Source organism: Streptomyces sp. BBFR51 (assembly GCF_044591655.1).
Taxonomy (GTDB): Bacteria; Actinomycetota; Actinomycetes; order Streptomycetales; family Streptomycetaceae; genus Streptomyces.
The window spans coordinates 1-55819 of the sequence record NZ_CP172448.1; the positions used below are offsets into that span (position 1 = coordinate 1).

General features: G+C 69.7%; 54 protein-coding genes and 6 pseudogenes (1 of these 60 cut by a window edge). 32 read left to right on the forward strand and 28 right to left on the reverse strand.

The genetic code is table 11. The annotated features are described in order from the left end of the window. Together ACGH7X_RS00005 and istB are read left to right on the forward strand one after the other, a co-directional pair. Positions 1–1698: pseudogene (locus ACGH7X_RS00005) on the forward strand (Helicase associated domain protein); the annotation flags it as partial. A 99-nt stretch (positions 1699–1797) separates the two neighbouring features. Then, positions 1798–2589 (forward strand): IS21-like element helper ATPase IstB, encoded by a 792-nt coding sequence (gene istB, locus ACGH7X_RS00010; RefSeq protein ID WP_399896661.1) that lies wholly within the window; start codon positions 1798–1800, stop codon positions 2587–2589. Here istB and ACGH7X_RS00015 read toward each other — a convergent pair. Both ACGH7X_RS00015 and ACGH7X_RS00020 read right to left on the reverse strand, forming a co-directional pair. Continuing rightward, positions 2586–3083, reverse strand: coding sequence for a hypothetical protein (locus ACGH7X_RS00015; protein WP_399897750.1), 498 nt, complete (start codon positions 3081–3083; stop codon positions 2586–2588). The genes istB and ACGH7X_RS00015 overlap by 4 nt on opposite strands. A 94-nt stretch (positions 3084–3177) precedes the next feature. Next, positions 3178–3390 (reverse strand): annotated as a pseudogene (locus tag ACGH7X_RS00020) (class I SAM-dependent methyltransferase); the annotation flags it as partial. A gap of 953 nt (positions 3391–4343) precedes the next feature. Here ACGH7X_RS00020 and ACGH7X_RS00025 point away from each other — a divergent pair. Beyond that, complete coding sequence (locus tag ACGH7X_RS00025) at positions 4344–6707, forward strand: dynamin family protein (protein WP_399879944.1); 2364 nt, start codon at positions 4344–4346, stop codon at positions 6705–6707. Positions 6708–7109: 402 nt separating this feature from the next. Here the strand turns inward: ACGH7X_RS00025 and ACGH7X_RS00030 are convergent, their stop codons facing one another. Next, a complete protein-coding gene (locus ACGH7X_RS00030) occupies positions 7110–7433 on the reverse strand; it encodes a hypothetical protein (RefSeq protein WP_399879947.1) in 324 nt (107 codons plus the stop codon). A 44-nt stretch (positions 7434–7477) separates the two neighbouring features. Continuing rightward, positions 7478–8707, reverse strand: coding sequence for an FAD-dependent oxidoreductase (locus tag ACGH7X_RS00035; protein ID WP_399879949.1), 1230 nt, complete (start codon positions 8705–8707; stop codon positions 7478–7480). Positions 8708–8761: 54 nt separating this feature from the next. Here ACGH7X_RS00035 and ACGH7X_RS00040 point away from each other — a divergent pair, with 54 nt between their 5' ends. From ACGH7X_RS00040 to ACGH7X_RS00100, 13 genes are all read left to right on the forward strand, one after another. Then, complete coding sequence (locus ACGH7X_RS00040; RefSeq protein ID WP_399879952.1) at positions 8762–9328, forward strand: TetR/AcrR family transcriptional regulator; 567 nt, start codon at positions 8762–8764, stop codon at positions 9326–9328. Between the two features lie 446 nt (positions 9329–9774). Next, positions 9775–9927, forward strand: coding sequence for a hypothetical protein (locus ACGH7X_RS00045; RefSeq protein WP_399879955.1), 153 nt, complete (start codon positions 9775–9777; stop codon positions 9925–9927). Then, positions 9924–10151, forward strand: a complete 228-nt coding sequence (locus ACGH7X_RS00050; RefSeq protein WP_399879958.1) for a hypothetical protein — start codon at positions 9924–9926, stop codon at positions 10149–10151. The genes ACGH7X_RS00045 and ACGH7X_RS00050 overlap by 4 nt, the downstream gene beginning before the upstream one ends. A 6-nt stretch (positions 10152–10157) precedes the next feature. After that, entirely contained in the window at positions 10158–10520 is a 363-nt protein-coding gene (locus ACGH7X_RS00055) for a hypothetical protein (RefSeq protein ID WP_399879960.1), read from the forward strand. Continuing rightward, entirely contained in the window at positions 10513–10719 is a 207-nt protein-coding gene (locus ACGH7X_RS00060) for a hypothetical protein (protein WP_399879963.1), read from the forward strand. Before ACGH7X_RS00055 ends, ACGH7X_RS00060 begins: the two co-directional genes overlap by 8 nt. Then, the gene (locus tag ACGH7X_RS00065; RefSeq protein WP_399879965.1) at positions 10703–10951 is read left to right on the forward strand and encodes a hypothetical protein; all 249 of its coding nucleotides are present in this window, start codon (positions 10703–10705) and stop codon (positions 10949–10951) included. The genes ACGH7X_RS00060 and ACGH7X_RS00065 overlap by 17 nt, the downstream gene beginning before the upstream one ends. After that, a complete protein-coding gene (locus ACGH7X_RS00070) occupies positions 10941–11660 on the forward strand; it encodes a phage minor head protein (RefSeq protein ID WP_399879968.1) in 720 nt (239 codons plus the stop codon). Before ACGH7X_RS00065 ends, ACGH7X_RS00070 begins: the two co-directional genes overlap by 11 nt. A 217-nt stretch (positions 11661–11877) precedes the next feature. Further along, positions 11878–12453, forward strand: coding sequence for a hypothetical protein (locus ACGH7X_RS00075; RefSeq protein WP_399879971.1), 576 nt, complete (start codon positions 11878–11880; stop codon positions 12451–12453). Then, positions 12417–12680, forward strand: coding sequence for a hypothetical protein (locus tag ACGH7X_RS00080; RefSeq protein ID WP_399879974.1), 264 nt, complete (start codon positions 12417–12419; stop codon positions 12678–12680). The genes ACGH7X_RS00075 and ACGH7X_RS00080 overlap by 37 nt, the downstream gene beginning before the upstream one ends. A 96-nt stretch (positions 12681–12776) precedes the next feature. Next, entirely contained in the window at positions 12777–14972 is a 2196-nt protein-coding gene (locus tag ACGH7X_RS00085; protein ID WP_399879977.1) for an ADP-ribosyltransferase, read from the forward strand. 105 nt (positions 14973–15077) lie between these two features. Continuing rightward, positions 15078–15260, forward strand: coding sequence for a hypothetical protein (locus ACGH7X_RS00090; RefSeq protein ID WP_399879979.1), 183 nt, complete (start codon positions 15078–15080; stop codon positions 15258–15260). A 190-nt stretch (positions 15261–15450) separates the two neighbouring features. Continuing rightward, on the forward strand, positions 15451–16524 hold the full coding sequence (locus tag ACGH7X_RS00095; protein WP_399879982.1) for a hypothetical protein: 1074 nt from the start codon (positions 15451–15453) through the stop codon (positions 16522–16524). A 6-nt stretch (positions 16525–16530) separates the two neighbouring features. Then, positions 16531–17004 carry a hypothetical protein gene (locus ACGH7X_RS00100; protein ID WP_399879985.1) on the forward strand — a complete coding sequence of 158 codons (474 nt, stop codon included), beginning with the start codon at positions 16531–16533 and terminating at the stop codon, positions 17002–17004. A gap of 112 nt (positions 17005–17116) precedes the next feature. Here ACGH7X_RS00100 and ACGH7X_RS00105 read toward each other — a convergent pair whose 3' ends face one another. Continuing rightward, on the reverse strand, positions 17117–17248 hold the full coding sequence (locus ACGH7X_RS00105; RefSeq protein WP_399879987.1) for a hypothetical protein: 132 nt from the start codon (positions 17246–17248) through the stop codon (positions 17117–17119). Between the two features lie 271 nt (positions 17249–17519). Between ACGH7X_RS00105 and ACGH7X_RS00110 the strand changes: the two genes are divergently transcribed. Beyond that, complete coding sequence (locus tag ACGH7X_RS00110) at positions 17520–18266, forward strand: helix-turn-helix domain-containing protein (protein ID WP_399879988.1); 747 nt, start codon at positions 17520–17522, stop codon at positions 18264–18266. Between the two features lie 81 nt (positions 18267–18347). On the opposite strand, the gene ACGH7X_RS00115 is transcribed toward ACGH7X_RS00110, so the two are convergent. Beyond that, on the reverse strand, positions 18348–18776 hold the full coding sequence (locus ACGH7X_RS00115; RefSeq protein WP_399879989.1) for a hypothetical protein: 429 nt from the start codon (positions 18774–18776) through the stop codon (positions 18348–18350). 17 nt (positions 18777–18793) lie between these two features. Here ACGH7X_RS00115 and ACGH7X_RS00120 point away from each other — a divergent pair, with 17 nt between their 5' ends. The 5 genes from ACGH7X_RS00120 to ACGH7X_RS00140 all read left to right on the forward strand — a co-directional run bounded on the left by ACGH7X_RS00120 (position 18794) and on the right by ACGH7X_RS00140 (position 21705). After that, positions 18794–19186, forward strand: coding sequence for a hypothetical protein (locus tag ACGH7X_RS00120; protein WP_399879992.1), 393 nt, complete (start codon positions 18794–18796; stop codon positions 19184–19186). Positions 19187–19867: 681 nt separating this feature from the next. Beyond that, the gene (locus ACGH7X_RS00125; protein ID WP_399879994.1) at positions 19868–20053 is read left to right on the forward strand and encodes a hypothetical protein; all 186 of its coding nucleotides are present in this window, start codon (positions 19868–19870) and stop codon (positions 20051–20053) included. A gap of 231 nt (positions 20054–20284) precedes the next feature. Beyond that, entirely contained in the window at positions 20285–20887 is a 603-nt protein-coding gene (locus tag ACGH7X_RS00130; protein WP_399879997.1) for a hypothetical protein, read from the forward strand. A gap of 30 nt (positions 20888–20917) precedes the next feature. Further along, entirely contained in the window at positions 20918–21319 is a 402-nt protein-coding gene (locus tag ACGH7X_RS00135; protein WP_399880000.1) for a hypothetical protein, read from the forward strand. A gap of 41 nt (positions 21320–21360) precedes the next feature. Further along, on the forward strand, positions 21361–21705 hold the full coding sequence (locus ACGH7X_RS00140) for a hypothetical protein (RefSeq protein ID WP_399880003.1): 345 nt from the start codon (positions 21361–21363) through the stop codon (positions 21703–21705). Positions 21706–21765: 60 nt separating this feature from the next. Here ACGH7X_RS00140 and ACGH7X_RS00145 read toward each other — a convergent pair whose 3' ends face one another. Then, positions 21766–22071 carry a hypothetical protein gene (locus ACGH7X_RS00145; RefSeq protein WP_399880005.1) on the reverse strand — a complete coding sequence of 102 codons (306 nt, stop codon included), beginning with the start codon at positions 22069–22071 and terminating at the stop codon, positions 21766–21768. A gap of 652 nt (positions 22072–22723) precedes the next feature. Here ACGH7X_RS00145 and ACGH7X_RS00150 point away from each other — a divergent pair. Beyond that, a complete protein-coding gene (locus ACGH7X_RS00150) occupies positions 22724–23308 on the forward strand; it encodes a hypothetical protein (RefSeq protein WP_399880008.1) in 585 nt (194 codons plus the stop codon). A gap of 209 nt (positions 23309–23517) precedes the next feature. On the opposite strand, the gene ACGH7X_RS00155 is transcribed toward ACGH7X_RS00150, so the two are convergent. The 8 genes from ACGH7X_RS00155 to ACGH7X_RS00190 form a co-directional block, all read right to left on the reverse strand. Further along, positions 23518–23730, reverse strand: a complete 213-nt coding sequence (locus ACGH7X_RS00155) for a hypothetical protein (protein ID WP_399880010.1) — start codon at positions 23728–23730, stop codon at positions 23518–23520. Positions 23731–23953: 223 nt separating this feature from the next. After that, the gene (locus ACGH7X_RS00160; protein WP_399880013.1) at positions 23954–27490 is read right to left on the reverse strand and encodes a HelD family protein; all 3537 of its coding nucleotides are present in this window, start codon (positions 27488–27490) and stop codon (positions 23954–23956) included. A gap of 109 nt (positions 27491–27599) precedes the next feature. Next, positions 27600–27869, reverse strand: coding sequence for a hypothetical protein (locus ACGH7X_RS00165; RefSeq protein ID WP_399880015.1), 270 nt, complete (start codon positions 27867–27869; stop codon positions 27600–27602). A gap of 92 nt (positions 27870–27961) precedes the next feature. Then, positions 27962–28381 carry a resolvase gene (locus ACGH7X_RS00170; RefSeq protein WP_399880018.1) on the reverse strand — a complete coding sequence of 140 codons (420 nt, stop codon included), beginning with the start codon at positions 28379–28381 and terminating at the stop codon, positions 27962–27964. A 173-nt stretch (positions 28382–28554) separates the two neighbouring features. Further along, a complete protein-coding gene (locus ACGH7X_RS00175) occupies positions 28555–29130 on the reverse strand; it encodes a YdeI family protein (RefSeq protein ID WP_399880021.1) in 576 nt (191 codons plus the stop codon). Between the two features lie 11 nt (positions 29131–29141). After that, complete coding sequence (locus ACGH7X_RS00180; RefSeq protein ID WP_399880024.1) at positions 29142–30176, reverse strand: aldo/keto reductase; 1035 nt, start codon at positions 30174–30176, stop codon at positions 29142–29144. A gap of 25 nt (positions 30177–30201) precedes the next feature. Continuing rightward, on the reverse strand, positions 30202–30618 hold the full coding sequence (locus tag ACGH7X_RS00185; protein ID WP_399880027.1) for a DUF1761 domain-containing protein: 417 nt from the start codon (positions 30616–30618) through the stop codon (positions 30202–30204). Between the two features lie 85 nt (positions 30619–30703). Continuing rightward, the gene (locus ACGH7X_RS00190) at positions 30704–31162 is read right to left on the reverse strand and encodes a VOC family protein (protein WP_399880029.1); all 459 of its coding nucleotides are present in this window, start codon (positions 31160–31162) and stop codon (positions 30704–30706) included. 101 nt (positions 31163–31263) lie between these two features. On the opposite strand from ACGH7X_RS00190, the gene ACGH7X_RS00195 reads away from it, so the two are divergent. Next, positions 31264–32250, forward strand: a complete 987-nt coding sequence (locus ACGH7X_RS00195; protein ID WP_399880032.1) for a helix-turn-helix transcriptional regulator — start codon at positions 31264–31266, stop codon at positions 32248–32250. A 173-nt stretch (positions 32251–32423) separates the two neighbouring features. On the opposite strand, the gene ACGH7X_RS00200 is transcribed toward ACGH7X_RS00195, so the two are convergent. After that, positions 32424–32681, reverse strand: coding sequence for a hypothetical protein (locus ACGH7X_RS00200; protein ID WP_399880034.1), 258 nt, complete (start codon positions 32679–32681; stop codon positions 32424–32426). Between the two features lie 278 nt (positions 32682–32959). On the opposite strand from ACGH7X_RS00200, the gene ACGH7X_RS00205 reads away from it, so the two are divergent. Beyond that, the gene (locus ACGH7X_RS00205; RefSeq protein ID WP_399896664.1) at positions 32960–35089 is read left to right on the forward strand and encodes a type I restriction endonuclease subunit R; all 2130 of its coding nucleotides are present in this window, start codon (positions 32960–32962) and stop codon (positions 35087–35089) included. Positions 35090–35369: 280 nt separating this feature from the next. Beyond that, a pseudogene (locus ACGH7X_RS00210) lies at positions 35370–36827 on the forward strand (ISL3 family transposase). Between the two features lie 224 nt (positions 36828–37051). Here the strand turns inward: ACGH7X_RS00210 and ACGH7X_RS00215 are convergent. After that, positions 37052–37246, reverse strand: a pseudogene (locus ACGH7X_RS00215) (CpaF family protein); the annotation flags it as partial. On the opposite strand from ACGH7X_RS00215, the gene ACGH7X_RS00220 reads away from it, so the two are divergent. From ACGH7X_RS00220 to ACGH7X_RS00235, 4 genes and pseudogenes are all read left to right on the forward strand, one after another. Then, the gene (locus ACGH7X_RS00220) at positions 37190–37324 is read left to right on the forward strand and encodes a hypothetical protein (RefSeq protein ID WP_399897753.1); all 135 of its coding nucleotides are present in this window, start codon (positions 37190–37192) and stop codon (positions 37322–37324) included. The pseudogene ACGH7X_RS00215 and the gene ACGH7X_RS00220 sit on opposite strands and share 57 nt — an antisense overlap. Before the next feature lie 72 nt (positions 37325–37396). Next, positions 37397–38059, forward strand: a complete 663-nt coding sequence (locus tag ACGH7X_RS00225; RefSeq protein ID WP_399880036.1) for an HAD family hydrolase — start codon at positions 37397–37399, stop codon at positions 38057–38059. 121 nt (positions 38060–38180) lie between these two features. Next, positions 38181–38414, forward strand: a pseudogene (locus ACGH7X_RS00230) (SAM-dependent methyltransferase); the annotation flags it as partial. Positions 38415–38569: 155 nt separating this feature from the next. After that, positions 38570–39691, forward strand: coding sequence for a hypothetical protein (locus ACGH7X_RS00235; protein WP_399880039.1), 1122 nt, complete (start codon positions 38570–38572; stop codon positions 39689–39691). A gap of 228 nt (positions 39692–39919) precedes the next feature. Here the strand turns inward: ACGH7X_RS00235 and ACGH7X_RS00240 are convergent, their stop codons facing one another. Next, on the reverse strand, positions 39920–40810 hold the full coding sequence (locus tag ACGH7X_RS00240) for an NmrA/HSCARG family protein (RefSeq protein ID WP_399880041.1): 891 nt from the start codon (positions 40808–40810) through the stop codon (positions 39920–39922). 83 nt (positions 40811–40893) lie between these two features. After that, positions 40894–41334 (reverse strand): MarR family winged helix-turn-helix transcriptional regulator, encoded by a 441-nt coding sequence (locus ACGH7X_RS00245; RefSeq protein ID WP_399880043.1) that lies wholly within the window; start codon positions 41332–41334, stop codon positions 40894–40896. A gap of 158 nt (positions 41335–41492) precedes the next feature. Here ACGH7X_RS00245 and ACGH7X_RS00250 point away from each other — a divergent pair. Beyond that, a pseudogene (locus ACGH7X_RS00250) lies at positions 41493–41704 on the forward strand (IS5/IS1182 family transposase); the annotation flags it as partial. 623 nt (positions 41705–42327) lie between these two features. Here ACGH7X_RS00250 and ACGH7X_RS00255 read toward each other — a convergent pair. Further along, entirely contained in the window at positions 42328–42915 is a 588-nt protein-coding gene (locus ACGH7X_RS00255) for a TetR/AcrR family transcriptional regulator (RefSeq protein ID WP_399880045.1), read from the reverse strand. Positions 42916–42994: 79 nt separating this feature from the next. Between ACGH7X_RS00255 and ACGH7X_RS00260 the strand changes: the two genes are divergently transcribed. Then, positions 42995–43963 (forward strand): NADP-dependent oxidoreductase, encoded by a 969-nt coding sequence (locus tag ACGH7X_RS00260; RefSeq protein WP_399880047.1) that lies wholly within the window; start codon positions 42995–42997, stop codon positions 43961–43963. A gap of 1460 nt (positions 43964–45423) precedes the next feature. Here the strand turns inward: ACGH7X_RS00260 and ACGH7X_RS00265 are convergent. The 8 genes from ACGH7X_RS00265 to ACGH7X_RS00300 form a co-directional block, all read right to left on the reverse strand. After that, positions 45424–46860 (reverse strand): salicylate synthase, encoded by a 1437-nt coding sequence (locus ACGH7X_RS00265; protein ID WP_399880050.1) that lies wholly within the window; start codon positions 46858–46860, stop codon positions 45424–45426. 64 nt (positions 46861–46924) lie between these two features. After that, entirely contained in the window at positions 46925–48682 is a 1758-nt protein-coding gene (locus ACGH7X_RS00270; protein WP_399880052.1) for an ABC transporter ATP-binding protein, read from the reverse strand. Continuing rightward, the gene (locus ACGH7X_RS00275; RefSeq protein WP_399880054.1) at positions 48679–50571 is read right to left on the reverse strand and encodes an ABC transporter ATP-binding protein; all 1893 of its coding nucleotides are present in this window, start codon (positions 50569–50571) and stop codon (positions 48679–48681) included. The genes ACGH7X_RS00270 and ACGH7X_RS00275 overlap by 4 nt, the downstream gene beginning before the upstream one ends. Continuing rightward, complete coding sequence (locus ACGH7X_RS00280; protein ID WP_399880057.1) at positions 50568–51296, reverse strand: class I SAM-dependent methyltransferase; 729 nt, start codon at positions 51294–51296, stop codon at positions 50568–50570. Before ACGH7X_RS00280 ends, ACGH7X_RS00275 begins: the two co-directional genes overlap by 4 nt. Before the next feature lie 49 nt (positions 51297–51345). Further along, positions 51346–52227: a thioesterase II family protein gene (locus ACGH7X_RS00285; RefSeq protein WP_399880060.1), complete on the reverse strand. Its 882-nt coding sequence runs from the start codon at positions 52225–52227 to the stop codon at positions 51346–51348. Continuing rightward, positions 52224–53477 carry a cytochrome P450 gene (locus tag ACGH7X_RS00290; protein ID WP_399880062.1) on the reverse strand — a complete coding sequence of 418 codons (1254 nt, stop codon included), beginning with the start codon at positions 53475–53477 and terminating at the stop codon, positions 52224–52226. The genes ACGH7X_RS00285 and ACGH7X_RS00290 overlap by 4 nt, the downstream gene beginning before the upstream one ends. Positions 53478–53485: 8 nt before the next feature. Next, positions 53486–55567: a Gfo/Idh/MocA family oxidoreductase gene (locus ACGH7X_RS00295; RefSeq protein ID WP_399880065.1), complete on the reverse strand. Its 2082-nt coding sequence runs from the start codon at positions 55565–55567 to the stop codon at positions 53486–53488. Next, a protein-coding gene (locus ACGH7X_RS00300) for a saccharopine dehydrogenase NADP-binding domain-containing protein (RefSeq protein WP_399880067.1) crosses the window boundary here: on the reverse strand, positions 55564–55819 show its 3' portion. Its footprint extends 896 nt past the window's final position; the window shows 256 of its 1152 coding nt (coding positions 897–1152); the start codon falls outside the window, past its right edge; its stop codon occupies positions 55564–55566. Before ACGH7X_RS00300 ends, ACGH7X_RS00295 begins: the two co-directional genes overlap by 4 nt.

The window sequence follows — 55819 nt, forward strand, 5'->3', positions numbered from 1 at the left end:
GAGCGGCTCTACGGCCAGCGCATGGACGGTTTTTCGCTCGCGATCGTGGATGAGGCCCACGGCACCGCCGGTGATCTTGGCCGTCCGTGGGCCGCGATCCACGACAACGCCCGCATCCCGGCGGACTTCCGGCTGTACCTGACCGCCACACCGCGCATCCTCGCCGCGGCTCGCCCGCAGAAAGGTGCGGACGGCCAGGAGGCGGAGATCGCGACCATGGCCGACGACCCGGACGGCACGTACGGCGCCTGGCTCGCGGAGCTGGGTCTGAGCGAGGCGATCGAGCGGGAGATCCTTGCCGGGTTCGAGATCGACGTGCTGGAGATCCGCGATCCCTCGCCGGTCCTCGGGGAGTCGGAGGAGGCGCAGCGGGGCCGGCGCCTGGCGCTCCTGCAGACCGCGCTCCTGGAGCACGCGGCGGCGTACAACCTGCGTACGGTCATGACGTTCCACCAGAAGGTCGAAGAGGCCCGAGCGTTCGCGGACATGCTGCCCGATTCGGCTGCCGCGCTGTACCTGAACGACGCCTCCGACGCCGATCTGGCCGCCGCCGACAAGCTGCCGAAGTCGTCGATCGACGCGGAGTTCTACGAGCTGGAGGCCGGCCGCCACGTCCCGCCGGACCGGGTGTGGTCGGCGTGGCTGTGCGGAGACCACCTCGTTGCCGAACGGCGGGAGGTGCTGCGCCAGTTCGCCAAGCATCAACGCCGCCGGGCGCCGGGTGCACCGCGCCTTCCTCGCCTCGGTTCGTGTGCTCGGTGAGGGCGTGGACATCACCGGCGAGCGGGGAGTCGACTCGATCTGCTTCGCCGACACCCGCGGCTCCCAGGTCGAGATCGTCCAGAACATCGGCCGGGCCCTCCGGCTCAACCGCGACGGCTCCACCAAGGTCGCCAGGATCATCGTGCCGGTCTTCCTGGAGCCCGGCGAGGACCCGCAGGACATGGTCGCCAGTGCCAGCTTCCGTCCCCTTGTAGCGGTCCTCCAGGGGCTCCGCTCGCATGATGATCGACTTGTTGAGCAGCTCGCTTCCCGTGCGCTCACGAGCGGCAAGCGCACAGTCCACGTCAAGCGTGACGAGGACGGACAGATCGTCGGGCCGGCGGCGCAGGCGACGGCGAGGACCAGGAGGAGGACGACAACCAGGCCGCCGCCGAAGCCGCCCTGCTCCACTTCTCCAGCCCGCGCGACGCCGCGACCATCGCGGCGTTCCTCCGGACCCGGGTCTACCGGCCGGAGTCCCTGGTGTGGCTGGAGGGCTACCAGGGACTGCTCCGGTGGCGGAAGGAGAACGAGATCACCGGCCTCTACGCCGTTCCCTACGACGTCGAGGTCGAAGTCGGGGCGACGAAGGCGTTCCCGCTTGGCCGGTGGGTGCATCAGCAGCGCAAGGCGCTGCGGGCCGGGGAGCTGGAGGAGCGGCGCAAGACGCTGCTGGACGCACCCGAGGCCGGGATGGTCTGGGAGCCGGGCGAGGAAGCCTGGGAGAACAAGCTCGCCGCGCTCCGGTCCTACCGGCGGGCCACGGGACACCTCGCGCCACGCCAGGACGCCGTGTGGGGAGAGGGCGAGGCGATGGTGCCCGTCGGCCAGCACATGGCGAACCTGCGCCGGAAGGACGGCCTGGGCAAGGACCCGCAGCGGGCCGCCGCACGCGCGCAGCAGCTGACGGAGATCGACCCGGACTGGGACTGGCCTGCCGGCCGACACACGGCCGCTGCCTTCGGTGGCCCCCTACGACCAGCTGCTACGACACCGCCGCCCAGGCGGTGCCCCTGCCACCGAGGGAGAAGCGACGTGAGTGCCCAACGCCATCACGGCCTGACCGAACAAGCCGCCGACACCGCCATCGACCAGGCATGCCGGATGCTGCGGCTGCCCACCATCCGGGGCCAGTTCCCCGACCTCGCCGAGGCCGCGAAGCGCGATCAGATGTCCTACAAGGGCTTCCTCGCCGAACTGCTGCTGGCCGAGTGTGACGACCGGGCCCGCCGCCGCTCGGAACGGCGGATCAAGGCCGCCGCGTTTCCGCGCGAGAAGTCACTGCGGGCGTTCGACTTCGACGCGAATCCCAACGTCGACGCCGCCGCGATCAACACCCTCGCGACCTGCGAGTGGGTCAGGAAGGGACAGCCGCTCTGTCTGATCGGCGACTCGGGCACCGGGAAATCGCATCTGCTGATCGCGCTGGGCACGGAGGCCGCGATGAAGGGCTACCGCGTCCGCTACACCCTCGCCACCAAACTGGTGAACGAACTCGTCGAGGCGGCCGACGAGCGGCTGCTGACCAAGACGATCGCCCGCTACGGACGTGTCGATCTCCTCTGTATTGACGAATTAGGCTACATGGAGCTTGATCGCAGGGGCGCCGAGCTGCTGTTCCAGGTCCTGACCGAGCGCGAGGAGAAGAACAGCGTCGCCATCGCCTCCAACGAGAGCTTCGGCGGCTGGACGAAGACGTTCAGTGATCCGAGGCTCTGCACGGCCATCGTCGACCGGCTCACCTTCGACGCGGCCATCATCGAGACCGGCACAGACTCCTACCGCCTCGCACAGACCCGGGCACGGGCCGGTGCGACAACTGGCTAAGCATCGACGACCCCGACACGTCCCACCAGCGTGGACACCCTCACGTGCTCGGTGAACCGCTCGTCCGCGGGGAGCGCTTGCCGGATACGTTCGGCGAAGACAGCGCGTTCGTCCGGCCCGGGCAACTGGTCGGCGGGAATTGCTGAGCAGACGCCGCCGAACAGCTGATCGAAGGTCAGTTCACCGCTGTATTCGACTACGATCTCCCGCACATCGACGAAGCCCGCGGACTCCAGCGCCTGCGCATACCTCAGCCGGTCGCGGCTGCTGGTGCCGCAGGACGCTTCCAGCGTGATTCCCAACCACTCTTCCAGACAGCCACACAGAGCTCGAGACCATGCACTGTCCTGCAGCCACAGCGGCGTTCCGTTCGAAATCACCGCGATACCTCCGCCTACGCGGAGCAGCGGCGACACAGCACGGAAGAGTTCTTCGTGCTGCATCCAGTGAAGAGCCTGTCCGATCACCGTCAGTGCCAGCGACCGCTCTCCCATCAGGGCTCCAAGCGCCGGAACGTCGAGTGTCGGAGCCAAGGATCCAGGTCGCGTTCCTGATTCCCTGGTCGCCGGCTGCAACGCTGGCCAGCCGCAGCATGTCCGGCTCGGGGTCCACTCCCACCACGGAACGAACCCGGGAAGCGAAAGGAAGGGCAAGCTGGCCAGTGCCACACCCCAAGTCGAGTACGACGTCGGCTTCCGACAACTCGAAGACTTCCTGCAATGCGTCGAAAACCTCGGAGGGGTACCCGCGCCGGAACTCTGCGTAGTACTCGGCCACTGCGCCACTGAATCCCACAGTCATGTCTCCACCCTGCCGGGCATCCGCCACGCCGGGAACCTCTCGCACCCGATGATCGCTATCCGCTGAACCTGAGACAGAACCCGGACAACCTGAGGGCAGCGCATGCCTCCCCCAAGGTCACGTGCTGCCCAGCCATGTCTACGACGCCTCGGCGCTTCGCGCCGGGAGAATGCTCTCCGCGGTCTCCGGATGCCTTGCCAGAGCGTCCGAGTGACATCGAAACTCACCGATATTCCAAGCCTCGCGGGCCCTCGGAGGACATCCGAACTCATCGACAAACGACACTCGTTGAGAGCTATGCAGCCAGTCATACGTCTCCTCATCACCCCACGAGGCCTAGATGGCGTCCGGCATCATTACGTTGCCCTGGGTGTCGTCGGCGGCCGGCAGTACGCCGTCGGTGCTCGGCACGGTGGCGGGGCAACGTACGGTCGAGCGGTGGGTGCGTAGCTTGAGCTCGGTGCGCAGGGTGGGCCATGTTGCTCGGGTCCGGGTGTTCCTGTCTCGGTTTTTGGCGCTGCCGGAACGGATTGGGCGGCTTCATTGCCGCTTTCTGCGGTGCTTGGTCATGGGCCGGTGGTGGACGTGGTTTCGGGGTGGCCGGCCGGCCGTATGTGTCCCTGATCGCAGGGCAGGGGGTCTGCGGGTCGCGTCGCTGTACCCGGGGGGTCTGGCGTCCTGTGTCAAGGGGGGCTGCTGCTGTCGGGCGCAGGCGAAGCCGGGCCGGCCCGATGGCGCTCATGATCCGGGTGACGCGTTTGTGGTTGACCGTCTCGCCCTCCGTCGCGGAGTTCGGCGGTGGTCCTCGGGGCGCCGTAGGTGCGGTCCGGGGCCCGGTGGACGGTGTGTGTCCGGGCGGCGGGCCGTGCGGCGGCCGCCCGGCGGGCTGTCCCCAGCGACGCTGTCCGGCGCCGTAGCAGTATGTCGATGGGGTCAGGGGCAGGACATGGCACATGCTCGGCCAGGTGTCCGGCCGGCTCCCTGAGTGGGCGGTTCACAGTTCCTTTCCCGCGCGGCGGCTTCCCTGCTCGAGCTTCTCCGGTCACGGGATCCTGCCGTCCGGCAGGACCGCACGCTGGGACACGACGATCCGTCGTCCGGTCACGAAGGGCAATGGTGCGCGGAATCACCAGCACGCGGCCAGGGTGGCGCACCTCTTGCGCAATCACGTACCTGTCTGCGCCCGCGCTGTGCCGGGGGAATCTTGTGAACGCTCACGCTGCCTCGCCGGCCTGGGTTATACCTGTGCCGTGACTGTGCCGAGGGACGTAGACGAAGTACGCGACGAGTTGCGCGCTGTTCTCGATCGGTGCGAGGTGTGGCTTCGCGCCGCGTCGGCCGCTCCCGAGACTCCGGTGCAGTGGCCGCAGGAGGTCCTCGGCGACGCGGGCACGATGACTCGGCTGAGGACACGTGCGGCCTCGGCCCTCATCAACGTGGCGCTGCTGGGTGCTTTCTCGTCGGGCAAGAGCTTCCTTCTCAGTGGCCTGCAGGGCGGGCTTGAGCTGGTCGAGGTAGCGACCGCCGACGGTCACACGGCGGACAAGTTCGTGGGCCTGCTGCCTTCGTCTCCCGTTCCCACCACTGCGTGTCCCGCCAGTGTGGTCCCGGTGGAGGACCAGTCCAGCGTCGACGCCGGGGGCACCGGTTATCTGCGGGTGCGTTTCACGGATTCCGGTGAGGACGGGTGGGAGGAGGTGGGAAATTCCCCGGCGCCCTCTGTCGTTGCGGCGTATGCGATGCAGGAAGCGGACGTGACCGACCGGCTCAGGCCTCACCGCGGACGTGAGGTGGCCGAACTCGAGATCATGCTCGCCGGCGCCAAGCTTCCGGCGAAGCTCTACGACCTGCCCGGCTACGGTTCCCCGAATCCGGTCCATGACATGATCGTCCGGACGGCGATGGCCGACGCGGACTGCTTCATGTATGTGTCGCATGCCAGCCGCACCCTCTCGGAACGTGACCTTGATCTGATCCGGTTCCTGTACGACCACTACCTGTTGTCGGGCAAGCGGGTGGTGTGGGTGGTCACCGCCATCGACGCGGCAGCCAATCTCGACCTCCGGAACGTCCCGGAGTGGAAGGCGACGATCGCCCGCAACAACACATACCTGCGGGACAATTTCACGCTGGCGAACGGCCAGCCGGATCTCGGCTTCATCGGTGAAGGCTTCCTGCCCGTCTCCCCGGCCCTGGAAGCACGTGCGGACAAACTCAGCGGACAGGGAGCGGAGGCCGCAGCACAGCGGCAGCGTGCCGGAAGCCGCATGGAGACATTGCGCCAGGCGATCGAGGACCTGATCAGTACCGGGACCGGCGCCCGGCACATCGCTGCGGTGGCGGCGGAGGCCCGGACCCTGATGGCCCCGCGGCACCAGGCGCTTGCCGTGCGGCTGCGCGACGAACGCCTTGAGATCGACGAGCTCAAGGAGTTGCTGAAGAGTGAGCGGCAACGACTGGAGCTCCTCGATTCCGCATTGCCGCGCATGCGCGAGGATCTTGAGCGCAAACTCCACAACCGCATCGCGCGGACCGTTCGCCCCTTCACCCGGCTGCCCGCCCATCTCCACGCCGAGCTGGACGATGTCATCAGGGCCACGGACCTCAACAGGCCCACCAAGGCGAACCAGGTTCAGGTGTCGAAGGCCCAGACGCTGCGTACCTGGATCGAGGAACCTGCCGGTCCGGCGACGCTGTGGACCGAGGAGTTCGAGAACTTCAGGAAGGACCTGGTCCAGGCGGTGGACCAGGTCTTCGGCGACAAGGATCTCGCGGGACGGCTTCCGGACTTCACTCTTGACGTGAACAGCCTCTCGCTTCCCCAGCAGAGCCCGCGTTCGACCACCCGCCACGACGTGGTGCAGCGGGCAGCGGCGCTGGTCGGCATCGTCACACCCGTCGCAGCCAGCGGGGGCTGGCTGTACGGTCTGGCCGCGGCCGGCACACTCTTCCCGCCTGCCGGCCTGGTCGCCGGGGTCGCCGCTCTGGTCTTCCTCGGTGTTCAGCGCCGCAAGGGCCGGATCAGTTCCCTGCATGTCCTCCAGGACGAGTGGATCGGCGCGTTGGACACCGAAGCCGCCGCGATCAAGGAGCAGTTCATGCTGGCAACGGGTGTTCAGGGCACCGATGTCGTCGATCATCTGATGGACAATCTGGCGCAGTACCGGGAGCAGCTCGAACAGTCCCGCGACCGCATCAGCGAGCGCATCACGAACCCAGAAAACCAGGTCCGGCAGGAACTCATCGACCAGCTCGAACCGCTGTGCGCCGAAGCCGGCATCCTCGTCGAGTCCCTCCGGGCTTCGGAGTTCCTCTGACCCGGCTGCGGCATGCGCGTCGCGACGGAGCCCGGCCCGGGCCGAGTCCCGAGCAGGCGTCGCGAGCGCGCCCCAGGCTGCGCCCGTGATCTGTCATCTGTGGCATGGCCGGGCCACGGGAACAAGCGCCGACGCGTATGAGCGCGCATCGCCCCGGGGGGCCCGGGGCGAAGAACGGCACATCCCCCGCGGCCGCCCGGGCCGTGCCCTGGGACCACGAAGAGCGGTCAGGCCACTTTGAGGTACTCGACCGCCGCCGGCAGTCACACCGAGCACATCCTGCGCACCGCTGCCCGGAGCGGGTCGGTCCCTGCAGAAGAGCCGCACCCGACCCCGTTGGCCTTTGGTCAGCGGCACCGCCCGCCCAGGCGGGCCACGCTGCGTTTCCTCCAGTGCACCGACTCAGGTCACGGGAGGCTGTCCAGGAGAGCCAGGCGGAGTCACTGCGGTGCCCGTGCCGACCAGGAGCCCGATGGTCCCCAGATCCAGCTGGGTGCCCTTCAGGAAGTACAGCACGGCCGGCGGGAGATACACGCCCGTGCCCAGCGATTCGACAGCCACCGCGGCCAGCAGAGACCGGCGCGTTCGCCTGCGGTAACGGCCGAGATCGAGGTCAACGGAGCTGGTGGGTGCACCGGAGCCGGCGTCGTCCTGGAGGACGAGTTGGGCGAGGAGCGGGTGCACCGGGCGCGCCGTGCTCTCGCGCCTGGCTGTTTCAGCGGCCACTCTGCGTAGTGGCCGCTGAAACAGTCAGAAGGGGCCGGACCTCGTCAGGGCTGGACCTCGTCGAAGAGGGCGAGGGCCTGTGAGGGGTCCGGGCTCACGAGGCGTTCCAGACCGGCTGTTGTGATGCTCGCCCACTTGCCGGCGCGTGCCCACATCTTTTCCTCGAAGGCGCGGACGGTCCTGTCCAGGTCCCCGGGCCCGGAACCGGGTCCGGGGGCGGCCGCGATGGACTCGGCGAGTTCGGCGCCGTCGAGCATCGCGAGGTTCGCGCCCGCTCCCAGCGGGGGCATGAGATGGGCGGCGTCGCCCAGGAGAGTCACCCCGGGAACGTGGGTCCAGGTGTGGGCCACGGGCAGGACGTACAGGGGGCGGGGGACGAAGGCCGTGCCGTGGCGCAGGAGGTCCAGGACGGGGGCCGCCCAGCCGTCGAACTGGGCCAGCAGACTTGAGCGCACGGCCTCGGTCTCGGCCTGCTTCCCGGCGCCGGTGGGGCTCAGGTCCCGGTCCGCGTGCTGGTCCCGGTCCGCGTGGCCGTCCGGGCCCGTGTGCCAGTCCAGGCCGGTGTGCCAGTCCGGGCCCGTGTGCCAGTCCTCCGGCCCGCGGAACCGGGCGTAGACCTTGACGTGGCCGCCGCTGCTGCGCTGGGCGACCAGTGCCCGGTTCACGCCGTAGACGGCCACGGAGCCGTCGCCGACCAGTCGGGCGAGGCCGGGGTGGCGGGTGTCGATGTCGTCCAGAGAGGTCTCGACCGTGGTGACGCCGGTGTACTGCGGTGTCGCGGTCGAGACCGCGGCACGGACCCGGGACCAGCCGCCGTCCGCGCCGATCACGAGGTCGTAGGATTCCTGCCGGCCGTCCGCGCAGTGGACCAGGACGCCGCCGGGGCTGTCGGGCACCACCTTCGTCACGGCCCGCCCCCACTGAACGTCCAAAGGGCCGAGCAACAGGTCACGGAGCTGCCCGCGGTCGATCTCGGGATTGGCCTGCTCGTCCGGGCGGGGACGCCAGTCACGCAGGACGGTCCCGTCCGTGTCCAGGATGCGCATGGCCTGCCCCTCGGGACGGGACAGGGCCCGGAACCTTGCGAGCAGCCCCGCCTTCTTGAGCGCCAGCTGGCCCAGCCCTTCGTGCAGGTCCAGCGTGCCGCCCGGGGGACGGGCGTCGCGGGAGGCATCGCGTTCGAGGACGGTGACGGGGTGGCCGTGACGGTGCATGACGCGGGCGAAGGCAAGCCCGGCGGGACCGCTCCCGACCACTGCAATACGGGGTCTCATGTTGATACACCGTATTGCTCGTCTACGATGCATCGCAACGGTACGGTGTCACCTATGACTGTGTGGGACCGGCCGGAGCCGCCGACTCACCCCGTGCCGCTCGACCGGGAGCGGATTGTCGCCGCCGCGATCGCGCTGGCCGACGAGGGCGGGCTGGAAGCGGTGTCGTTGCGCAAGGTGGCCGCCCGGCTGAACGCCGGCCCGATGCGGCTGTACAGGTACATCTCCACCAAGGAGGAGCTGTTCGACCTCATGATGGACGAGGTCCAGGCCGAGATTCTCCCCGAGGAGCAGCCCGGTGACTGGCGAGAGGCGCTGCGCATCCTCGCCCATCGCACCAGGCAGGCCGCTCTCCGTCACGAATGGCTGGCCGACCTGCTCGGCGGCCGCCCGGCCCTGGGCCCGAACAGCCTCGCCGTGACCGAGACCACGCTGGGGGGCCTGGATGCTCACCTCAGAGGCCATCCGGATGGGCATCGAGCCCAAGCTCCAGACCGTCGCTCACGCCCTCACGCAGCAGTGGCTGCGGCCCCTCCTCCAGGCCGAAGGCGTCGAAGACTGGCACCGGTGGCTCGTCTGGTACGACACGTCCAGCCTGCGCGTACGGACCAACCGCAGTGAGACCGCCCTCCAGGCGTACGACCGAGGGGTCATCTCCGCCGGAGCCCTGCGCCGAGAAACCGGCTTCGACGAGTCCGATGCCCCCACCGCCGAAGAAGAAGCCGGCCGCAACAAGCCGCCCGCCGACGAGGGTACCGAGCAAGACGACCAGAAGCAGCCGGACGCGCCCCGCCCCGACCTCCCCGTCGACGAGACGCAGGACGAACCCGACAGCCTGCCCGCCTCCGCCCGGTCGGCCCCCCACCGACGGACTACTCGCCGCCGCCGACGGCCTAATCTGGGCCGCGCTCTCCTCCGTCGGAGACAAGCTGCTGCGGACACCGACCTGCCCACGCTCGGAGCGCGCCCGAGCACGAGAAATCCAGGCCGCAGCCCTCCACACCGCGCTGAAGGTCGAGGCGAGCCAAGTCGAGCAGTACCGGCTCCTCGACGGGGCATGGGTCCGTGTGCCCGAGATCGCCGACCGGTACGGCCTCGAAGCGACCTGCCTCACCGCAGCTCTCGACGCATACGCCCGGGAACTCATCGCCGCCGGCGTCGAGCACTCCTACGACGTGGTGCCCGCCGTCGTCACCTCCTGCGTGGGGCTGGCGGCATGACCCCCCGGCGAGAGGGCAGCCCCGTGGCCGACACACCGCCCCTGACCGTGCACGTCATCCCCGGCCCTGCCCGCGAGGACTGGTGCCCCACCTGCAAGGCGTGGACCCGGCTCACCGGGAACATCCTCTTGCTCACCCCCGGCGGGGTATCCGTCGTCGGCACCTGGACCGCCTGCGAGATCTGCGGCGACGAGGACGACGACCAGGAAGCCACCCGTGGCTGACCTCATGTGGACGGCCCCTCTCGGCCATTCGATCCCCTCACATCGGGTGCACGGTTACTGCTCGCACTGCCAGGGCCGACCGTCGCCGAGGAGCTGGCCGCCTGGCAGGTCCACGAGCAGGCACGCTACGAGACCGCCCAGCTGGGTTCGGCGCCAGCCCGGACCGTCGAGGAGGCCGGCCAGGGCGATGTCTCCATGCCGCTGGTCGGCAACGTCAGCACCCGCACGTACACCTGCCCGACGTGCGGCAGCGACGACGCGGTCCTCGATGCGACCTTCCTTGTGACGACCAAGGCCGCCGTGCACCGGGTCGGCCGGTTCGCATTCTGCTTCGCCTGCGAGAAGTTCCAGGAGGCCACCAGTGCCTGACTGCCGTCACGACCTCGTCCTCTGCCCCGGCTGCGGGGGCCTCCAGGTCCTTGAGGTCCGCCCCCTCGACGTCACCAGCTTCACCCTGGACGGCCCCGACGGGCCGCTCGTGACGGGCGGGCCCGCCACGTTGCACATCGCCCGCATCGACCCCTGCCCCAACATCCCCCAGGAGACCAGCAGTGTGCGACGCGACTGACGAGCTGACGATCGAGAAGCCGCCCAAGGTGCACGTTGCCCCACCCGGCCACTCCCGGGCCGGGCACCGCGTGCACGGCTGGTGCTCCCGCTGCCCCGGGCGAGAGCTTTGGGAGGAACTCCTCGCCTGGCGCACACGCGACAACGAGCTGCACGACGACGCCGACGCCAAGGCACCGGACCGAGTGGCCCATCCCAGCCGCGAAGGGCAGGAGACCGCCCATGGACGATGAGGAACTGCTGGCCCTCCTGGAGCAGGCCGAGGAAGACGTCGCCGCGGAAGTCAGCGCGGTACTGCGCGAAGTCGCGGACGAGTTCGCCGCCGGGCTGGACGACGCCACCGAAATCGTCGCCGCCAGGTTCTCGGTGTCCCGGATCGCCCGCATGTTCACGGACCGGATGCCGCGCATCGTGCGGCGTCTCCTGCGGATCTCGGAGCAGGCCGCCGAGCACACCGCCGAGGCCGCAGACGCGGAGCTGCCTCCGGAGTGGAAAGACCTCCCCGGACGGGACAAGGACGGCCGGGACCTGCCCCCGGCGATGAGCGAGTACGTCACCGTCACCGAGCACCTGCTGCGCGCGGTCGGTGACCGGCTCGCCGAGGCCGCCCGTGAGGAACTCGCCGCAGGCGTCGACGCTGGCGAGGACATGGAGCAGCTCCGCGCCCGGCTGCGTGCGCGTTTCGACCGCGAGGGCGCCCAGCTCGGCGAGGTACGCGAGGAACGCATCGCCCGTACCGAAGCCGGCTGGGCCTGGAACACGGCCACCCTCGGCGCTGCACGCGACGCCACCGGGCAGCCGGCTCCGATCGTGAAGCAGTGGATCACCCGCCGCGACGACCGCGTGCGCGAGGACCATGCCGACGTCAACGGCACCATCCGGCTGCTCGACGAGCAGTTCACCGCGGGCGGCTTCAAGATGGACGCCCCCCCACGACCCTGACGCCCCGGCCGGGCAGGTCGTGAACTGCCGGTGCGTGTTGGCGGTGCACCCCGAAACCGTCACCGTCACCTCCGCTTCTCGGGTGGTGCCGTCGGCCTCGGAAGACAGCATCACCGAAGAGCGGATGACCTGCCCCCCCGAGCACGTCCCGATCGACAAACGGGCCACGGCTTTCGCCGGCGCACAGGCGACCGCAGCAGCGAACGGAGGACACCTCATGGGCGGAATGATCGCCCTCATGCCCACCCCCGACGACGCGGCCCGCCTGGCACTCGACGGAGGGGAAGCAGCCGAGGAGCTGCACCTGACCCTGTACTTCCTCGGCGACGACGGCGACTCCTGGACCGACGAGCGGCGCACAGAGCTGGCCGAGGGCGTGCGCGCGGCCGTGGCCGAACTCGAGGGCCCCTTCACTGCCACCGCGTTCGGCGTGAACCACTGGAACCCGCACACCGACAGCCCGTCGTGGGTGTGGGCCGTCGGTGACAGCCGCGACCGGCCCGACGGCATGCCGACCCTGGAACAGGTCCGCCGCCTCGTCACCAGCGTCCTGGACAACACCCAGGACCGGCCCGAACTGCCCGTGCAGCACTCCCCGCGTGGGTACCGCACGTGTGCGCCCAGTACAGCGCAGCCCAGGACCGGCTGCCCGAACTGGTCGACCGTCTCGGCGACATCACCTTCGACCGCATCCGCCTCGCCTTCGGAAGCGACCACATCGACGTTCCCCTCGGCCCCCAGGAGGAGGAAGAACCCATGCCTGACGAAGATCTCCAGGCCGCCGCGTCGCTGACGGTCCGCACCTGGTCGACCCCCGACGACACAGCAATCGCCTTCGAGAACGAAGAGACCGGTGACGGCCGGATCTTCAAGAAGGGCGCCCTGAAGTGGGACCGCAGCCCGATGCCACTTCAGTACGCCGACGAGATGCTCATGGGCCACCAGGGTGCCGAACTCGCTGGCGCCATCACCACGGTGAAACGGGACGGCAAACGCATCACCGCCCAGGGTCCGCTGTAAGCGACCAGACCAGCCGGCGCCGACGCCATCCAGCTCCTCGACGAAGGCGCCCCGCTCGGTATCAGCGTCGACCTCGACGACGTCGACCTGGAGCTCGTGGACAAGACCCTCAGCCCGGAAGACGCCGAGTGGCTGTTCGCCTCGGCCAAGCTGCCGCACGCCTCCGTGATGCACATGGAAGACGGCTCCGTGATGCTCTCCGCCTCGACCCGAGCCGAATGGACCGCCTCGGACGGCGTGTTCTCCCGCTCCCGCTACGACCTCCAGCGGTTCACCAGCCCCGGGGGCATCGTCACCGCCGGCGCCATCCGCAAGGCCTTCGCCGGTACCGGCGTCCTCACCGCCGCCGCCGGCGACGCCGACAGCGGCCTCGTCCTCCACGAGCAGAAGTCCGGCGAGATCCTGGTACGCATCACCCGCGCCCGACTGCGCGGCGCCACGCTGGTGTCGATGCCGGCATTCAAGAACGCCCGGATCGTCCTCGACCCGCTGGACGAGACCGCGGCCGCCGCACCGGCAACCGTCCTCACCGCGGCCGGCGAGACCAGGGACCGCCTGGTCGTCTACGTGTGCACGTCCCCCGTCGCAGTCGGCGCCCGCGACGTGTCCCGCGCCCTCGGCATCGCCATGAGCACCGCACGCGGGCACCTCAGCGGCGCAGCGAAGGACGGCCGGATCGTCCGCCTCTCGCCGGGCCTGTACTGCGGCCCCTCGACCATGCCCGAAGGCCACGCCGCGGACACCACCGCCAGTGCCCACATCGCCGAGGACAAGTTCCACGGCACGAAGGGGAGGCCCAGCTACCGCAAGTACCACCCGAGCGGCCGGAACGCCCGGGACGTACGCCTGACCCAGCACTCGCGCGGCGGCTGGCTCGGCAGCAACCGGTTCACCGAGGCACAGCACGAAGACACCATGCTCGACTACCAGGGCCGCGCCTACCGGGACATGAACAGCCTGCTCCGGTCTGGAGCCGAGCCGCAGCGGGCCACGCTGGACGAGACCCGCCACCAGATCACCGCCCTGGAAGACCTGATCTCAATTCAGGAGCCGTTCGCGGCGGAGACGACCCTGTACCGAGGCACCCGCCAGCTACGTCTCGGCCTCGAGGCGGGCGACGTGTTCCACGACAAGGGCTTCTCCGGCACGTCCGAGGACGAGGACGTGGCCAGCTCGATGACGGGCGTCGGCGGCTCCCTGTTCCGCATCACAGCACCGGAAGGCACGCAGGCCCTGAGCGTCGTCAGCGTCGGCGCCGACAACGCCGAGGGGGAGTTCATCCTGCCCCCGGGCACTCAGTTCCGTGTCACGGCCGCGAACGAGCCGAAGGACGAGTTGCAGCAGGCCGTCTACGACGTGGAGATCATCAACGGCAGGATGGCCGCAGCGGCACACACGGGCCGCGCAGAGACGGTCACGGCGGCCTCCGGTCAGTTCGAGGACCGCATGACCGAGTGGGACCGCGAGACCCTCGTCATCGATCGCCCCGCGTCAGCAGCACCCGTTGCGCACGGGGACCTGGACAGCGAGGTCGTGGCGTCGTTCTGGCGGGAGATGCAGGACCTGCCGCCCATGCCGGTGGAGTGGTTCCGCGAGCCGACCGTGGAGGAACTGCCGCCCGGCAGTGAGGGCGTGCACGTCGAAGGCGGCCGGATCTTCGGCTGGGTCGCGCAGGCCGGTGTGCCGCACGCCGGCTACCCCGGCAAGAATCTGACGATCGAGAAGCTCGCCCGGCTGGGGCTGGACCTGACGCACTTCCTGCGCTCCCGGTTCGCCCTGGACGACGGCAGCACCGTGAAGTGTGGCGTGATCACCATGAACGTGGGCCATCACCGCGACGGCGCCGAGTGCGAGACGGACGCCTGCCTCTGGGACGACACCCGCACGGTCGCGGGCATCGTCACGATCGGCATGTCCGAGGACGGGTTGTGGTTCGCGGGCGCGGCCAACCCGAAGATGGGGGACTGGGACCGCGGCGTCTTCAAGGGCTGTCAGCCGAGCTACCACCTGCGGCAGGGCTCGAGGGGCAAGTGGGAGCTGCGCGCGGTCCTGTCGGTGCCCACACCCGGGCACAGCTCTCCGCTCCTCGTCGCCGCGGTGGTGGAGCGCACGAACCTGGCCCTCACTGCATCGGCGGCCGTCGCGGACGCGGCGTCCGGACGCCATCAAGACGCCGTCCGGACGGCGTCCGACAGTTCGACGGACGGCCCTGCTGACCAGCCCGGACTGCGGAGGCCCTCGCCGCAGCACTCGCCAACGGCCCCCTCGTCGACTTCCTCACCGACGCGGTGACCCGCCGCCAGGACGAACGCCGCGCCGAGGTCGAAGCCATGACCGCCCTCGTCGCCGAACAGCCGGCCGCCGTCACCGTGGCCGTAGAGAACGGAGTGATCTGACATGGGCTGCAACTGCCAGAAGGGCAACAAGACCAAGTGGGAAGTCGTCGTCACCAACGGCGACAAGGAGAAGGTGATGTACAGCTCCACCAGCAAGCCGACCGCCGAGGCCGTCGGCAAGCGGTACCCGAGAAGCGTGCTGCGCGAGGTCCCGCCTAAGCGACCACTTCAGAAAGACGCCTGACGGAATTACCGCCTTCGGGGTATATCTCATGCATCGGTTATGACGCTGCACGGGACGATGTCCGTGGCGGATGGCCGGCGGGGGGCGGGTAGGTGTGCGAAGCATACGGAACCACTTGGCTGTCGCGAGGGCGCCACACCGGTTGGCAGACGACAGCCACATCTGGGCGGTGATCACCCTTCTAGTACTCGTGACCACGAGCGCCTGCGATACGGGGAACACGGGCAATGACAGCGGGAAGGGCCTCGACCTCGGCAGCGTGACCGCTGGGTGGGGCCCGGACCGACCGACTTTCACCGAGGCAGACCGTCCTGAGCGCGCAACGTTGAACTCGGTGACCGACAACCCTCGGCACGGAGACGAGCGGAACTTCTTGTCCGTCACCGAAGTCGCCACCGGTCAGCGGTATGTGGGCGGAGACGTCACGTTGCAGCCAGGCCAGACCTACGAGGCGACGGTCTTCTTCCGTAACGACGCCGACCCCGGCACCCAGACAGGGGTGAGTACCGGTACCCGAGTGCGCGCGACGCTGCCTGCGAGGGTGAAGGGACGTGAACGCATCTCCGCCTTCCTTCAGTCCGACAGCGCTGAGCCCGCGCGGTTGTGGCAGTCGCTGGCGCTGGCTACCCCGGCGGACACGTCGGTGTCTGTGCGTATCGTTCCTGACTCCGCACGTATCTATACCGAGGCGGCACCCAAGGGCGTAAGCCTGCCGACTGATGAACTGTTCTCCGAGGCAGGAACACTTATCGGCTGCTCGGCGCAGGACGGTGTTCTCACTGGGGCGCGTCAGTGCGAGGGACGGGTGCGGTTCCGCTTCGTTGCCGACCGGCCCAACTTTGTGATCAGCCAGGCAGTTTCGCAGGCAGGGGAGACGGTCACGAGTGGTCTTCGGTTCGAGGTGGGAACGCGCGTCACCTTCAAGATGCACTACCGCAACACCGGTACCACGCAACAGAACAACGTGGTGCTGCGTAGTGAGCTGCCCGCCTCGTTCCGGTACGTGTCCGCCAGCACCAGCTTCTCCACGTCACGCACTGACAGCAAGTGGAAGAAGACCGAAGATGGAGTCACAGAAGACGGCCTCAATCTGGGCTCCTTTGACCCGGGCGGGGGCGCCTATTTGAAGTTCACGGCTGTCCTTCCCGACGAGGAAGACGTGGACTGCGGGCTCACCAACACGACAAGCACGGCCTTGGCCAGAACACCGAACGGCACGAAGTCGGCCGAGTCGGTCATTCTCGTTGAGAAGAAGTGCGGGTGACCTGTCGTGGCTGACGAGGAAACCAGCAGCGCAGCGGGCTCCAGGTGGAAGTCGATGCTGGAGAACCTGAACTTCGTTGTCGCCGTGATCGGCCTCGTGGTTGGCCTGGTGGCGTTCTGGGTCCCGATCAGGATGGACCGGCAGGCTCAGGAGCGTGAGAGGTCGAGGACCTGCGTCGATGCAGTCATCGACCTCCGAGCAGCACTCAAAACCATCGAAAACGGATACGCGACCGACCCGGACCATAAATCGGAGCGCACTGCGGACTGGGCCGCAGGCAAAGCCGAGATCGAGCGCGTGCAGGCATCATGCCTCGACGCCCCACTCGCGTCGGCCAATAGCGTTGAGCAGTCAAAGACGCTGTGGCAGCAATATGACACCGAGCAGAACGCCGCCCAGCATGGCCCGCCACCGCTCGAAGCCGTCCGGGCCCTGGACGCGTGGACGCTCGATGCGATCGCTGATCTGACGCAGCGGTGACCTTGAGGCTGTCGAAATGATCAGTAAGACGGCCGGGGGCACGGGCAAGTGGAACCGGTCCCTCGCGCGCGACAGCGCCCCGACTGAAGTCGGGGCGCTGTCGCGCTCACGGTCAACCGAGCATCACTCCGTCCTCCCTGCTGCCGCGCAGCACCATCGTCGACGCGGCGGCGGCGCCGACCGCCTGAGCGACGGCGCTCACATGGTCCGGCGGGAGAAGCGCCGCGATCCCGACGACGGCCACGCCGACGAGGATGATCTTGAGGCGAGGCTTGCGGTGAAGGGGGTGGCGGGGGCCATCATGGCCAGAGGGCGTCACCACTGTTGCCGTCCTATCTGCCGCGAGAGCGGCGGTCCGGCCGCCGGGCGTCTTCACGATGCTTGCGAGGCTAGAGACGCCTGGTGGCTGCTGAGTTGGTGCTCGAAGTCTCGCAACGCGCTTGTAGTCCCGGTAGAGGGCAGAGAGAATACGCGCACAATCCGCGCTCTACGCGAGACAAACAGGTGTAGACCACATGCCACGCCGTGCAACGCCACTCAACCCCAACGACGGACCCAAGGCCCGCTTCGCCCTCGCGCTCCGCGCACTACGCGACCAGGCCGGCTTCAACGCCAAGTCGGTCGAGGCCATCGCGGCGGAGAATCACATGCCGAAGTCCACGTTGTACGCGGCAATGAGGGGCGAACGAATTCCTACGCTCCCCGTGCTTGAAGCGCTGGTGCGCGCATGGAACGGCAACGAGGCGGAATGGACGAAACGCCGCACCGAGACCGAGGACGAAGTCGAGCGGCTCCGTCTGGCAAAGCTCAAGGCGCCCACCGTCGGCCTGCCCCCTACGCGTCTAGACCGGCACGCTGACACTGCCATGTTGATGTTCACCGGGCAGCAGTGGCTTCAAGCAGAGGAGCGCGCTCCGGCAATGGCGGCGCCTTCCAAATCGCTGCAAGCGGCTGCGGGCAGGCGCCTCGTGCGCCTTCGCGCCGAGGAGACCGTCGACACTTCACCGAGGGGGGTACTGCTGCAGCAGTTGCAGGAGCAAGAGGGTATGGCGGCGGTCTGGGATGTCCTTCGTGAGAGGGCAGGAGCACCCACCATCCGTCAGATCGCGGAGGCGGCAGGAACCGCGCAGAGGACAGTGGCTTCTGTCCTCAACGGGGAACTGCCCAGTCGGCGCAGCGTTGATTCGGTGTACCGCGAACTCGTGGGTCGTCGTGAAGATCTCGTTCATCGCCCAGTTCGCCCAAGGCCCGCAGACGGTTAGGTCGCTCGGGGCCCATGTTGGGGCCTCCGTCACAGCGGCAGGCTAATATCGGGGCAAATCGACCGCTGGTTTTGGGCCGGGTCACTCCAAGATCGACCTTTTGGAGCCGGCCCTATGGAAGAGTTCTCGCTCCCCGAGGACATCACCGCCCTCAACGACGAAGAGCTGGACGCTCTGCTCGACGGGGCGATCGGCGCGTTCGACACGATGTCGCGCAGCAGCACCGTCACCACCGACGACCTGATCCGGCTCCGTGAGCTGGCGACCGCGGTCGAGAGCATCCGCACTGAGAAGGCCGAGCGGATCGAGGCCGCGGAGAAGCCCGCCGCCGAGATCGAGCAGCTCGCCGCGTCCGTGCGCGGCGACGAGGCCGAGGAGGCCCCGGCCGTAGAGCCGATCGAGCCCGCCGCAGTCGAGCCGCCGGCCGAGGCCGAGCCCGTGAAGGAGCCCGTCACCGCCGCGGCGGCGCCCAAGGGGCGCGCCCTGGACCTGTCCCGGGTCCGCGCACATCAGCCGCGCGTGCTGCCTTGCGCCTCACCTCCGAGCCGGTTCCGTTCTTCGGGCAGCAGTCTGCTGCGGAAGACCCGAAGCGTGAAACCGACTGGAAATTCCTGCTGCGGACGCGGGTCACGGCGGCCGATCGCAGCGCGGTCGTGGCCGAGCCGTTCGAAGGTGGTCTGCCGTTCGTCGTGTCAGGGGTCGGTCCGTGGGATCCGGAACCTGATGGCGGGTTCAAGCCGGACGTGCTGGCAGCTCGTCTGTTGGCCTTCCTCTCGGACTGGCGTGGTCCAGAGGGCCCGCTCACTGATGATCAGCGTGAGTGGTTCCGCTGGCTCGGTCCGGAACGCAACGCCATGCTGCCTGGCGAGGAGACGGCTGCAGTGAAGTGGATGAATGGGCAGCGAGTCTCCGACTCGTAGAGGTCCAGGGTTCGGAGCCCGTCAGCCTTGCTGGCGGCCTCCGCGGACGGCATCACCTCAACCCGATTGGAATGGATCTCCGAGGAACAGCTCCGATTCCTCAACCGCCACTTCGCGAATGACGTGGACACAGATTTCCATGTCGCCCGCAACACCCTCATAGCCTGTTTCTGAACTTCGAACCCGCAGGTCACGGCGCTTTGGATCGGGACTGCGCGCAGAGAAGCCGTTCGCTCAACCGTCACGGAGCCGGTTGAGCGAACGGCTTCTCTGCAACCTGGCCCCGTGGGGCGTCCAGGAGGACCCTGGACATGCGGCGAGGAAGAGTGTCCGGACGTCGTGCGCCACTACTTACGGATCTGTGTGCTCAGTTGTCCGTTCGCACGTAATCCGGCTCCGTGGCAGGGGCAGGGAGGGAGGCCAGACGGCGGTGGATGCCGAGCCTTTTCTTCAGCGCGACGTTCTCGTGGTAAAGGTTCGCGGTCACCGTGACCAGCGCGTCGAACTTGCCCTGAACCCCGGTGACCTTGGCCTTGGCCTCCCGCAGCTGCCTGCGGAGATCAGCGATCGTCTCGTCCCTCTACACTTCCCCGGGGGAGCGAAGCACTGGCCGGGCGACCTTGGCGTCCCACCTGGAATCCGCCGCCGACCCTCTCAGTGCACCAGCTCGAAGGCTTTCCCGTGATCGGCCACGCACACGGCCCCAAGGACACCGCCCCCTGGTCGACGCGGCCCGGGAACCGAACCCCATACAGCGTCCACGCCGTCGACACCGCCCAGAGCAAGTTGCTCGTGTCGGTCAGCAGCGTCGTCATCGCCGGCGGAGACACCGAGTACCCGCACCCGCAACGAGGCGTCACCGGCTGAGCTCCCCTCGCGCGTTTCGACCTCATCCTCCTCACCCACCTGCGCACCAGCGGCTCGTACGCCGGACACCAGTGCCACCACCACATCCGTGCCTACCCCGAGGCACGGGCCTGCTGGCACTGCAAAGCCCGTCCGCCCGAGGCCCAGTGCACCTACTTCACCGCTTCCCAGCCTCACCTGACCGGCCCCGTCAGGGATGCCCGCTAACCCGCCCACCAGGAAAGAGGAACCATGTCGCACTCCAACCCCCTGTACGCCGACCCGGTCGAGTTCGCCGCGACCCGGCACCGCATTGTCATCAACCTGTCCGGCGGGCAGGACGGACTTGTGGCCGGCCTGATCGCGATGGACGCTGCCCGCCAGGCCGGTGTCGCCGACCGCATCTGGACCGCACACGCAAGTCTGGGCCCGATGGAGTGGCCCTCCGTCACCGTGGACGGAGTTCGCTGGCCGAGTGCCAGCGAACTCGCCGCACAGCACAGCCAGGCCCTCGGCGTGCCGCCCGAGCGGCATGTCGAGATCCGGCGCAACCGTGAAGTCGACGGTGAGCGGGTGCCGTTCGATCTGCTGACCTTCATCGCGGAGCGGGGCGACTGGCCCTGGCTCGGTAGGGCCCGCACCTGCACCGGCCCGTGGAAGACGAAGATGGTGTACCAGGCGTTCACCCCGCAGGTCCGCGCGCTCAGGAGGGAAACGGACGGCCCGCTGATGTTCGCCAACGTGCTCGGGATGCGAGCCGAGGAGAGCCCGGACCGCCGCAACCGGGAGGCGTGGCGCCGTACGACAGACAACTCGGCCCGGTCGTCGACGAGTGGCTGCCCGCCCACCAGGTGACCACCGAGGAGGTCTGGGAACGCACGATCAGTGCGGGGCTGCCCTACCACTGGTGCTACGACTCGTACCCCGGCGCCCAAGGACCGGCGTGGTTCCAGTCGCTGTTCGTGCTCGGCCTGCACCCTGGCCAACCACCGCGATCTGCTGCTGACCGCCGGTCGCCGCCCGCGGCTCGCCGAGCTGTGCGCGCTGGTCGAACGCGTCCGCCAGGTGCCGTTCAACCCGAACATCACCATGGCCGAGCTCATCGCTCTGTCCCGCCGGCGCGACGCCCCGGACGCTGGCGTCGAGGTCGAGGAGACCGAGGACTTCGAGCGGATGGAGCGCGACGTCCACGCCGCCTTGCGTAAGCCGCCCACATGGGACTCCAAGGACCGTACCGGGCCGGGCGAGCTCCTGCACAGCGCCGCCGGGTGCGATGGCTGCAGCTGACCACCACACCGGCGATCACCCCCATCCGGGAGGGATACTCAATGACGATGACGACGACCCAGCGCATCCTCGACCTCGCCGCGGCGGCACCGGCCAGCCACGGCGAGGACCTGGTACTGCTCCTGGGCGAGGCGAACGAGCTGTACCAGCAGGGCCTGCAGGCTCTGCACCGGGAGGTGGCAGAGCGCCTCGGCGGACTGGCCACCGCGGACCTGATGTCCGCCGCGGAGAAGGCCGGCATGCCCTGTGATGCCTCACCGGATCGCGACGAGGCGATCCTGCTGCTCGCCCTGGTCGAGTGGGAGATGACTCCGGCCGCCATGGCGTTCATGGAAATGGCTCAGGCCGCCGCGCGCCGCGGGGTCTGCTTGATCCCCGAGGACTAGTACTCCAGCTGTAGATCGTGATCGTGAAGAAGATCAGGCCCTCGTCATGCGCTTGTTGTCTCAGGCGGACTGATCAGTGGAGGGGCTGCCGTAGAAGCGGCCCTGGTCGCACAGGGCGTCGATCTCGGCGTTGTCTGTCTCGCTCAGCTGCGCATCCAGCGCGACACTGATGACGTGCCGGGCGCGGGCCAATCGCCGAGCGACATCCCAGTCGTCGATGAACTTGCCGACGGTGTGTTCGTCGGCGCTTCCGGATGCCCGTCGGGATCCGAGCCGGTCGAGGGAGACCACGAACTCGTTCAGGTCCTGCAGGACTGCGACGACCTCGTTGAGGGGCATGCGGATCTCTTGGGGGGACGTGTTCATCGGCCGATTCAACTCCAGGGCCGGCGCTCAGGCCAAGACCCGGCACCTTGCGGCCGGGGCGAGCACGAGTACGGCCACCAATGATCATCGTTGTTTGTGAAGACATACGAAGAGCCGGTGGCCGCAGGTCACAGCATAGATCCCGGCCATTGGCGGGAGGCCTTCGAGGTGGCCATGGGCCGGATCGCGGGCCGGTTCGCCCGGGTCGAACCCCGTTTGCGGGCCGCGCGGTTGATGTTGGGGCTGATGTCGGACAGGCATCACCAAAGCCCTGGAAGGCAGCGACCCCGGCTACCTATGGATCCCGACGAAGCTCGGCCGCGAACGCGCCGGCGTCCAGCCGCCGAAGCCCGGCCTGACCCGGGCGGCCGTACGCACCCTGCACGCCGCACACCGCAGCCTCGTCCTGCAGGTCGTCGGCGTGCCCCTGCGACCGTATGCGCTCCTCCCCCGCACCTGACCCTGACAAGAGGTGAGGGCTCGGGCAGGGACGGGGCGCAGGTGGTTGCAGACGGTCTTGCGGCCGATGCCGAAGTCCTTGGCCAGCGCGGTCCTGGGTTCGCCAACTGCGGCCACGCCGAACGCTAGTTCGTCCGGCACATGATCCAGAACACCACGCCTCCCCCGGTGCCGCCACCTGTTTACTTGGCGCATGACCGACAAGATGAGTCACAGCAATGTCCACCGCACCACGGCTCCCACTCCCGGAGCCGAGATGGTCGAGCCGTACGGAGGCGGGACGGGATTTCGGTTCAAGATCCGCAACGTGAAGATCGATGGCCGGGCCGACGTGGTGCACGTCCGCGGAGGAGGTTCGCACGAGGTCACTTTCGACCTGCTGCACGACTGCTCGGAGTGCGGCAACGCCATCAACCAGGTGATCGTCGGCCTGGCGGGCCAGGAGCGGGCCCAGGCATCGGTATGGAACGGCAAGCAGCGCAGCGGGGGCGGCGTGAAGGTGGTCAATCCCGGCACGCACGTCGAGGCGCTGGCGGAGGACAACCCGGGTCCGGCGGAGTGGGTGAACGTGTCGTGCGACGTCGTTGTCCCCGACGGACCCGGCGTCTACTCGGTTCGAGCACGTTACGCCCAGACGTATCAAGGACGGCTGATGACTGCCGAAGGACGTGCGGTCCCGCAGCCGGAATACCAGGACGTGCTGGGGTGGTGGAAGGTCGACCGTCCGGAAGGGCCCGGCCCGGAATCGACCATAGGCACCATCGTCGTCGAGGCCTGAACTTGCTGGTCAGCCTCTTCGGCCAACTGCACGGCCCCTACCGGGCCCAACCGCCGACGTCGATCGCGGCCCATCAGCCCGGCCCGCCTCGCCCCCAAGGGCAGCACGGACGGGCTGAGCCCGGGCATCGACGCCCTGCCGTACCTGGACCGCGCCTTCCTCTCGCAAGCCCTCGTACCGGACAGGGACTCGCCCGCCGCCCGGCGCCGTCACACATCGGAGGCGTACACCTTCGGCGTCCGGCACTTGCCGCCCATCCGCCGCCGGTGCGAAGCTGCGACGTTCCCGACATGCTGCCGTCCGGAGCCGACATAACTGTCGCCACACGTGTCGCAGCGCCAGCGGTAGACCTCCGAGCGGGGCAGGGCGTCACGCTCGCGGTTGGACGTGATCGCCTTGGACAGCAGCTTCAACAGGTTCATCGTCGTCGTTCTCCTCGTCTGGGTGGCCCCGACCGTTGCCGGGGCCATCACATCTATGGCTCGTGACGTTCCATCACTCACGGGAGTGTTTCCGAGTGGGACGCAAGGTCGCCATTGGCTGGCTCTCGCCAATGGCACCCAGCCAGTGGCGGGATCAGCCGGCTACGGTCGGCACGCCTCGTCCCGGCGGAACACCGCTCAGGGGGCGCGCCGACCGGCGAGTTCAGGCTTGCCCGGGATCCAGGCCGAGAGCGGTTGCGGTGTCCTGGCCACCCCAGCCCTGCGGGGTGCGCCACAGGACGTGGACGCCGAAGACGTCGTGAACGGCGGCGGCCGACCAGTCCTCGGCGGGCGGCTGGGACAGCACCAGGTAGAGGCGGTCGGCGGCCGGCTGCAGGGTGTGGTTGATCTCGTGAAGGCGGGCGGCTCCCGAGCGGAGGTCGACGTACGTGGAGAGACCCGCGCCCAAGACCTCGTAGAGGAAGTGGCCGTGCTCGGTGGTGCAGCTGGCGTCGACGACCGGTGAGTCGGCCTTCGGCTGCCGGTCAGCTCGGAACAGCACCGCCAACAGCTCGAAACGCACCGCCTCGTGGGTCTTGCAAACGCGGTCGGCCGCAGCCGCGCTCTCCACGAACCGGAGCAGGTCCGTGCCGGGACCGACCATCGGTTCGGGCGTCGGTGCGGCGATGCCGGTGGCGGTGCTGGGCATGGGGCGGTTCTCCTCCGGTTCGGGCTGCTCGAGCTGCTGTGGCGGTGTGGGATCGGGGGCCGGCGCGGCGGTGGGCTCGGTGTCCTGGTCTTCCTTCACCGGACGGCCGGCTGTTGTGGATGCGAGGCGTTCCTCCAGCGTCCGGCGTGCATCGGCCAGGGCGTCGGCCCAGCCGCTGCGCTGCAGCTCCGCCCGGAACCGGTCCAGGTCGGGGGCGTCGGAGGCGAGCGTGCGGTTGGTGTTCGCGGCGAGGTCGCGCAACAGGGCGAGGCGGTCCCGGTTCGGAGAGCCGAGGACGCGCCAGACGTCCAGCCAGTCGTGCTGGTCCAGGCGCAGGCAGCGGTTGGCCATGCCCTTGAGTTCGGACAGCCGGGCCCTGGCGTCGTCCGGGACATTGTCGTCGACCAGTTCCTGGACCACGGTGAGCGCGTCCACGTACCGCTCGGCCATGGTGGGCGAGATGGGCCTGCGTCCGCGTTCGTCGACAGTGACGAAGGTGACGTTGGAGGTGTGGCGCAGCACCCAGGCGTTCAGCTCCGTCCCGGTCGCGGGAGGGGTGGAGCCGTGGCGCACGGCCAGGAGCAGCGGACGGTCGGTGGCGGGTGAGACCGCCTCGACCTTGTAGTTGCCGCCGGTCATCTGGCCGACGACGCGGACCTTGATGTCGGTGCCGATCTCGGGGGCGGTGCCCGCCGACGGGGCCGCCGGTCCGGCGGTGCCGCCGGCGCCCGCGTCGGTGTCGGTATCGGGAGCGGTGCCGGTGGGCGGTTGTTCCGCGGGGTCCGCGGTGCCGGTGTTCGTGAGGGCCTCGGGTAGTGGTGCGGTGTGCAGGACGGTCAGGCTCTGGGTGCTGCGGGTCAGCGCGATGTAGAGCTGGCGCAGGCCGGCCGGGCCACGGGCGGCGATGGTGGCCGGCTCCACCACGAGGACGTGGTCGTACTCCATGCCCTTGGTCTGGGCGGCGGCCAGTACGGACACCGCCTCGCGTTCCTGCGGCGTGATGCCGTCCGCCTCGTCGAGGTGGCGGGCGATCTCGTCGAGCCAGCCGGAGTCGTCGGGGACGATGACGGCCACCGAGCGCAGGGTCTGCCCGTCGCTACTGCCGAGGAGGCGGACGGCCTGGGCGACGGTGTCGTCCAGGAGCCGCCACGGCTCGGTCGCGATGGTGCGTACCGCGTCTTCGCCGGCCTCGCGCACCGCCTGCGGGTACGACAGTGAGGGGGCGATCGTACGGGCCAGCGGCGCGACGAACTCCATGATCTCGGCGGGCACGCGGTAACTGGTGGTCAGTTCGGCGACGCGCCAGTCGCCGTGATCGGACAGCAGGGTGCCCAGTTCCTCCCAGTCGGTGTGCGCCCGCGGACCGGTGGCCTGGGCGAGGTCACCGAGGATGGTCATGGAACCGCCCCGCGCGACGCGTCGGCGCAGGGTGCGGGCCTGCATGGGGGTCAGGTCCTGCGCCTCGTCGACGACGATGTGGCCGTAACGGCGCGGAGTCTCGCCGGTGATGAGGAACCGGAGTTCCTCGAGCAGGACGAGGTCTTCCGGGGTCCACGGGTCGCCGTCGGCGGTGGCGGCGCGGGGACGGTGGAGGGCGGCCTGCTCCTCGTCGTCGAGTACGTCTGCGCCGCAGGCGCGCAGGAGGTCGGGCGAGTCGTAGAGGCTGCGCAGGGCCTCCAAGGCGCCGGGTGAGGGCCAGACCCGGTCGAGGAGGCGTTCGACCTTGCGGTTGCGTTCCAGGCTGCGGCGGATCGTGCCGTCCGCGCCGCGGCGCGGGGCGAGGGCGACGAGCTCGGCCAGGAGACGGTCGACGAGCAGGTTGCGGAAGCGGTCGCGGCGCTCGCGGTGGGCGCCCTCGCCGCCGCGCGCCTCGTCGAGGAGGGCGAGGACCCCTGAGCGCGGTACGCGCAGGGTGGTGCTGCCGGCGGTGACGGTGAACGCCGGCTCGTCACCCTCGAAGGAGGGCTCGGTGAGGAGGGCGTCCAGGGCTTCGGGGCGGCACTCGCGCTCGACGCGCCGGTGCAGAACGGTCGCCATGCGCTCGTCGGACTTCACCAGCCGCGCCCGCGGGGTGTCGGTGCCGAGGGCCTCGCCCTCCCACAGGCGGGGCAGCTGGACGGCGTTTACGTCGCGAGTGCCGAGGGTGGGCAGCACCTGTCCGACGTAGTCGAGGAACCGCTGGTGGGGGCCGATGACGAGGATGTCCGAGGCCGTGAAGTGCTCGTTGTTGACCAGCCAGGTCACGCGGTGCAGGCCGATCACGGACTTGCCGGTGCCCGGCCCGCCCTGCACGACGAGGATGTCGGTCGGCGAACCCGTGACCAGGGTCATCTGGTCATGGCGGATCGTCTCCACGATGTCCCGCATCCGGCCGCTGCGCGAGCGCTGCAACTCGCGGAGGAGGAAGCCGTCCGGCTGTAGGGGCCTGCGGCGCTGGATATGGGCGACGTCACCGGGAGTGGAGGCCGGCGGGCGCTTCCCCCGCTTCGCGGTGCCCGGCCGCACGGCCGTCGAAGCGTCGTCCGCGGCGGGCCTCGGCGTGGGGATGAGGCCGGAGTCGGAGGCGGTCTCGGAAACTGCCTCGGAAACGGCGCCGGGCAGCGCTCCGGGCACGGCGATCTCGTCGAAGTAGTCCTCGACGATGTGCTCCGCGCAGCGCAGCCGACGCCGCAGCACGATGTCGCCCGGCGCCTCCGGCCGTGCTTCGAGCCACTTGGTGGCCATGCCGCTGGTCCAGAGCACGACGACGGTGTCGCGGGTCCGGACGTCGGAGACCGGTCGCCGGCCGACGTACCAGGGCCGGGGCTCGCCGCCGGGCTCCTCCGGCGCGTCGACGCGGGCGAAGACCAGCGACTCGCCTCCGAGGTTGCCGTATTCCGCTGCCCGCTGTTCCGTGTCCTTCTTGTTGGCGATGCCGTCCTTGCCGGTGGCCGAGGCTGTGGCGGCCCCTGTTCCGTTCATCTCGGCCAGCCGCGCCTCGTAGCAGGCGTACGCCTTGTCCACCGCTTTCTGCTCGAGGGCGATGACGTCGTTGCGTGTGGTCGTGCTCATGTGCTTCCCTCCCTGGCGGCGCCCTGCGAGACGCCGCTACGGGCATACGCCCGTCCCCAGCGACATGACTATCAGAAACCGGACGGTGACAAGCAGTCCGGGACTCTCTTCAGAGGGCCAGCTCCCCCACCAACTCCCCGACCTCCACCCGCCAGACGCAGACCTGGTCGTAGGCGGGACCGATCTCGTACTGGTGGTAATGACACCCCAGGCACAGGTGCGACCAGACCGCTCGGGCACGTCGGGCGGTCCGTTCCCCGGCGTAGTGGTGCAGGCAGAGCAGCTTGGCTCGCATGGTCGCGCCGACGAGCCCCGGCACCGCAGCGTCGAGCGCGCGGTCGACGCCGATCTCCAGGGCGACCCGCAGATTGTTCTCCACGGCGCGGCCACGGCGCAGGCTCCTGATTACGGGGCATGACCCAGATACACCAGAAACCCGCCACGAGATGATCTTGGAGGCTGGGGAGTTTGCTACAGGGTGGCGGTCGCGAGGGCGTTGACGCGGGTCGCGTATTCGCAGCGGGCCTTGCGCTGCGCCAGGACCGCCGGGGTTCCAGGGGTGCCGTCGAGGGGGTGGCAGAGGTCGAGGAGTCGGCGGTGGATCGCGGGCGTGGCGGTGACGCGCAGGGTGTAGCCCTGGCCGCGCCGCACGGTCACGCCCTGATCGAGCGTGGCGCGCTCGGCGTCGTCGAGGTCGGACGCGCGAAGGAAGTCGGCGACCTTGCCCGGCAGGTCGAGAACGACCGGCGACTCCGCGGCCAAGGCATCCGGATCCGCGGCCGTGTACTCGGGCAAGAGGTCGGCGACGGCGGTGCGGATTGCGCCGCGGCTGACGTGGTGGTCGCGGGCCAGACCGGCGATGGACCGGCCGCCCACATACGCGGCGCGCACGGCGGCCGCCTTCGCGGCCGTGACGGCCAGACGGCGTCCGCCCTGCTGGGACCAGCTCTGTCACAGCCCCCCTGCACATCTGGTCCCAGCAGTGTCTGCGGGCTGCGCACCGACCACCCCGTCATAGTGCTGTTCGGTGTTCAAGCCGTCCTTGCGCACTCCTCCTTCGGCGCTCATTTCTCCGAGTTTGCGAGCCGAGTGACGTGGCGGACGATGCGCGTTGCGCGAACGGTGTCGTTGCTGGCGGTGGTCACGTCAAGAAGGATCGGATATCGGGCGGAGCTCCCCAGGGCGAGGAACGCTGTTTCAGCGCCGGGAGTTGCACGAAGCGCGGTAAGAAGGTCGCCTGGAACGTCGATTGTGGCGGAGCCGGCGTAGGCCCGTTCCCAGCGTCCGTCCGTGCGGGCACGCTCGATCTCCGCGCGGCCGCGTTCGCGCATGCGGCCCGACTCGATGAGACCGGTCACGAGTGCGACGTTGCGTTTCGACCACAGCGATCGGGGACGGCGCGGGGTGAAGTGTTGACGGTAGGTGGCAGAGTCGATGGCGTTCTTACGTCCGTCGATCCATCCGCTGCACAGGGCTTCCTCGAGGGCCTGTGCGTATGTGAGCGATGTCGGAGTGTGGGTTCCCTTCTTGGCGAGGATCACCCACACGCCGTTGCTGGTCCCCTCGTTCTCGTCTAGCCACGCGCGCCAGGCAGCGGCATCGGTGACAGTGAGCTGAACGGTTGACGAGGAAGCGTTCATCGTGGTCCTTTTCAGGTGGCAGTGCGGTCGCCGATGGGGCGTCGTCGTAGTGTTGTGTGCGCGAGCGCCGGCGGGGTGTAGCTGACATCGGTCACGCCGGTGTCGGTTCCGGGCGGTGCGATCTCATCGATCCGGTCGAGGATGTCGTCGCTCAGGCTGATGTTCGTTCCTGCGAGGAGGTCGTCGAGCTGCTCAAGGGTGCGCGGTCCGATGATTGCCGATGTCACGGTTGGGTGTGCCATGACGAACGCCATTGCGAGGTGGGTGATCGAGATTCCCGCTTCGTCGGCGATCGGTGCGATTTTTTCCACGGCGGCGAACTTGGCTTGATCGCTCATGTGGCGTGGCCCCCACTTCGCGCGGCCCGCAGAGACGGGCGTGTTCTGTCCGGCACGGTACTTGCCGGTCAGAAGTCCCCACGACAGAGGGCTCCAGGTGAGCACGCCCATGCCGTAGCGTTCAGCGAGGGGTAGGACGTCACGTTCGATGCCGCGGGCAAGGATCGAATAGCTTGGCTGTTCTGTGCGGAGCCGCGCGAGCCCACGGCGCTCGCTGATCCACTGCGCTTCGACGATGTCCGATGCAAGGAAGCTGGATGAGCCGATCGCTCGCACCTTCCCGCTGCCGATCAGATCGCTCAGTGCCGAGAGGGTCTCTTCGAGGTCCGTCGCCGGGTCGAAGTGGTGAATCTGGTACAGGTCGATGTGGTCGACGTTGAGCCGGCGCAGCGACTCCTCGACGGCCGTGAGGATCCAGCGTCGTGAGGCGCCGCGTCGGTTCGGGTCGTCGCCCATCGGCCCGCTGAATTTCGTGGCGAGCACCACGTCGTCGCGTCGCCCCTTCAGCGCGGCGCCGAGGATCGACTCCGTCTCGCCGCCGCCGTACACGTCGGCGGTGTCGATGAAGTTGATGCCCGCGTCGAGGGCGCGGTGCAGTATGCGTCGGCAGTCGTCCGGGTCGGGGGTGCCGGCTGGACCGAACATCATGGTGCCGAGGCAGTAGGGACTGACTTTGAGACCGGTACGGCCAAGGGTGCGCAGTTTCATTGTGGGACTCCTTCGTGCGTGCCGGTCACTGCCAGAGGGTGAGGGTGGTGCTTGCCGTCACGGTGCAGACGATGAAGTAGGGTGCGTTGATCAGCGTGTACAGCAGCGGGCGGGGGAAGTTCGGGTTGATCGCGATGGTCAGCGTCTGCGCGATGAGATAGCCGATCGAGATGACGAGTCCGAAGCCGATGCCGGCGCCGACGGATTCAATTTCGAGGGCCCGCAGGAGGACCGCGCTGGTGATGACGACGAGCAGGCTTGAGACCAGCGGTCCGACGATGAAGATCGGGCCGGGCTTCGGGAGCTCGCGGTTCTCGTTGCCGAGCGCGACCTTGTAGGGCTTGGCGACGATGACGCTGAAGTAGAGACCGCCGAGGACGGCAAAGACGATAGTGGCGACGATCACGGCGAACCAGTTGATCTCGGACAGGGCAGCGAGCATGAGTTTTCCTCAGCGGTGACGAAAGCGAGAGAGAAGGAACAGGAAGCCACGGCGCGGATCGGCTCCGCGCCGCGGCTTGGCGGGGTCAGGAAGCGGAGGTGACGCTGACGCTCCACGTGACGCCGAAGCGGTCGGTGAGCATGCCAAAGCCTGCGCTCCACGCCGAGGCGGCCAGCGGTTCGACGATGACGGCGTCGACGGCGAGGGCGTCCCAGTACTTCTGAAGCTCGTCCAGGCTGTCGGAACCGATGGAGACGAACAGTGCCTGGTCGGTGATGGTGGTGTTGTTTTCGCGGCGGGTCGTACCGCCGCCGGCGATGGTTCCCTCGGTCGCGCCGGGGATGTCGTACCCCATGACCCGGAAGCCGTTTTCCGCGGCGACGAGGCCGAACACGACCTTGTCGGAACCGGGCACCCCGGCCGGCATCCCGAAGTCCGCGTAGGTGTTGATCGCGACCTGCCCGCCGAAGACAGAGTGGTAGAACTCCAGCGCTGCACGCGCGTCGCCACGGAAGTTGAGGTGGGTGGTCGTCTGGATGGTCATCGCTGCTCCTTGTTGGGAAGCCGGCCCGCTCGGGTCGGTACGGAAACTCTCACAGGTGTATAGGTCAGTTTTTGTCCTAGAACCCGGTTACGGTCGAACCCATGACAACGACATCGCGGCTGCTCAAACTGCTGTCGCTGCTGCAGACCCGGCGGGACTGGCCCGGATCGCTCCTTGCGTCGCGGCTGGAGACCAGCGACCGCACTGTGCGACGGGACATCGAGAGACTTCGAGAGATGGGGTACAGCATCCAGGCCACGATGGGCCCGGACGGCGGGTACCGGCTCGACGCCGGTAGCGAGCTGCCACCACTGCTCTTCGACGACGACCAGACCGTCGCGGTCGCCATCGCCCTGCAAGCAGCACCCGCTGTCGGCGTCGGGATCGAGGAAGCAGCCATTCGCGCCCTCGCGACGATCCGGCAGGTCATGCCTCCACGGCTCCGACACCGCCTCGACGGGCTCGAGATCACCACCATCGGTCGCGCCGGCGACGCTGCCCCCATGGACGTCCCGACAGACGTTCTCATCACGCTCGCGAACACGATCCGTGCTCGTGAAGTGCTCCGCTTCGACTACGCCCCTCGCGACGCCGCGGACGATGACCAACAACTGCGTCCGGCTCGCCGCGTGGAGCCACACCACCTCGTTACCTCGCACGGTCGGTGGTATCTCGTCGCCTGGGACCTCGACCGCAACGACTGGCGACTCTTCAGCGCCGACCGCATCACACCGCGCGTGCCCGCCGGGCCGCGCTTCACTCCGCGAGTGGTACCGGGCGGCGACGTGCAGGAATTCACCGCAGCACGCTTCAAAGGATCCGACGTCAACGAATGGCCGTGCCGCGGAACTGTGATCCTGCATCTGCCTGCGCAAGACGTCCTTCCGTTCGCCGGCGACGGCACAGTCGTGGCACTCGCCGAAAACCGATGCAGCCTCAAGGCCGGTTCATGGTCGTGGGGAGCACTCGCGGCCTCGTTCGGGCGGTTCGAAGTCCCGATGGAAGTCGTCGAGCCTCCCGAACTGACCGCAGCCTTCGCCACACTCGCCGAGCGCTACGCGACCGCCGACAACGGCGCCGTGACGTAGACATCGCGGAATCGACCGAGCCAGGCAGCGCCCGCCCGCCTTACTGCCCGTGGTCGCCGCCGGTCGCCTGTGCAGGTCCGCCTGTCGCTGCCCATGACCCCAAAGGCTGGTCCGGCACGTTCTCGGCCTTGGGACTGGTGGAACAGCCAGTAACGCTAAGCCCGTGATCTTGGTCAGGCCGGGGCTCCGAGGGTGCTGACGCGGTTTTCGTACTCGCGGCGGGCCTTGCGCTGGGCAGGGACGGCCGGGGCGCCGTGGCCGCCGTCGAGCGGCTGGCAGCGAGCGAGGAGCCCGTGGTGCACGGCAGGGACGGCGCTGACGCGCAGGGTGTAGCCCTGGCCGCGCCGTACGGTCACCCCCTGGTCGAGCGCGGCCCGCTCGACGTCGTCCAGTGCGGAGGTACGGAGGAAGTCGCCGACCTTCCCCGGCATGTCGAGGGTGACCGGCAGCTCCGGCGCCGGGGAGTCCTCCTCGATGGCGGTGTGGTCGGGCAGGAGGTCGGCAACGGCCGTGCGGATCGCGCCGCGGCTGACGCCGTGGTCGCGGGCAAGGGCGGCAATCGAACGGCCCTCCAGGTAGGAGGCGCGGACGGTGTCGGTCTTCGCGGTGGGGACGGCCGGGCGGCGCCCGCCTTTGCTGCCCTTGGCCTCGGCGGCGCGCAGTCCGTCGTAGGTCAGCTCGCGCTGGAGGTCGCGCTGGCGTCGGCGGCATCCTCTTCACCACTCTGCAGAAGTTCGGCCGCACCAAGGAGGAGAAGGACTCCGGCGCGGACCACCCGCTCCTCTCCGACCGCCGCAACATCGTGGTGGTCGTCGACGAGGCGCACCGCAGCCACTACGACTCCCTCAACGGCTACGCCCGCCACCTGCGCGACGCGCTCCCGCACGCCACACTGCTGGCCTTCACCGGCACCCCGATCTCCCAGGCCGACCGCAACACCCGCGACGTCTTCGGCGACAAGGGCGCGTACAACGGCTACGTCGACATCTACGACCTCAAGCGGGCCGCCGACGACGAGGCCACCGTCAAAGTCTTCCACGAGAGCCGGGTGATCACGCTCGTCCTGGACAAGGATGTCGATCCCACGACGATCGACGAGGAGGCCGACCGCATCACCGACGGCCTCGACGACACCGAGCGCCACCGCGTCGAGCAGGCCGTCGCGACGATGAACGCGATGTACGGCACGCCCGCCCGCATACGGGACCTCGCCGACGACCTGGTGAAGCACTGGGAAGCGCGGCGCGAGCGGATGCAGCCGTTCGTCGGCGTCTCGGAGAAGGGCGGGGCGGCCGGCAAGGCGATGGTCGTGTGCGCGACCCGGGAGATCTGCGTCCGCGTCTACGACGCCCTGCGCGAGCTGCGGCCCGAATGGCACAGCGACGAGATCGACAAGGGCGCCATGAAGGTCGTCTTCTCCACGAACTCGCGCAAGGACCCCGACCGCCTGCTCGCCCACGCCCTGAGCGACAGCCGGCGGAAGACGGTCATCAACCGGGCGAAGGACCCCGACGACGAGCTCGAGCTGCTCATCGTCAACAACATGCTGCTGACCGGCTTCGACGCCCCGCCGGTCCACACGATGTACCTGGACCGTCCGCTCAAGGGTGCCAACTTGATGCAGGCGCTGGCCCGGGTCAACCGTCGCTTCCGTGCCAAGCAGGACGGCCCCCTCGTCGGGTACGCGCCGCTGGCCGAGAACCTCCAGCGGGCGATCGCCGAGTACACCGAGGCCGACCAGGAGGACCGCACGCTCGGCCAGGACCTCGACCGGGCGCTGGACGAGCTGCGCAACGAGTACGACGTCCTCTCGGACATCCTGCGCGGCTTCGGCTGGCGGGAACGGCTGGCCATGCCGGCGAGGACGGCGCTCATCGACGCCTCCATCCGGGCCGCCAACTACCTCCGGGATCCGCAGACCGCGGGCAACGACCCGGAGAAGCTGGATGATCCCCGGCAGACCCTCGGGCGCCGCTTCCGCGACCACGCCCACCGGCTGGAGCGCTTCTACGCGCTGTGCGGCAGCGCCACGAACATCGGCGAGCGGTTCCCGGACCACCCGGCCTGGCGGCGGGACATCCAGTTCTTCGTCGAGGTCCGCGCCTACATGGCGAAGTACGACGCGATGGACCGCGAGGCGCGTGGCCTGCCGGTGGCTCGTGACGTCGAGCTGTACCTGGCCCAGCTGACCTCCTCGGTCGTCGAGACCAGCGGCGTGACCGACCTGTTCGCGGAGGCCGGCCTGGAGACCGCCGAGCTGACCCAGCTCAACGACGCGCTCGTCGGCCGGCTGCTGAACAGCGAGACCCTGCACCTGGCGGCGGAGGCGCTGCGGCGGCTCATCGAGAAGAAGATGCGTGAGGTGACGCGGCACAACGTCGTGCGCCGCACGACCTTCTCCGAGCGGCTCCAGGACCTCATGGTCCGGTACATGCGGCAGCAGTACACGAGCGCGGAGCTCATCGCCAAGCTGATCGAGATGGCCAAGGAGGTCATGGAGGACAGCCGACGCGGTGAGAAGTTCGACCCGCCGCTGGACTGGCGCGAGCTCGCCTTCTACGACGCGGTCGCCGACCACGGCACGGCGCGTTCGGTGATGGGCGACGAGGTGCTGGCCGGGATCGCCCGCGAGCTGGTCGCGGAGGTACGCAGCAAGCTCAAGCCGGACTGGATCGCCCGCGAGCCGGTCCTGGCCCGCCTGCGCAGCGCCATCAAGCGCCTCCTGGCCCGCCGCAACTACCCGCCGGACCAGGCCCCGGAGGCCATCGACCTGGTGCTGAAGCAGATGGAGCACTTCGCCAACGAGTGGTGCACCACCACCAACCTCCCGGACGACTGACACCCGCGCTCTGCGCACTCCTCGTCGGCGCTTCGTCCCTGCATCGATTTCCCCTCCCGTTGCCGGGACGAAGCCGCCTTCCTGCGGCAAGGTGGGCGAGGTCACGCGCCTCGGTGGCTCCGGTGAGGCCTCGTGCCCCCGCCTGCTGACCCACGCACGGCTGCGGCCGCGCCCGAAGGGGGTCTGTCAAACGAACGACTCTGTCACGTAATCGGTGGTAGCGAAGGGTGACGGTCGTCGTTGCCATGGTGTGCACGATGTCAATGAGCTTGTGGGTGTGATGTTTTCGGGCTTGTCGGCCCTCGTCGTCGAGGGCGTGACGGACGAGGGTGAGGTCATCCGGGTGTCGGCGCGGACCCGCGACGACCCGGTGCCGTGCCCGCTGTGCGGGCAGCCGACGGGGCGGGTGCATGGCTTCCACAGACGGGTGGTCGCGGACGTGCCGGTGGACGAACGGCGGGTGGTGGCATCGGTGCGCATCCGGCGCCTGGTCTGCCCGGTACTCGGCTGCCCGCGGCAGACGTTCCGCTAGCAGGTTCCCGGCGTCGTGGAGCGCTACCAGCGTCGCACCAACCGCCTGGCCCACCAACTCGGCTTTGGGGTGCAGGAGTTAGCGGGCCGGGCGGGCGCCCGCCTCTCCTGCGTGCCGGCTTGTGCGATCTCCCGCTCGACCGCCCTGCGCATGCTCATACGCAGGGCGGTACAGCCGCTGCGCGTCCCGCGCGTGCTCGGCATTGACGACTTCGCCCTCAAGCGCCGGCACCGCTACGCCACCGTGATCATCGACGCCGAGACCGGCGAGCGGATCGACGTCCTGCCGGACCGCACAGGCCAGACCCTGCTCGCGTAGCTGCGCGAGCATCCCGGGTCCGCATACGTCTGCCGCGACGGCTCCGGCTCCTATGGCGAGGCGATCCGCCAGGCCCTCCCCGAGGCGGTGCAGGTCAGCGACAGGTGGCACTTGTGGAGCAACCTGTGCGGCAAGGTCCTGTCCGAGGTCCGCTCCCACACCTCCTGCTGGGCGACCGCTGTGAACCCCACCCGGCCCGGGGGCCTACACGAGCAGACCACCCGCAAGCGCTGGCAGCGGGTTCACAATCTGCTCGGCCAAGGCGTCGGCCTGCTCGAATGCGCCCGCCGCCTCGATGTCGCCCTGAACACCGTCAAGCGCTACGCCCGCATGAAGGAGCCCACCGGCGACCACCTGCGCATCCGCCGCGCGGACGACCTGGCAGTCTCCGTCCTCCAACTCTTCCGGGAGATCAAGGAGCTGGGATACACCGGCAGCCTCAAAGTGCTCTACCGCTACATCACCCAGGGCCGCGCTGAGGGCGACAATCCGGTCACCACCCCGCAGCGCTTCGCCCGCCTCCTGCTCACCCGCCCCGAGAACCTGCGCGACAAGGACACCGCACTGCTGCGGGAACTCACCAGAGTCTGCCCCGAGATGACCGAACTCGCCCGGCTCATCGGCGAGTTCGCTCAGCTACTGACCCCAGCGGAAGGCGACGCCAAGCTCACCGACTGGATCACCACAGTTTGCGCCGCCGGCCTGCCGCACCTGCGCTCCTTCGCGAACGGCCTCGAACTCGACCGCGCCGCCGTCGAAGCCGGACTCACCCTCCCGCACCACAACGGCCGCACCGAAGGCGTCAACACGCGGACCAAGCGGATCATGAGGCAGATGCACGGCCGAGCCGGGTTCCCCCTGCTCCGCCACCGCATCCTCCTCCAGTGATCACCACGCAGCGCTACCACCGAATACGTGCAGAGCCGATTACGTGACAGAGCCGAACGATTTACAGTCCCGCCCGACGCACGGTGAGCAGCTACAGTTCACGGCCGGAGCCGAACGAGGTAGGAGGAGGCCGCGGTGCTCAGGACCAGACCCAGTCAGTACTCCCTTGCCGGTCACGGCCGGGCAGTCCGCCAGCTGGTCTCTCACACGCGGGTGCTGCTGGCATAGAGCGCTGTATGGACTGCTGCGGCGCACCGCTCCTCCACGTCCGCGTCCATCGGTGCGTGTCCGGCAGCGATCTCTTCACGAGCGTGGTCCTCTAGGAGTTGGACGATGACGGCCCTCGCATAGTGCCGCTCGTCTTGGAGAGACATCGGCGAGACGCCGTTGACCTGGTCCAGGCGGCGCTGTTCGGCGATGCGGTCGGTGGCCTCCTGGCGAAGGCGAGTCTGGGCCGTTGCCCGGACGAGGAGATCACCGTGACGCTGGCCCGGTAGGTCAGCACCACCCAGCACCCATCGCCTTCGGGCGGTGAGCGCCGCTTCGTCATGCCCGGATACTCTCAGCCCATGATTCGCGCTGTGATCTTCGACGTGGGCGAGTGCCTCGTAGACGAGACCCGGGAGTATGGCTCCTGGGCCGACTGGCTCGGCGTCCCCCGCCACACCTTCGTCGCGATGTTCGGGGCCGTTATCGCCCAAGGCCGGGACTACCGCGACACTTTCCAGGAGTTCCGGCCGGGCTTCGACCTCTACGACGAGCGGGAGCGCCGAGCCGAGGCCGGGCAGCCGGAGACCTTCGGGGAGGACGACCTCTACCCCGACGTCCGCGACGCCCTCGCTGCCCTCCGCGCTGATGGCCTGTGGCTGGGCATCGCCGGAAACCAGACGACCCGGGCGGGCAAGATCCTGCGGGAGCTGTTCACCCCGGACGTCGACCTCATCGGCACCAGCGATGACTGGGGCGCCAGCAAGCCGGACCGCGCGTTCTTCGACCGCGTCGCCGAGGTCGTCCCGGCGGAGCCCGGCGAAATACTGTACGTCGGCGACCGCGTCGACAACGACATCGCCCCCGCGCGCCAGTCCGGGATGCATACCGCTCTGGTCCGGCGCGGGCCGTGGGCGACGATCCAGTGGCGCAGCGAGCAGGCGCAGAAGCTACCCACCTTCCGGGTCGAGTCGCTGCTGGAGCTGTCGCCGCAGATCGCTCAGTTCAACGCGCGAGAGCGCTGACCGTCGTCGACCAGCCGTACAGCCGGTCGTCCAGCTCCCGCACGCATGGCGCGTGCTGGTGCGGCGCCAACGCGCGCCGCACCTCCCTCACCCGGTCCATGCCCATCGCGTACCACGTGCGCTCCAATCGCGCGGCGTGATCGAGCGCTTCGGCGCGGACGCCGCGCCGGGATCGGCGGCGTCCATGTGGGTCTCGGAGATGCCTGACGACCCGGTCAGCTGGCTGGCCGGGCACGGCTGGCAGGCTGACAGCCATACCCTGCGCGAGCGCGCTGCCGCCTACGGCCGCCCGATCAGCACCCCGCCGCAGCACGAGGAGCGGTCCGGCGGACTGATCTCGGCGGTCCGCCGGTAGAGCACGACACTCCGGGAGGCACGTCGTACACCGAGGATTCGAACAGTGACGTCACACACCGTGGCGTTTCACGGTCTTGCGCGGCGGATGGAAAAGACGTTGGCCGGTCCGTCGCCGAGCCGCGACGATGCCCCTGTTTCCCTTACGGAGGACGTTTGTTCGTTTTCGTGTGTGCTGGCTGTGGTACCAGGCTGACCACCCCGTTGTCCCTGGTCGCGCTGCCGGTCCACGCTCATCAGAAGTACGGGAACGGGGTGCAACTCCCGGTGCTCATGGAGTCCCGCACGTTCGCCGTGGAACCCGAGCCCTGGGGGCCACCGTGGCGAAGGTGGGCAGAGATCCATCCGGACGAGGCGACCGCCCGCGGTGTTTACGCGCCGGTGTACGCCCTCTCCGACGGCGCGCCTGGCGCGATCGTCATCGCGCCAGGCGACGCCAGCGGCACGGTGCTGATCCCGGAAAAACGCGGAGGCGGCTACTGCTGCGGCCTCGACGGTACCGACGGCCCCAACGTGGCCTGTGCGGAGTGTGCCCTGCCCGTGGCCAGCCGGATCGACGACTGCTCGCTCTGGCAGGCGATGTGGCTCTCCCCAAACGCCGTCCGCCGCCTTCCCGCCGACGGCGCTTTCGCCGCGCCGCTTTCCTGGACGGAGCTGATGGCGGAAGAAAGGGCCACGCCCCCGTTCGAGCCGATCGCCACATGGGGATCGCGGATGGCGGCGGGCCACTGGTCGAACTACTGGTGGTCCTGGAGCCCGCAGTGGGAGGCGGCGGCCGGCCACGCGCTCGCCCACCTGCTGGCGGCATCGGACGGTCACCCTGTGCTCGTCCCGGACGGCTTGGGCAGGCAAGTCTTCCAACGCACACTCGACGCCCTGCTGCCCACAGGCCCGCAGACGCGGAACGCACCCCTGGCCGGACCCGGACTGCCAGCTCCCAGCCGAGACGTCTCCATCATCTTTGTGCCGTCCCATCCTCAGACGGGGAAGACCTGGGCCCCGGCCGACCCGCTGCCGTACCTGGTGCCGCTGCCATTCGGGGTGTGGCTGTGGCTGGCCTTCCCCAGACCGGACCTACCCGCCCCCTCGTCGGTTGCCCCACCCGCCGGAACCCTCCGTGACGACTTCGGCCCGCCCACGCTGCGTCCCCGTCACCTGTTCCGGGCCGATTCGGAAGTGTTCCGGCGGACCCTGGTCCGGCTGCCGAACGTCCGTAGCCCGTGGCTGAGTGACATCCTCAAGAGCCTCGAACACCACGTACGCGCTGGCCTCTTCTAGCCGACTGCCAACGGGCTGCTGGTCACTCTCCGGAACCGTCGCAATCGAACGGCTCCGGGATGGCGGAGGCGACCATTCCTGCACCCCAGCCCGGCCCGGCTGGAGCAGCACACGGCCGCGCACGCCCCGGGAGCTTCGTGACTACTTCAACCGTTGGCGGATGCGTTGCCGTGCCCGGAGCGCCGAGACCGTGGGCACGATCGCGGGGCGTTCATCGCGGCCGGAGGCTCAGGAATCAGCCACGCTTGTGGGCACGGTCCAGCCGGTAGCTCGGATCCACTCGGCCAGGTCCAGGGTGGCCGGCTCTATCGAGCGCACCGCCGCGCGGTCCGAAGGGTATTCCGCTGCCTTCGCGAACTCGCGGAACATCACCCTGTCGAGGTCGTTGGGAAGCACGCTCAACGGGAGGGCCTCGTACCGTGCCGGGAGCCCGGCGCGTGCGCCGAACGCGGCGGCGATCTGGGGGCCCGTCAGCTCGTCGCCGACGAGGTCGACGGCTCCGCCGGGCGCCTGAGCGGTGTCGAGCAGGAGCGCGGCGGCGACCCGGCCGATGTCCCTGACCGAGATCATCTTCAGGGCGACGTCCTTTGGCAGTGGCAGCCTCAGCACGATCTCCCCGTGCTCCAGGCTCGGTGCCATCACGCTCGCGAAGTTCTCCATGAAGGCGGTCGCGCGAACCATCGAGGCCCTCAGGCCGGACTTCCTCAGGTGCTCCTCGATCCAGTGCTTCGAGTCGTGGTGCGGCACACCCGACTCCCGCCCCGCTCCGAAGACCGAGTTGAACACGACGTGCGGGACGCCCGCCTCGACCGCCGCGTCGACGAGCGCGGTACCGATGCGGATCTCCGCCTCGACCTCTTCGAGGCTGTTCGCCTCCGGGGTCATGAAGTAGAACCCCTCGACCGTCGCCAGCGCGGCGGCCAGCGACGCCGGGTCGTCGGCCCGGACGGTCACCGGCTCGACGCCGCGGGCGGCCAGCGCCTGTGCCCGGTCGGACTGCGGGTCGCGGACCAGAGCCCGCACCCGCGCCTTGTGGTCCAGCAGCGCGTCGACCACCGCCCCGCCCTGTTGCCCCGTCGCGCCGAAGACCGCGATCGTGCCACTCGTCTGTGTGCTCATCGCTGCCACCCCTCACTAGTTCATGGCATGAACGAAACTAGTTCACGTCATGAACTTCGTCAAGGTGCGGGTGCAGCGGGACCTCACGGTGTGATGGGCTGGTTCGAGGTGGGCGAAGAGAGGTCCGAGGTGTCCACGATGGCGGTGGCCACGCGCTCGAAGTCGCGCTGGTCGCCGGCGTCGAGGTTCCTCGCGATCTCGGGCAGGCGCTTGGCGACCTCGGCGTAAACGGCCTCGGCGAGCACCTTCCCCGCAGGCGTCACGCTGAGCATGACGACCCGTCGATCCTGCGCCGAGCTTGCCCGGCCGACCAACTCGCGCCGCGCGGTGCGATCGACCAGCTGGCTCAATGCATTCTTGGTCATACCCAACGACGCGGCGAGGTCAGCCATCTGCCGCGGCTCGTTCCTGATTGCGCACAGTAGCGTGGCCTGCAAGGGGGTCAGGTCGAACTCGGCGCAGACCTGCGCGTACTTGCGTTGAATCACGACCGAGAGCCAAAAGAGCTTGTCGCCATAGTCCACGCCGACCTCCCCGGTCCGATCACGAACGACCAGCCTACTCGTCACGGTCCGGCAGCCACGCCACTCACCAGGAGATGCACACTTCTGCGAGACCGACCTGGCACTCCTTCCCCAACCGCTTTGATCCACTTGCCCTGCCCCTTCACCCTCGGTATCCGGCTCACTCCGGACAGCTCGTGACCCGGGCAAAGAGACACCTCGGACTCACGCTGAAGACAGTGAGCCGCCCGAAGAACACCCCCGACTTCGTCACCTTGCCCCGCCGCTGCGTGGTCGAGCGGCCCCTGGCCTGGATCATGCACGCACGTCATCACGCGAGAGACTACGGATCCAGCACTCCGAAGCCTTGACCACCCGGACCGCGCGAACAAGCAGGCTCCCGGCACAGGAGATCTGGATCACCGATGCCGTGCTGGTGGTGAGGGTGTCCAGAAGCAGATACCTAAGAAGAAGCGGCGCAACGTCGTTGACCTGGAAAGTCACCTCTAATCCGTCCCCGGTCTTGGTGGGGCCGCCGATGTCGCCACCGGGGTTGTTCGCCAGACGTCGATGCGGGGATGGGCGTTCTGCAGTTCGGAGGCGAGTCGGCGGACGTCCGCGAGACGGGAGAAGTCGGCGACGTGAGGCTCGAGGCCGAGTTCGTCGCCGATGGCGTTCGGTCAGGGCAGGGTTGCCCACGATGTAGCGGGCCTGGCGGTGGGCGCGGATCGGCCCGGCGGAGGTTGGGGCCTGCGCTGCCGCGTGCCCGGTGGGCCCGGAGATGCCCACCCCGCGGGTGCGGTCGCCGTTGAGGGTGGCGAACGAGTCGGCGATGGCCGGGGCGGCATCGATGTCGAGCAGTCCATGGATGCCGTCGCGCCCCGGCCTACTGGCAAGGGCGGCTATGGAGACTTGCGGAATGCCCAAGCAGCCGAGGCGTGCCGACACAGAGGGCCGGCAAGACAGGGCTCCTGAACGGACCGGTCCTGGCAGCCGCCTCTGTTCGACTGGTCCTCACCGGTGCCACTGAGGGCGAAGACCATCCAGGAGGATGTCCAGGAGCCGATCGGCTCTGACCGCGTGGCCGGACTGGTACGCGACGGTGAAAATGCCGATCAGGCTGGCTGCGATCTCGTCGGCGGTGACGTCGGGCCGGAGGTCTCCAGCTGTGCGGCCTGCGTCGAGAATCGTCGATATCGCGTTCAAGAGCGCGTCCCTGGTTTGTGCGTGGCCGACCGCGCCCGACTCGATCAGGGCCGGCAGGGTGTCGAGCATGCCGTTCTTCGTCGCGACCCAGTGACCGAAGAGGTCCATCCAGCGTCGCAGCGCAACGGCCGGGGCCTCGTTGGCGAGCAAGTCGTGGGCGCCGTTCGTGAGGCGGACGACTTGGTCGCGGTAGACGGCCTCCACAAGGGACTCGCGCGTCGGGAAGTGGCGATAGAGCGTCCCGATACCCACACCGGCCTCGCGAGCGATAGCGCGCAGGGACGCCTCGGCGTCGGGCGATGCGAGCACGCGGGTCGCGACCTCAAGCAGCTGATCGCGGTTGCGGGCGGCGTCGGCTCGCGTCGCTCTTGGCTTCGAACTCGTCAAACGGATCACGCTCCGGTTATGCTGGATTCCATAACCGGAGCATAGTCCGTTTCGGGTGGCTCCACCAACGCGAGGAAACGAGTAGGACATGCAGCAACACGGCAACACACTCCGAGACGGCGCGAGCAGGGCCGTTCTGCTCGACTCGTTCGGCGGTCCGGAGGTCTTGGCCCTCAAGGACGTGCCTGAACCCCAGGCGGGCGACGGGCAGATCCGCATCCGCGTGTCAGCAGCCGGGCTGAACCCGATGGACTGGTTCATGACCTCCGACGCCGAGACCGCGACACGGTTCGGTCTGAGCCTGCCCTGCGGGTTCGGGACCGACTATGCCGGAGCCGTGGACCAGGTCGGTGCCGGCGCGAGCGGCTACGCGGTCGGTGACCGCGTGTTCGGGGCAGCCCTGTCCCGGGCGGTCGCCGACCACGTCGTCCTCGACGTGAAGGGGACCATCGCCAGCGGCATCGCCCACCACACCCCGGACGGCGTCGACGACCGCACCGCCGCCACGCTCGCGATCGCGGGCAGCACCGCGTCCGCCGCGCTCGACGTCCTTGACCTCGGTCCAGACGACACTGTGCTGGTCGGCGGCGCCGGTGGCGGAGTCGGAGTGTTCGCAGTCCAGCTGGCACGGATCACAGGCGCGCGCGTCATCGGGACCGGCTCCCCGTCGTCAGCGGAGTACTTGCGAAGCCTCGGCGCCGAGCCGGTGGCGTACGGCGAGGGCCTGACCGACAGGGTCCGCGACCTCGGTGCGGGCGCCGTCACCGCAGCCCTGGACCTTCACGGCACGGACACCGTGCACGTCGCACGCGAGCTGGGAGTCCCGGACGACCGCATCTGCACCATCGCGGGCCAGGTCGACGGCGTTCCCGCAGCCAACGGCGCCAACGCCGCGCCCGACGCCCTTGAGAACATCGCGCGCCTTGTCGCGGCAGGCCGCCTGCGTGTACCCCTCGCAGCGACCTACCCCGTCGAGGACATCCGCACCGCCGTCGAGCTCCAGGCGGCCCGGCACGTCCGCGGCAAGGTCGTCATCGACCTCCGACCCCAGCTCTGACAGCGGGGCCCGGACTCAGGCGACGCGGCACACAGACACCGCCTGACTTCCGGTCCCTGCAGCCGGGCCGGACAGCAGGGCCGCACTGACGAGATGGCCGACGGCAGGCAACTGGCGTGATCGTCAGCGTTCCCTGCGGGCTATGTCTGCCGCGTAGCCGACTCTCGTGTTGCCGGCGTCGTGGGACCAGGCCACCGCGCAAGCGAACCCTGCCCGAGCCAGGATCAGACCTCTCCTTTGTCAGACCGCTGCCCAATCAGAGTGAGTCTGATCATGACGCGGCCCAGCTCTCCAGATCCCCGGGAGGCGAGCCTTGCCGCATCTGAGCCTGTCGTGGTGATGTCATGCCTCGCCCGGCGTTGCCCTCCGCAGAGCTGCGGTGGGGGACGAGAAGATCCAGGCTCTGGCCGAGGCGGTGACCACTTTGCATTCCGCCCTGCCGTCCGACGTCATCACCAAGGTCCCTCTCAGGCCCGGGCATCAAGGCGAACTGATCGGCCACCTCGGTGTCTGGACCGGGACAGCACGTCCCCGGGCCGTTGGCCTGGTGAGGGAGGCCATGGAGGCCGGCTTGTCGTGGCTTGCCCAATCGGGCCTGACGTCCCGTCGTTCTTGGACTGTTTTCTGCTGGCCAGCGATGATCCGGAGCATCCTCGCAACCCTGTCGGCACCGCGGAACGTCAGGCCGGTCGGGTGATGGATCTACTGGCCTGACAGCGGGATTCCCTGATCTGCGACGAAGAAGCAGATGGGCACTCATCATCGTCGCCCACCGGCTGCACACCAACATGACCGCCGACCAGATCGTCATGCTCGACGGCGGTGGTGGGACTCGTGAATCGGGATCGCACGCCGAGCTGCTAGCCGCCGGCGGGGCATACGCCCGGCTCTGGTGGCAGCGCGTGGAGGCTGTCGGCTGGAAACTCGGCCCACACGGCTGAGTGTCTCCCGCGCCGCCGTCGCCCGGCGCTTCCCCGCCCCCGACGGCCATCCGCGAGGCGCGCCGGCAGCGCACCCTCGGCTGGGCCGGGTCCGGCCCCGTCGCCGCCCTCGCCACTGCCGGTGTCGCCGTCGAGGAGAGCCGCGTCGCCTGGCGGGGCAAGAGCTGCCGCACGCCACCCCGCGGCGACCCCCTGCACCGCTGTCGATACGGGCGACGGGCAGGGCGGCTGCCCGGAGGGATGCGGCCGCCGCAACAGACGGGCTCCCCCATGGAGGCGGGGTCAGCAGCCGTACGCGACCTCGGAGTCCACGCAGGGGCGGACGGTCTACACGCCCTCAACCGCGGTACGCAGACTGTCCAAGGCGCGCGACGACGATGCCGACAGTCACGCAGCCGCCGTGTCCCGCGCCAGCCTCGAGTCTCACACGATCGACGGGCTCCCCCCTCGGCGGCCGAACACGGAAGCGTCCTCCAACCGCTGCCGGAGCCGAAGAGGAGCCTGGGAACCCGTGCAAGGTCAATCCGTGGAGAACCGCAGGTGCGGGGCGACGCTGCGGAGCTTCTCGCAGGTCTCCTCTATCTCGCGTTCGGGAAGAGACTGGGCGGTGACTCCCGCGCCCGCGCGCAGCCATGTCTCCTCGCCCTCTCCGATGAGCGTGCGCAGGACGAGGGCGGCGTCAAGAGTGCCCGCGATGCTGCCGCGGAAGACCGCTCCGCCGTACAGCCCCCGGGGTCCTTCCTCATGGCGGGCCAGGGCATGGAGGGCGGCGGCTTTGGAGACACCGGTGGCGGTGATCGCAGGAAAGAGGGAGGCGAAGGCGTCCCACGGTCCGGCGTCCTTGCGAAGCCGGCCCGTCACCCGCGAGGCAAGGTGCTGCACCGAACCGCGAGGCCGGACCACCATGAACTCCTCGACTGCGACGGATCCGGGACGGCACACCGCCGCCATCTCCTCCCAGGCCAGGCGTACGGAGACAGCGTGCTCGTGTATCTCCTTGGGATCACTGAGCAGTTCCGTGCGTCGGCGCTCGTTCTCCGCCTGGTCGGGGCCGTGTGCGCGGGTTCCTGCGAGCGGCTGGGTGCTGACGCGGCCGTTCTCACCGACCTCAAGGACGGTCTCCGGGCTGAACCCGGCCGCCCGGTAGCCGCCGAGGTCCAGCAGGTAGGAGCGGGCCGGGGTGTTGGAGCGGCGGCCCGCGAGATAGGTCGCGGGGAAGTCCACGGCCGGCCCGGCGGGCAGCGGGACCTTTCGGGAGACCACGGCCTTCTCCAGGAGGCCGGCGCGGATGTCCTCGACCGTTCGGGCCACCGCGCTCCCGTAGGCGGCGGTGCCGGCGGCGATGATGTGTTCGGCTCCCCCGGGTGTCACTCCCTCGGGTGTCATTCCCTCCGGTGTCGTCCCCTCCGCCAGCGGATGTCGGGGGGACGGTTCGGCGAGCAGGTCGGCGACCTTTCGGAGCCACGCCTCGTCCACCGCGCGCACCACGGTCTCCTCCCCCGTGAGGGTCACCTCGACGGAAGGGATCAGGGCGTGCAGCAGCGGTCCGTCACCGGTGGCCGCGGGGTCCGCGTGCAGGAGGTGGGCCAGTTCGAAGGCTGCCCAGCCGTAGAAGTGACGGCCACCGCCGTGGGCGCCGTGTGCCTCGGACAGGGCGTTCAGCGCGGCGGCGAACGCCGTCAGGGGCCTGCCGTCGGTGCGGGAGGTCCACGTCCGTCCCCTCGCCCGCGCGGTGATGCCGGTGGCGTGCGCGGTGAGGCTGACGCTGGACCCGGCCGCGAAGTGCCAGACGCCCCCTTCCGCCTCGTACACCATGTACTGGTCGGCGAGGCCGGCCCGGGCGAGGCGGGTCGCTGTGGCTGCGGCGTCGTGGCTGGGTTCCAGGGTGCTCGCGGATTCGAGCGGCGGGACAGAACCCGCCCATGAGTCCCAGGTGTTCCGGAGGCCGTCGCTCATCGTGTCCTGCCTTCCTTGTGCCGCTGCCGCGGGAGCCGGTGGATCTCGGGTGCCGGGTGCGAGGTCACGAGCGTGCCGCCTCCAGTCGCCAACCGTGGGCCCGGCTCCGGCGCTCCCAGAAGGAGGCATAGGTGCCGCCCGCCGTGACCAGGTCGGCGTGCGTGCCCCGTTCGGTGATCTCCCCGTCCTCCAGAACGAGGATCTGGTCCGCGTGGACGACGGTGCTCAGCCGGTGTGCGATGACCAGCAGCGTCTTGCGCTCGGCGAGGGTGCGCACGGCTTCGGCGAACAGCGCCTCGTTCTCCTGGTCGAGTGCGGCGGTGGCCTCGTCGAGGACGAGGATCGGAGCGTCCTTCAGCAGGGCGCGGGCGATGGACACGCGCTGGCGCTGTCCGCCGGACAGCCGCGCGCCGCCCTCCCCCACTTTGGTGTCCCAGCCGCCGGGCAGTTCCTCGATCACCCGGTCGAGTCCGGACATGGCCGCGGCCTCGGCCAGTTCCTCGGGCCCGGCGTCCGGGGCGGCGATCCTGACGTTTTCCTCGATGGTGCCGTCGAACAGGTAGACGTCCTGGAACACGAGGGAGACGTGTGCCGCCAGGTCGTCGGCGGCGATTTCGCGGACGTCGACGCCGCCGATGTGAACGGTGCCTTCCGTGACGTCCCGGAATCGGGCGATCAGCGTGGCGACCGTGGTCTTGCCGGCGCCGGAGGGCCCCACGAGGGCGGTCATGCTGCGTTCGGGCAGACGGAAGGTCACGTCGTTCAGGACCGGGCGCGCGGAGGCTCCGTCCGCTGCCCCGGTGTCGTAGCTGAAGCCGGCCCCGGCGAACTCCACGCTCGCGTCGCGGGGCGCCTTCGGCTCGGCCGGCTGCGGGAAGGGCGGCTCGTCGAGGACGGCGCCGAGCCGTTCCAGGGTGTTGCGGGCGATACGCATGCCCGCGCCGGCCTCGGCGGCGGACGCCACGCTGTCGATGAGGCGGACCAGCAGTACCAGGAGCGCCAGGAGGGTGGGTACGGTGAGCGATCCGTCGAGCTGCCAGGACACCCCGAGTGCGAGCAGCAGGGCGAAGACGAGCCGGGTCGCGAAAGTGAAGGAGACCAGGCCGGGCAGGCCGCGGACGATGAGCCGCCGGTCGGCACGCGCCTCGGCCACCAAGGCGTCGTCCAGCGCGCCGTAGCCCTCCGCGGTCCGGCCGAACGCCCGCAGGACCGGCTGGTTGCGCGTGTATTCCAGGACCCGGTCGGCGGACTCGCCGATCGCGGCGTCGCGGCCGAGGTCGAGCCGGCGCATCAGTGCGGTGCTCGCCTGCTGCACGGCGAACAGCGCCGGCACGCAGGCCAGGAGCACCAGGGCGGTCCGTACGTCGAAGAAGAAGGTCGCGACGACCAGCGTCAGCGGGGTGAGCAGAGAGGTGATGAACGGGCGGAGCAGGTGGGCCGGGGTGCTCATCACCTGGATGACGTTCTGTCCCGCGAGCCTGCTGAACTCGGCCGTGCGGCCGGCGGTGAACCAGCCCAGTGGCAGACGCAGGGCCTGGTCCGCCATCCGGCGGTGGAGCACCCGGGAGAGCTGGGAACCGACCGTGAAACCGCCGCTGATGGCTGCCCCCTGGAGCACCGCGTAGGCGAGTACGCAGCCGGTGAACGCCGCCAGCCAGGGCCAGACATCGTCGGGGTCCGTGCCGACCAGGGCTTTGAGGACGGGCACGAGGAGGGCGAAGGCGATGCCCTGGAAGACGGCCGCGCCGGACTGGAGGAGCATCAGCCGGTTCAGTGGGCGGGAGCCTTCCGGCCCGAGGACACGGTAGAGCTGACGGATCATGGTGCACTTCCCTCTCGGATGTCGTCCGCCGCGCGGTCGGCCCCTGCGGGGGCGGACCGGTGGTGCGGTACGCCGTCGGTCTCGTCCGGGCTCGCGGCCCGCTGGGCCTGCCACAGCGCGGCGTAGCGGCCACCGGCGGCGAGCAGGTCGTCGTGGCAGCCCTGTTCGGTGACGCGTCCGTCCTCCAGCACCACGATCCGGTCGGCGGAGCGGATGGTCGACAGCCGGTGGGCGATGACGAGGAGGGTGCGGCCGGCCGCGAGGGCGGACAGGCCGTCCTGGATCAGTGCCTCGGAGTGCGGATCGGCGTAGGCGGTCGCCTCGTCGAGCACCAGGACGGGTGCGTCGGCGAGCAGCGCCCGTGCGATGGACAGGCGTTGCGCCTCTCCTCCGGAGAAGGTGACGGCCGTGCCGAGTTCGGTGGCATAACCGTCGGGCAGGGCCGTGATCCGGTCGTGGATACGGGCGGCGCGGGCGCACCGCTCGACCTCCTCGTCGGAGGCGTCGGGACGGCCCAGGCGGATGTTGTCGGCGACGCTCGCCCGCAGCAGCCGGACGTCCTGGAGGACGTAGCCGACCCGTCGGTACAGTTCGGCGGCGGGAATGTCCCGCAGGTCGGCGCCGCCGAGGGTCACCGTGCCGGCGGTGGTGTCGTGGAAGCGGGGCAGCAGCGACGCAAGGGTGGATTTGCCCGAGCCGGAGGGACCGACCAGCGCGGTGACCGTGCCGGGTGCGAGGTCGAGGTCGACGCCGCTGAGGACGTCGTTGTTCCCGTCGTAGGAGAAGGACACCCCCCGCAGGCGGACGTGGTGGCCTTCGGGGAGGACGGCGGTCGTCGGCTCGGGCAGGGTGGGCGCGTCCAGCAGTTCGGTGACGCGCACGGCGGCGGCCTGGCCGGCCCGGATCTGCTGGATGCGGGGGCCCACGACGCCCATGGGGGCGGCGACGGCGGGGCCGAGCAGGAGGAAGGGGACGAGTTCGGCGCCGGTCATCCAGTCCTGCGTGACGAAGACCGCGCCCAGTCCGGTCAGGAGCAGCAGGACCACGGCCGGGGCGACCACCAGGATCGCGGCGGTGGACGTGAGCAGGGTGGACCGGACCCAGCCCGAGAAGAAGTCGGCGAAGCCCTCGGTCGCGCGGACGAAGCGCTCGTGGGCTTTGCCTCCGCGTCCGAAGCTCTTGAAGACGGCGATGCCGGAGGCGAACTCCACGGCGGCGGCGGAGATCCGGGCCACCGCGGCACCGAACTCGGCCATCTGGGCCGCGGCCCCTGCCATGGCCCGGCTGAACAGGTACACGCCCAGCAGCAGGGGCACGACGCCGACCAGGGCCAGGCGCCAGTCGACGGTGAGCAGGTAGACCAGGATGAGCACCGGGGCGGTGAGTACGGAGACGACGTCGAGGAGAGTGTGGGCGAACAGGGTGTGCAGCGCGCTCACGTCGTCCTGCACGGCCTGCTTGACCTCGCCGGTGCCTCGTTCGGTGAGCCGGCCGAGCGGCAGTCGCCCGATGTGCCGGGCGAGCCGGCGGCGGAGGGTGAGCTGAAGGTCGTTGTCGGCGATGTGGGCGAGGGCGCCGGCCGCCGTGCCGCACACGAGGGCGACGAGACCGGCCGAGCAGGCCAGCGCCACCAGCGGCCAGAGCGCGTCACCGTCGGCCGGGGAACCCGTGGTGAGGCGCTCGGCGATGCGGGAGACGGCGATGAACGGCACCACCCCGGCGAGAGCGGCGGCGGCCTGGAGACCGACGGCCAGGGCCAGTCGTCCGCGGACGGGCGCCGCCAGTGTGCGCAGTGGCCGCGGCGGGCTGCTGTCGGGCGTGCCCGCGCTGTCGGCCGCGGTGGCCGGGGCTGCCGGGGCCGGGCCGGCCTCGGGCGGTTGTGACTTCACTTGACGAGTACTCCGATTTCGGGGATGGGCCTGCCGCCCGCTTCGGTGATGCGGCGGCTGGTCATGCCGGCCTCGCGGGCCAGCGCGGCGACGTCGAAGGTGTGCCAGTCGTAGCTGTCGGCGACCTCGCGGACGGTGCGGCCGTCGCGCAGGACCTTCCAGGTCGTCGTGAACCGCATGGCGTCGCCCTCGGTGGGTTCGCCGCCGATCCACCACTCGTACGTCTGGCGCCCGATGGTCTCCCTCAGGGACATGACCGGGGGGATGACGCGGGGTGAGGAGACCCCCATCAGTTCCACGACTATGGGCGCCCCGTCCGGCAGACGGTCCGCGAGCCGCTTCCACAGCGCCACGCGTTCGGGAACGGTGAGGTGACCGGCCACGCCGAAGATGACGACGGCGGAGAGCCGTTCGGGCAGGACGAGGTCCTGGGCGGCCCCGTCCACGACGGTGACGCGCCGGCGCAGGTCCGGGTCGCGGGCGACCCGGGAGGTCAGCATGGCGCGCATGGTGGCGGACGGTTCGGCGGCGAGGATCTCCGCGTCCGGCAGGGCGGCGGCGATGACCTCGGTGACGCGACCGGTGCCCGCGCCGATCTCCAGGACGGGACCGTGGGAAACGTCGAGTCCGGTGAGGACGCGGGTCAGCGGGGGGCCGCTGCTGGCGGTGTGCCGGGTGGCGACCAGTTCGTAGAACTCGGCCGAGGTCGAGTAGTAGTCGATCACGATGCTCTCCGGGCTGGGGTGGCCGGGCGCGCACGCTCGGGGCGGCGGCTCACGGGGTGCTCGGCCAGGTGCGCGCGCCGCCGGTGGTCAGCGACGGGTCCAGCCTGCGCAGGATGGTGGCCACGACCTCACGGCGTCGCGGAGTGAGGTAGAAGTGGTCGCCGGGGAAGACCCGTACCTCGGTGCGGGCGGTGGTGAGGTCCGCCCAGCCGCCCGCCCGTTCGCGGCTGCGTTCCTCGCCGAGTTCGGGATCCGCGCTGCCGGTCAGGACGTGCAGGGGGCAGGACAGCGGCGGCCGGTCCGCCGGCCGGTACGTCTCGATGATCCGGTAGTCGTGACGTACGGCCGTGAGGATCAGGGACCGCAGCCCGGGATCGTCCAGGATTTCCTGGCTGGTGCCGCCCAGCCGGGCCAGTTCGGCGCCCAGGACGTCGTCGTTCTGGCGGTGGAGCTGCCCGGTGACGGCCGTACCGGGGGCCGCTCGCGCGGACGCGAACAGGCGTCGCGCGCCCGCAAGGCCGCGGCGGTCCAGCTCGTGGGCGAGTTCCCAGGCCACGGCGGAGCCCATGCTGTGTCCGAAGAGGGCGTACGGCCGGTCGAGGAGCGGTTCGACAGCGTCCGCCACCGCCCCCACCAGCTCGGCCATGTCGGCTGCCGCCGGGTCCTCCAAGCGGTCCTCGCGACCGGGGTACTGGATGGCCAGGAGTTCGACCTCGGGGGGTAGCAGTGCCGCCCAGGGCCGGTAGAAGCCCGCGCTGCCGCCCGCGTGCGGCAGGCAGATCAGCGTGAACCGGGGTGCCGCGCCGCCGCTCCACCGCCTGAGCCACGGGCTGTCGGCACGGGCGGCGCGGGCAGAGGGCTGGGCGGCGGGTCGCGTGGCGGGCCGGGCCGAGGGTTGGAACGACGCGTTCGACGGGAAGGGGGCGGTCACCAGGCGACCCTCAGCTCTTCGAGACCGAAGGTGGCGGAGTCGTGCTTGACCAAGACGTCCTCCCGGTTCCCCGCGAGGCGGAGCGTGGGGACGCGGCGCATCAGCGTCTCCAGCGCGACCTCCAGTTCCAGCCGGGCCAGGTGCTGCCCGACGCACTGGTGGACGCCGTAGCCGAACGCGACGTGGTGGTTGTCGGTGCGGTGGAAGTCAACCGTCTCCGGATCGTCGAACTGCTCCGGATCGTGGTTGGCCCCGGCCAGGAGGGCGATGACGCCGTCGTCGGCGGGGATCGTCCGGCCGGACAGCTCGATGTCCTCGGCGGCCACGCGCAGGGGGATGGAGTCGGCGACGGACAGGACCCGCAGGAGTTCGTCGACGGCGGCCGGCATCAGGGAGGGGTCCCGGCGCAGCTCCTCCATCAGCTCCGGCCGTTCCAGCAGGAGCAGCGTGCTCAGGGCGATCATGCTGGTGGTGGTCTCACGGCCGGCGTTGATCGTGATGCCGAGGGTCGACAGGAGCTGGTCCATGGTCACATGGCCGGGAACCAGGTCCTCGGTGACGAGCTTGGAGGTCAGGTCGTCGCGGGGCTCCTCCCGCCGCCTGCCGATCAGCTCGGCGAGCAGGCCGAAGAGACCGCCGAGGGCCTCGGAGACCTGCTCGGCGGTGCTGTGGCGGGAGCCGGAGATGCGGGTGACGTCCCGGAAGAACTCCAGGTTCTCCCGGGGGATGCCGAGCAGTTCGCAGATCACCGAGGTGGAGACGGCGTTGGCGTACGCGGAGACGAAGTCCACCGGGCCGTCGGCGGCGAGCATGTCGTCGAGGATCTCGTCGACGCGGGCCTGGACGGCCGGGCGCATCGCGCGCACCCGGCGCACGGTGAACACCGGCAGGAGCATGCGCCGGTACTTGGTGTGCTCGGGGGCGTCGGTGCGGATGAAGGGGCGGAACTTCGCCCCGGCCTCCTGCTCGCCCTCGCCGAGGGCCGGGAAGTTGGGGCGGCGGATGTCGGCGCTGGCCCGGGAGTCGGAGAGCAGTTCGCGTACGTCGTCGTAGCGGGTGACCACCCAGGCTTCGCGCTTGGTCGGCAGCGTGACGCGGGCGACCGGCTCGTGGGTGCGCAGCGCGTCGTACTCCGCGGGCTCCGCGAAGGGGCAGCCGCGCTGGATGGGGAAGTCCCGGGGCGGGGACGCGGGGTCCCTGCGGGGTTCGCCGGGGGTCCGGGGCGCCGTCGGGGTCTCGGGGCTTGTCATGGAGGGTCCTAGCCGTCGGTGGAGGAGGAGAGGAGGGCGGTGGTGCGTGGGGTGTCCGGGGATGCCGGGGCGTCCGGAGCTCCGGGACCGTCGGGCGCGGTCCGGGCACGCGGCAGGTGCTGTAGGGCAGGCGGGTCGGACGTGTCCGGGGTCCGGGTGAGTACGGCCAGCGGGGGTGCTCCGGGTCGGGTGGGCAGGATGCGTGCGGTCATTCCGGACTCGGCGACGACGTCCTTCAGCCCGAAGGGCACCCAGCGGTAGGAGTCGTGGACCTCGCGCTCCGCCTCCCGGGCGCCGTCCCGGTAGACCCGCCAGGTGGAGTGCAGGCGCATCACACCGTCCTCCGCCTCGTCCGGTGCGCCGCCGAACGACCACTCGTAGCGGTGGCGTCCGGCGGTCGCGGTGGCCAGCCGGGTCTCGGGCAGGGTCGTCGGTTCCTCGAACTGCATGAGTTCGACGACCACGAGCCCGCCGGGGGCCAGCCGCCGGGTCACCCGCCGCCACAGCCTGGCCCGCTCGTCGGCGTCGAGGTGGCCGAGGACTCCGCATAGCAGGACGACGCTGATCCGGTCGGGAAGATCGAGATCGGGGGCGGCGTCGTCGGTGACGGTCACCCGGGTCCGCAGGTCCTCGTCGCTGAAGACCCGGCTGGTGAGCACGGCGCGCATGCCCACCGACGGTTCGCAGGCGATGATCTCCGCGTCCGGCCGTGCCCGGGCGACCGCCTCGGTCAGGAGACCGGTGCCGGCCCCGATGTCCACCACCGGCCCGGTGCCGAGGTCGGCGTCGGCGAGGAGCGCGGCCACGGCGGGGGTGGTCGCGGTCGAGGTGTGTTCGGCGGCGGCGAGGTCGAAGAACTCTGCCGACGGGGAGTACGCGGCGGCGTCCGACGGCCGGGCCGACGCCGTTTCCGGCGCTGGGAAGGCCGGCCCCCCGGCGGGGCGGGGACCCGTCACGGCCCGGGCGTCGTAAGGCGGGGCCGGCTCGGGGCGGGGGTCCCAGGACTGCTCCAGCGCGGGGAGGATGTCGCTCACCGCGAGGGGGCGCGGCGTGGCCGGCCGGATGATCTCGGGCGGCCCCAGCCGGGCCGCCAGGTCGGTCCAGATGCGGCACACGGCCAGGTCGTACTGGCCCGCGCGCAGAGCGTCGCCGCCCTGCGCGATCGCGTCGCGGAGCCCGTCGAGCGCGCTGCCGATCGCTTCCGGCCACAGGTCGGAGAAGACGGTGCGGAAGGAGCCCGTGCTCCCGACCACCGCCGTGCTCCCGAGCCCCAGGCGGCCGGTGCCGGGACCGTCGAGGACGAAGCGCCGGTCGGCGTCCCGCCCGATGTGCAGCCGGGGGCTCCACAGGACCGGCCCGTGGGTGTCGGCCAGGGTGAGGACCCCGCCCTCCGTGCCGAGGGCGATCCGGTGCCAGTGCAGGGCGTGGTTGTCCCGGTCGGACGGGTCGAGCTGGTGGTGCACCCGCAGGGTGAGGGGTGCGCCGGCGAACAGGCCGTGCAGGGAGCGGAACGGCTGCGGGCCGATGCCGGTGGGCAACGGTGCCGGATCGGCGAAGCGCCAGGGTCGCAGGGTGCCCATGGCCTGTCCGAGGATGTCCACCAGGGGGTGCATCAGGTGGATCGGGGTGGCGGCGTCCAGGAAGAGCGGCCGCTGCCTTGCGACGAGCCGCCGGGCCGCCTCGATGAAGGAGCGGACCGGGGCGACGCGCGGGTAGTGGGTGTTGAGCCGGTACTGCACCCCCCGACGGCGGGCGTACTTGAGGTTGTCCGTCAACTCGGTCAGGTGCACGGGGTGTTCCTGGAGCACGTGGATGCCCCGGTCCATGAGCGCCCGGGCCAGGTCGGTTCCCTGGCCACCCGAGATGGACGAACTCACCGCCACGCAGGCCGCGTCGACGTCGTCGGGGAGGTGGCCCACGTCCGTGTAGAAGGGGACGCCCAGGCTCTCGGCATACTCCCTGGAGGCTTGCGATCCCCGGCTCAGGATGCCGGCCAGAGTGTATCCGGGGCGCCGACGTACGGCTTCGGCGTAGAAGCGGCCGAAGTTGGTGCCGCAGACCAGCACGCGCAGTGGCGTCGATGTACTCACAGGACCCCCTCCTCCTCCAGCTCGGCGCCGGCGGCCGTCCCGGTGAGCCGCAGGTCGGCGGCCCCGTGGGAGCGCAGGTGCCGCACCACGGTGTCGGGGTCCAGCACGTCGCAGGCGAAGTGGACGCCCGCCGGGACTTTGCCCCGCAGTACCGCGTCCACCGCCAGGGCTCCCACAGCAGCGGTGAGCCGGTAGCTGCTGGCCGTGCGCAGGGTCGCGCCGGCGGTCGCGGGCACCCCGGAGGCGGTGCCC

Excerpts from the sequence above, each read along its gene's own strand:
- ACGH7X_RS00070 (WP_399879968.1), top strand. The coding sequence starts at position 10,941 with ATGGACGATGAGGAACTGCTGGCCCTCCTGGAGCAGGCCGAGGAAGAC.
- ACGH7X_RS00270 (WP_399880052.1), bottom strand. The coding sequence starts at position 48,682 with ATGATCCGTCAGCTCTACCGTGTCCTCGGGCCGGAAGGCTCCCGCCCA.
- ACGH7X_RS00080 (WP_399879974.1), top strand. The coding sequence starts at position 12,417 with ATGCCTGACGAAGATCTCCAGGCCGCCGCGTCGCTGACGGTCCGCACC.
- ACGH7X_RS00130 (WP_399879997.1), top strand. The coding sequence starts at position 20,285 with ATGTCGCACTCCAACCCCCTGTACGCCGACCCGGTCGAGTTCGCCGCG.
- ACGH7X_RS00145 (WP_399880005.1), bottom strand. The coding sequence starts at position 22,071 with ATGAACACGTCCCCCCAAGAGATCCGCATGCCCCTCAACGAGGTCGTC.
- ACGH7X_RS00240 (WP_399880041.1), bottom strand. The coding sequence starts at position 40,810 with ATGAGCACACAGACGAGTGGCACGATCGCGGTCTTCGGCGCGACGGGG.
- ACGH7X_RS00025 (WP_399879944.1), top strand. The coding sequence starts at position 4,344 with ATGCTCGGCCAGGTGTCCGGCCGGCTCCCTGAGTGGGCGGTTCACAGT.
- ACGH7X_RS00160 (WP_399880013.1), bottom strand. The coding sequence starts at position 27,490 with ATGAGCACGACCACACGCAACGACGTCATCGCCCTCGAGCAGAAAGCG.
- ACGH7X_RS00140 (WP_399880003.1), top strand. The coding sequence starts at position 21,361 with ATGACGATGACGACGACCCAGCGCATCCTCGACCTCGCCGCGGCGGCA.
- ACGH7X_RS00175 (WP_399880021.1), bottom strand. The coding sequence starts at position 29,130 with ATGAACGCTTCCTCGTCAACCGTTCAGCTCACTGTCACCGATGCCGCT.
- ACGH7X_RS00115 (WP_399879989.1), bottom strand. The coding sequence starts at position 18,776 with ATGTGCGCGGACCCGGGACAGGTCCAGGGCGCGCCCCTTGGGCGCCGC.
- ACGH7X_RS00075 (WP_399879971.1), top strand. The coding sequence starts at position 11,878 with ATGGGCGGAATGATCGCCCTCATGCCCACCCCCGACGACGCGGCCCGC.
- ACGH7X_RS00110 (WP_399879988.1), top strand. The coding sequence starts at position 17,520 with ATGCCACGCCGTGCAACGCCACTCAACCCCAACGACGGACCCAAGGCC.
- ACGH7X_RS00225 (WP_399880036.1), top strand. The coding sequence starts at position 37,397 with ATGATTCGCGCTGTGATCTTCGACGTGGGCGAGTGCCTCGTAGACGAG.
- ACGH7X_RS00015 (WP_399897750.1), bottom strand. The coding sequence starts at position 3,083 with ATGGGAGAGCGGTCGCTGGCACTGACGGTGATCGGACAGGCTCTTCAC.
- ACGH7X_RS00090 (WP_399879979.1), top strand. The coding sequence starts at position 15,078 with ATGGGCTGCAACTGCCAGAAGGGCAACAAGACCAAGTGGGAAGTCGTC.
- ACGH7X_RS00195 (WP_399880032.1), top strand. The coding sequence starts at position 31,264 with ATGACAACGACATCGCGGCTGCTCAAACTGCTGTCGCTGCTGCAGACC.
- ACGH7X_RS00155 (WP_399880010.1), bottom strand. The coding sequence starts at position 23,730 with ATGAACCTGTTGAAGCTGCTGTCCAAGGCGATCACGTCCAACCGCGAG.
- ACGH7X_RS00260 (WP_399880047.1), top strand. The coding sequence starts at position 42,995 with ATGCAGCAACACGGCAACACACTCCGAGACGGCGCGAGCAGGGCCGTT.
- ACGH7X_RS00200 (WP_399880034.1), bottom strand. The coding sequence starts at position 32,681 with ATGCCGGGGAAGGTCGGCGACTTCCTCCGTACCTCCGCACTGGACGAC.
- ACGH7X_RS00040 (WP_399879952.1), top strand. The coding sequence starts at position 8,762 with ATGACTGTGTGGGACCGGCCGGAGCCGCCGACTCACCCCGTGCCGCTC.
- ACGH7X_RS00150 (WP_399880008.1), top strand. The coding sequence starts at position 22,724 with ATGACCGACAAGATGAGTCACAGCAATGTCCACCGCACCACGGCTCCC.
- ACGH7X_RS00180 (WP_399880024.1), bottom strand. The coding sequence starts at position 30,176 with ATGAAACTGCGCACCCTTGGCCGTACCGGTCTCAAAGTCAGTCCCTAC.
- ACGH7X_RS00265 (WP_399880050.1), bottom strand. The coding sequence starts at position 46,860 with ATGAGCGACGGCCTCCGGAACACCTGGGACTCATGGGCGGGTTCTGTC.
- ACGH7X_RS00190 (WP_399880029.1), bottom strand. The coding sequence starts at position 31,162 with ATGACCATCCAGACGACCACCCACCTCAACTTCCGTGGCGACGCGCGT.
- ACGH7X_RS00290 (WP_399880062.1), bottom strand. The coding sequence starts at position 53,477 with ATGACAAGCCCCGAGACCCCGACGGCGCCCCGGACCCCCGGCGAACCC.
- ACGH7X_RS00050 (WP_399879958.1), top strand. The coding sequence starts at position 9,924 with ATGACCCCCCGGCGAGAGGGCAGCCCCGTGGCCGACACACCGCCCCTG.
- ACGH7X_RS00035 (WP_399879949.1), bottom strand. The coding sequence starts at position 8,707 with ATGAGACCCCGTATTGCAGTGGTCGGGAGCGGTCCCGCCGGGCTTGCC.
- ACGH7X_RS00185 (WP_399880027.1), bottom strand. The coding sequence starts at position 30,618 with ATGCTCGCTGCCCTGTCCGAGATCAACTGGTTCGCCGTGATCGTCGCC.